General features: G+C 70.9%; 55 protein-coding genes and 1 pseudogene (1 of these 56 running past the window's edge). 18 read left to right on the top strand and 38 right to left on the bottom strand.

Annotation, left to right across the window (positions count from 1 at the left end):
• Positions 1-26: 26 nt before the first annotated feature.
• Entirely contained in the window at positions 27-860 is an 834-nt protein-coding gene (gene ddaH / locus D474_RS0101200) for a dimethylargininase (protein WP_017611772.1), read from the bottom strand.
• Between the two features lie 177 nt (positions 861-1,037).
• Between ddaH and D474_RS0101205 the strand changes: the two genes are divergently transcribed.
• On the top strand, positions 1,038-2,135 hold the full coding sequence (locus D474_RS0101205) for an alcohol dehydrogenase catalytic domain-containing protein (protein WP_017611773.1): 1,098 nt from the start codon (positions 1,038-1,040) through the stop codon (positions 2,133-2,135).
• A gap of 158 nt (positions 2,136-2,293) precedes the next feature.
• Entirely contained in the window at positions 2,294-3,958 is a 1,665-nt protein-coding gene (locus D474_RS0101210) for an FAD-binding dehydrogenase (RefSeq protein WP_017611774.1), read from the top strand.
• Between the two features lie 44 nt (positions 3,959-4,002).
• On the opposite strand, the gene D474_RS0101215 is transcribed toward D474_RS0101210, so the two are convergent.
• From D474_RS0101215 to D474_RS0101240, 6 genes are all read right to left on the bottom strand, one after another.
• Entirely contained in the window at positions 4,003-4,665 is a 663-nt protein-coding gene (locus D474_RS0101215) for a TetR/AcrR family transcriptional regulator (protein ID WP_017611775.1), read from the bottom strand.
• Positions 4,662-6,629: a CocE/NonD family hydrolase gene (locus D474_RS0101220; RefSeq protein ID WP_026118069.1), complete on the bottom strand. Its 1,968-nt coding sequence runs from the start codon at positions 6,627-6,629 to the stop codon at positions 4,662-4,664. The genes D474_RS0101215 and D474_RS0101220 overlap by 4 nt, the downstream gene beginning before the upstream one ends.
• A 56-nt stretch (positions 6,630-6,685) precedes the next feature.
• Positions 6,686-8,467: a dipeptide ABC transporter ATP-binding protein gene (locus D474_RS0101225; protein WP_017611777.1), complete on the bottom strand. Its 1,782-nt coding sequence runs from the start codon at positions 8,465-8,467 to the stop codon at positions 6,686-6,688.
• Positions 8,464-9,360, bottom strand: a complete 897-nt coding sequence (locus tag D474_RS0101230; protein ID WP_026118070.1) for an ABC transporter permease — start codon at positions 9,358-9,360, stop codon at positions 8,464-8,466. Before D474_RS0101230 ends, D474_RS0101225 begins: the two co-directional genes overlap by 4 nt.
• A complete protein-coding gene (locus D474_RS0101235; protein WP_017611779.1) occupies positions 9,357-10,316 on the bottom strand; it encodes an ABC transporter permease in 960 nt (319 codons plus the stop codon). The genes D474_RS0101230 and D474_RS0101235 overlap by 4 nt, the downstream gene beginning before the upstream one ends.
• Positions 10,316-11,914, bottom strand: coding sequence for an ABC transporter substrate-binding protein (locus tag D474_RS0101240; RefSeq protein WP_026118071.1), 1,599 nt, complete (start codon positions 11,912-11,914; stop codon positions 10,316-10,318). Before D474_RS0101240 ends, D474_RS0101235 begins: the two co-directional genes overlap by 1 nt.
• A 209-nt stretch (positions 11,915-12,123) precedes the next feature.
• On the opposite strand from D474_RS0101240, the gene hypF reads away from it, so the two are divergent.
• Positions 12,124-14,427, top strand: a complete 2,304-nt coding sequence (hypF, locus tag D474_RS0101245; RefSeq protein WP_017611781.1) for a carbamoyltransferase HypF — start codon at positions 12,124-12,126, stop codon at positions 14,425-14,427.
• Between the two features lie 30 nt (positions 14,428-14,457).
• Here hypF and hypB read toward each other — a convergent pair whose 3' ends face one another.
• From hypB to D474_RS0101320, 15 genes are all read right to left on the bottom strand, one after another.
• Positions 14,458-15,258 (bottom strand): hydrogenase nickel incorporation protein HypB, encoded by an 801-nt coding sequence (gene hypB, locus D474_RS0101250; RefSeq protein WP_026118072.1) that lies wholly within the window; start codon positions 15,256-15,258, stop codon positions 14,458-14,460.
• Positions 15,259-15,260: 2 nt separating this feature from the next.
• Positions 15,261-15,590 carry a hydrogenase maturation nickel metallochaperone HypA/HybF gene (locus D474_RS0101255; protein ID WP_017611783.1) on the bottom strand — a complete coding sequence of 110 codons (330 nt, stop codon included), beginning with the start codon at positions 15,588-15,590 and terminating at the stop codon, positions 15,261-15,263.
• 16 nt (positions 15,591-15,606) lie between these two features.
• A complete protein-coding gene (locus D474_RS0101260; protein ID WP_017611784.1) occupies positions 15,607-15,867 on the bottom strand; it encodes a HypC/HybG/HupF family hydrogenase formation chaperone in 261 nt (86 codons plus the stop codon).
• A 28-nt stretch (positions 15,868-15,895) separates the two neighbouring features.
• Positions 15,896-16,015: a DUF6893 family small protein gene (locus D474_RS34180; RefSeq protein WP_017611785.1), complete on the bottom strand. Its 120-nt coding sequence runs from the start codon at positions 16,013-16,015 to the stop codon at positions 15,896-15,898.
• Positions 16,016-16,525, bottom strand: coding sequence for a hydrogenase maturation protease (locus D474_RS0101270; protein WP_017611786.1), 510 nt, complete (start codon positions 16,523-16,525; stop codon positions 16,016-16,018).
• Positions 16,522-17,412, bottom strand: coding sequence for a hypothetical protein (locus D474_RS32915; RefSeq protein WP_051050901.1), 891 nt, complete (start codon positions 17,410-17,412; stop codon positions 16,522-16,524). The genes D474_RS0101270 and D474_RS32915 overlap by 4 nt, the downstream gene beginning before the upstream one ends.
• A gap of 541 nt (positions 17,413-17,953) precedes the next feature.
• Positions 17,954-18,595 carry a DUF6084 family protein gene (locus D474_RS0101280; protein ID WP_017611787.1) on the bottom strand — a complete coding sequence of 214 codons (642 nt, stop codon included), beginning with the start codon at positions 18,593-18,595 and terminating at the stop codon, positions 17,954-17,956.
• On the bottom strand, positions 18,592-19,311 hold the full coding sequence (locus tag D474_RS0101285; protein ID WP_040702905.1) for a DUF5947 family protein: 720 nt from the start codon (positions 19,309-19,311) through the stop codon (positions 18,592-18,594). Before D474_RS0101285 ends, D474_RS0101280 begins: the two co-directional genes overlap by 4 nt.
• A complete protein-coding gene (locus D474_RS0101290; RefSeq protein WP_017611789.1) occupies positions 19,308-20,228 on the bottom strand; it encodes a NifU family protein in 921 nt (306 codons plus the stop codon). The genes D474_RS0101285 and D474_RS0101290 overlap by 4 nt, the downstream gene beginning before the upstream one ends.
• The gene (locus D474_RS0101295; protein WP_017611790.1) at positions 20,225-22,018 is read right to left on the bottom strand and encodes a nickel-dependent hydrogenase large subunit; all 1,794 of its coding nucleotides are present in this window, start codon (positions 22,016-22,018) and stop codon (positions 20,225-20,227) included. Before D474_RS0101295 ends, D474_RS0101290 begins: the two co-directional genes overlap by 4 nt.
• Before the next feature lie 75 nt (positions 22,019-22,093).
• Positions 22,094-23,152 carry an NADH-quinone oxidoreductase subunit B family protein gene (locus D474_RS0101300; protein ID WP_086002921.1) on the bottom strand — a complete coding sequence of 353 codons (1,059 nt, stop codon included), beginning with the start codon at positions 23,150-23,152 and terminating at the stop codon, positions 22,094-22,096.
• A gap of 116 nt (positions 23,153-23,268) precedes the next feature.
• Positions 23,269-24,051 (bottom strand): DUF6390 family protein, encoded by a 783-nt coding sequence (locus tag D474_RS0101305; RefSeq protein WP_017611792.1) that lies wholly within the window; start codon positions 24,049-24,051, stop codon positions 23,269-23,271.
• Between the two features lie 30 nt (positions 24,052-24,081).
• Positions 24,082-25,188 (bottom strand): hydrogenase expression/formation protein HypE, encoded by a 1,107-nt coding sequence (hypE, locus tag D474_RS0101310; protein ID WP_017611793.1) that lies wholly within the window; start codon positions 25,186-25,188, stop codon positions 24,082-24,084.
• Entirely contained in the window at positions 25,185-26,297 is a 1,113-nt protein-coding gene (gene hypD / locus D474_RS0101315) for a hydrogenase formation protein HypD (RefSeq protein ID WP_017611794.1), read from the bottom strand. The genes hypE and hypD overlap by 4 nt, the downstream gene beginning before the upstream one ends.
• Complete coding sequence (locus D474_RS0101320; RefSeq protein WP_338045262.1) at positions 26,294-26,662, bottom strand: HypC/HybG/HupF family hydrogenase formation chaperone; 369 nt, start codon at positions 26,660-26,662, stop codon at positions 26,294-26,296. The genes hypD and D474_RS0101320 overlap by 4 nt, the downstream gene beginning before the upstream one ends.
• Before the next feature lie 150 nt (positions 26,663-26,812).
• Here D474_RS0101320 and D474_RS0101325 point away from each other — a divergent pair, with 150 nt between their 5' ends.
• Positions 26,813-27,166 (top strand): ArsR/SmtB family transcription factor, encoded by a 354-nt coding sequence (locus tag D474_RS0101325; protein WP_017611796.1) that lies wholly within the window; start codon positions 26,813-26,815, stop codon positions 27,164-27,166.
• 25 nt (positions 27,167-27,191) lie between these two features.
• Here D474_RS0101325 and D474_RS27265 read toward each other — a convergent pair whose 3' ends face one another.
• The 4 genes from D474_RS27265 to D474_RS0101345 form a co-directional block, all read right to left on the bottom strand.
• Positions 27,192-27,770 (bottom strand): energy-coupling factor ABC transporter ATP-binding protein, encoded by a 579-nt coding sequence (locus D474_RS27265; protein ID WP_394296514.1) that lies wholly within the window; start codon positions 27,768-27,770, stop codon positions 27,192-27,194.
• 190 nt (positions 27,771-27,960) lie between these two features.
• Entirely contained in the window at positions 27,961-28,719 is a 759-nt protein-coding gene (cbiQ, locus tag D474_RS27270; protein WP_017611798.1) for a cobalt ECF transporter T component CbiQ, read from the bottom strand.
• Positions 28,716-29,402 (bottom strand): cobalt transporter CbiM, encoded by a 687-nt coding sequence (gene cbiM, locus D474_RS0101340; RefSeq protein ID WP_017611799.1) that lies wholly within the window; start codon positions 29,400-29,402, stop codon positions 28,716-28,718. Before cbiM ends, cbiQ begins: the two co-directional genes overlap by 4 nt.
• Positions 29,402-29,965, bottom strand: coding sequence for a carboxypeptidase-like regulatory domain-containing protein (locus D474_RS0101345; protein ID WP_017611800.1), 564 nt, complete (start codon positions 29,963-29,965; stop codon positions 29,402-29,404). The genes cbiM and D474_RS0101345 overlap by 1 nt, the downstream gene beginning before the upstream one ends.
• A gap of 177 nt (positions 29,966-30,142) precedes the next feature.
• Here D474_RS0101345 and D474_RS0101350 point away from each other — a divergent pair, with 177 nt between their 5' ends.
• The 3 genes and pseudogenes from D474_RS0101350 (at position 30,143) to D474_RS34185 (ending at position 32,909) form a co-directional block, all read left to right on the top strand.
• Positions 30,143-31,195, top strand: coding sequence for a LacI family DNA-binding transcriptional regulator (locus D474_RS0101350; protein WP_204367093.1), 1,053 nt, complete (start codon positions 30,143-30,145; stop codon positions 31,193-31,195).
• Positions 31,196-31,206: 11 nt separating this feature from the next.
• The gene (locus D474_RS0101355) at positions 31,207-31,974 is read left to right on the top strand and encodes an SDR family oxidoreductase (protein ID WP_026118077.1); all 768 of its coding nucleotides are present in this window, start codon (positions 31,207-31,209) and stop codon (positions 31,972-31,974) included.
• Between the two features lie 75 nt (positions 31,975-32,049).
• Positions 32,050-32,909 (top strand): annotated as a pseudogene (locus tag D474_RS34185) (3-keto-5-aminohexanoate cleavage protein).
• A gap of 28 nt (positions 32,910-32,937) precedes the next feature.
• Here D474_RS34185 and D474_RS0101365 read toward each other — a convergent pair.
• The 5 genes from D474_RS0101365 to D474_RS0101385 form a co-directional block, all read right to left on the bottom strand.
• Complete coding sequence (locus D474_RS0101365) at positions 32,938-33,903, bottom strand: 3-hydroxyacyl-CoA dehydrogenase family protein (RefSeq protein ID WP_017611803.1); 966 nt, start codon at positions 33,901-33,903, stop codon at positions 32,938-32,940.
• A 2-nt stretch (positions 33,904-33,905) separates the two neighbouring features.
• On the bottom strand, positions 33,906-35,189 hold the full coding sequence (locus tag D474_RS0101370) for a TRAP transporter large permease (protein WP_017611804.1): 1,284 nt from the start codon (positions 35,187-35,189) through the stop codon (positions 33,906-33,908).
• Positions 35,189-35,707: a TRAP transporter small permease gene (locus tag D474_RS0101375; RefSeq protein ID WP_204367095.1), complete on the bottom strand. Its 519-nt coding sequence runs from the start codon at positions 35,705-35,707 to the stop codon at positions 35,189-35,191. Before D474_RS0101375 ends, D474_RS0101370 begins: the two co-directional genes overlap by 1 nt.
• Positions 35,708-35,735: 28 nt before the next feature.
• A complete protein-coding gene (dctP, locus tag D474_RS0101380) occupies positions 35,736-36,743 on the bottom strand; it encodes a TRAP transporter substrate-binding protein DctP (protein WP_017611806.1) in 1,008 nt (335 codons plus the stop codon).
• A gap of 197 nt (positions 36,744-36,940) precedes the next feature.
• Positions 36,941-37,963 carry a LacI family DNA-binding transcriptional regulator gene (locus D474_RS0101385; RefSeq protein WP_204367096.1) on the bottom strand — a complete coding sequence of 341 codons (1,023 nt, stop codon included), beginning with the start codon at positions 37,961-37,963 and terminating at the stop codon, positions 36,941-36,943.
• A gap of 132 nt (positions 37,964-38,095) precedes the next feature.
• Here D474_RS0101385 and hisD point away from each other — a divergent pair, with 132 nt between their 5' ends.
• The 4 genes from hisD to D474_RS0101405 all read left to right on the top strand — a co-directional run bounded on the left by hisD (position 38,096) and on the right by D474_RS0101405 (position 41,617).
• Entirely contained in the window at positions 38,096-39,409 is a 1,314-nt protein-coding gene (gene hisD / locus D474_RS0101390; RefSeq protein ID WP_017611808.1) for a histidinol dehydrogenase, read from the top strand.
• Complete coding sequence (locus tag D474_RS33790; RefSeq protein ID WP_017611809.1) at positions 39,406-39,534, top strand: hypothetical protein; 129 nt, start codon at positions 39,406-39,408, stop codon at positions 39,532-39,534. Before hisD ends, D474_RS33790 begins: the two co-directional genes overlap by 4 nt.
• Before the next feature lie 71 nt (positions 39,535-39,605).
• Positions 39,606-41,072 (top strand): sodium:solute symporter family protein, encoded by a 1,467-nt coding sequence (locus D474_RS27280; RefSeq protein ID WP_449289336.1) that lies wholly within the window; start codon positions 39,606-39,608, stop codon positions 41,070-41,072.
• A 35-nt stretch (positions 41,073-41,107) separates the two neighbouring features.
• Complete coding sequence (locus D474_RS0101405; RefSeq protein WP_152476554.1) at positions 41,108-41,617, top strand: hypothetical protein; 510 nt, start codon at positions 41,108-41,110, stop codon at positions 41,615-41,617.
• A 186-nt stretch (positions 41,618-41,803) separates the two neighbouring features.
• Here D474_RS0101405 and D474_RS0101410 read toward each other — a convergent pair whose 3' ends face one another.
• On the bottom strand, positions 41,804-42,574 hold the full coding sequence (locus tag D474_RS0101410) for an IclR family transcriptional regulator (RefSeq protein WP_017611812.1): 771 nt from the start codon (positions 42,572-42,574) through the stop codon (positions 41,804-41,806).
• Positions 42,575-42,850: 276 nt separating this feature from the next.
• On the opposite strand from D474_RS0101410, the gene D474_RS27285 reads away from it, so the two are divergent.
• Genes D474_RS27285 through D474_RS0101425 form a run of 3 tightly spaced genes read left to right on the top strand, consistent with a single transcriptional unit; the run spans position 42,851 to position 45,637 of the window.
• The gene (locus D474_RS27285) at positions 42,851-43,657 is read left to right on the top strand and encodes a tripartite tricarboxylate transporter substrate binding protein (RefSeq protein WP_017611813.1); all 807 of its coding nucleotides are present in this window, start codon (positions 42,851-42,853) and stop codon (positions 43,655-43,657) included.
• Entirely contained in the window at positions 43,647-44,138 is a 492-nt protein-coding gene (locus tag D474_RS0101420) for a tripartite tricarboxylate transporter TctB family protein (RefSeq protein WP_017611814.1), read from the top strand. Before D474_RS27285 ends, D474_RS0101420 begins: the two co-directional genes overlap by 11 nt.
• Positions 44,135-45,637 carry a tripartite tricarboxylate transporter permease gene (locus tag D474_RS0101425; RefSeq protein ID WP_017611815.1) on the top strand — a complete coding sequence of 501 codons (1,503 nt, stop codon included), beginning with the start codon at positions 44,135-44,137 and terminating at the stop codon, positions 45,635-45,637. Before D474_RS0101420 ends, D474_RS0101425 begins: the two co-directional genes overlap by 4 nt.
• 151 nt (positions 45,638-45,788) lie before the next feature.
• Here D474_RS0101425 and D474_RS0101430 read toward each other — a convergent pair whose 3' ends face one another.
• Together D474_RS0101430 and D474_RS0101435 are read right to left on the bottom strand one after the other, a co-directional pair.
• Positions 45,789-46,046, bottom strand: coding sequence for a hypothetical protein (locus D474_RS0101430; RefSeq protein WP_017611816.1), 258 nt, complete (start codon positions 46,044-46,046; stop codon positions 45,789-45,791).
• A 13-nt stretch (positions 46,047-46,059) separates the two neighbouring features.
• Positions 46,060-46,968 (bottom strand): SPFH domain-containing protein, encoded by a 909-nt coding sequence (locus D474_RS0101435; RefSeq protein WP_017611817.1) that lies wholly within the window; start codon positions 46,966-46,968, stop codon positions 46,060-46,062.
• 100 nt (positions 46,969-47,068) lie between these two features.
• Here D474_RS0101435 and D474_RS0101440 point away from each other — a divergent pair, with 100 nt between their 5' ends.
• The gene (locus D474_RS0101440) at positions 47,069-47,566 is read left to right on the top strand and encodes a PH domain-containing protein (protein ID WP_017611818.1); all 498 of its coding nucleotides are present in this window, start codon (positions 47,069-47,071) and stop codon (positions 47,564-47,566) included.
• Positions 47,563-49,275, top strand: coding sequence for a PH domain-containing protein (locus tag D474_RS0101445; protein WP_017611819.1), 1,713 nt, complete (start codon positions 47,563-47,565; stop codon positions 49,273-49,275). The genes D474_RS0101440 and D474_RS0101445 overlap by 4 nt, the downstream gene beginning before the upstream one ends.
• A gap of 19 nt (positions 49,276-49,294) precedes the next feature.
• Here D474_RS0101445 and D474_RS27290 read toward each other — a convergent pair whose 3' ends face one another.
• Positions 49,295-49,705, bottom strand: coding sequence for an STAS domain-containing protein (locus D474_RS27290; protein ID WP_017611820.1), 411 nt, complete (start codon positions 49,703-49,705; stop codon positions 49,295-49,297).
• 290 nt (positions 49,706-49,995) lie between these two features.
• On the opposite strand from D474_RS27290, the gene D474_RS0101455 reads away from it, so the two are divergent.
• Complete coding sequence (locus D474_RS0101455) at positions 49,996-50,532, top strand: NUDIX hydrolase family protein (protein ID WP_017611821.1); 537 nt, start codon at positions 49,996-49,998, stop codon at positions 50,530-50,532.
• 63 nt (positions 50,533-50,595) lie between these two features.
• Positions 50,596-51,270, top strand: coding sequence for a nucleoside/nucleotide kinase family protein (locus D474_RS0101460; RefSeq protein ID WP_017611822.1), 675 nt, complete (start codon positions 50,596-50,598; stop codon positions 51,268-51,270).
• A gap of 419 nt (positions 51,271-51,689) precedes the next feature.
• On the opposite strand, the gene D474_RS0101465 is transcribed toward D474_RS0101460, so the two are convergent.
• The 3 genes from D474_RS0101465 to D474_RS0101475 all read right to left on the bottom strand — a co-directional run.
• Positions 51,690-52,478, bottom strand: a complete 789-nt coding sequence (locus tag D474_RS0101465) for a GntR family transcriptional regulator (protein WP_017611823.1) — start codon at positions 52,476-52,478, stop codon at positions 51,690-51,692.
• Positions 52,479-52,542: 64 nt separating this feature from the next.
• Positions 52,543-55,500, bottom strand: a complete 2,958-nt coding sequence (locus D474_RS0101470; protein WP_017611824.1) for an FAD-binding and (Fe-S)-binding domain-containing protein — start codon at positions 55,498-55,500, stop codon at positions 52,543-52,545.
• Between the two features lie 46 nt (positions 55,501-55,546).
• Positions 55,547-56,264, bottom strand: partial view of a pyridoxal-phosphate-dependent aminotransferase family protein gene (locus tag D474_RS0101475; RefSeq protein WP_017611825.1) — the 3' portion only. Its footprint extends 449 nt past the window's final position; only the last 718 of its 1,167 coding nucleotides appear in the window; its start codon lies beyond the right edge, outside the window; the stop codon is at positions 55,547-55,549.

The following is a 56,264-nucleotide window of genomic DNA, read 5'->3' on the forward strand; positions in this document are numbered from 1 at the left end:
ACCTGAGCGACGGGTACGGAGGCGGGTCAGCGCGGTGCAGGGCGCAGTTCGAGGGTGCAGCACTTGGCTCCACCACCGGCCTTGCGGAGTTCGTCCAGGTGCACGGGATGGACGGTGTGCCCGCGTTCGCGCAGACGTTCGGCCAGGTCGGTGGCCTCGGCGGCCATGACGACGTCGTCGCCGGTGCACACCGAGTTCAGCCCCAGGGCGGCGGCGTCGTGTTCGGTGGCCAGGAGGGCGTCGGGGAAGAGGGCCTCGAGCACGCGCAGGCTGCCGCGGGAGAAGGCACCGGGGTAGTAGGCCACGTTGTCGCCGGGCAGGGCGAACAGTGCGGTGTCCAGGTGGTAGAAGCGGGGGTCGACGAGCTGCAGGGTGACCACGGGGCGGCCGAGGAAGCGCTCGGCCTCCTGGTGGGCGGCGGCCTCGGTGCGGAAGCCGGTGGCGGCCAGGACGAGGCGGTCGAGGGTGATGAAGTCGCCCTCGCCCTCGTTGACGTACTTGGGTTCGAGGGTCTCGGTGTATCCGCTCTTGCGGAACCAGTCGATGTAGGCGGGGCCCTCGGGGGTGCGTTCGGCGCTGGCGAACCGGGCGCCGTAGACCCGGCCCTCCACGACCAGGCCCCCGTTGGCGGCGAAGACCATGTCGGGCAGGCCTTCGATGGGGTCGATCTCGCTGACCCGGTGGCCCAGGTACCGGTAGAGGTCGCGCAGCCCGCGCCACTGGCGCAGGGCGCGGTCACGGTCCACCCCCGCCGAGGGGTCCATCCAGGGGTTGATGGCGTACTCGACCGCGAAGTGCGCGGGCGGGCACATGAGGAAGTGGCGTGGGTTCTGTGCCTGATCGGCGCTTGTTCGGGCCATGGGACCTCCAGTCGGCTCCGTTGCCTCCTGCTCCTGAACGAGGGAGATATACCCGGGCAGAGCCTGATGAAGACCACATCGTGGACACTCCCCTCCCCCTATGGCCGACACCCAGGGACTTGACCGACTGGTCGGTATTGCTACAGTCGCGGCAGTCCGCGATTGGAGGCTCCCCCGATGCCCACCACCGTCAAGGCCGCCGTGTTCGACGGTCAGAACGCCGACCCCCGCATCAGCGAGATCGTTCTCCCCGACCCCGGCCCCGGGCAGGTGCGTGTACGCCTGGCGGCCGCGGGTGTGTGCCACTCGGACCTCTCGTTGTCCGACGGGACCCTGCCCCGGCAGAAATGGCCGGCCGTCCTGGGCCACGAGGGCGCCGGGACCGTCGAGGCCGTGGGCGAGGGCGTGCCGGGCCTCTCTCCCGGCCAGCGCGTGGTCCTGAACTGGGAGCCGGCCTGCCGCGAGTGCTGGCACTGCCGCCAGGACGAACCCCACCTGTGCGAGCACGCCCTGGACGGCGCGGCACGCCCCTACGCCGAGCTCCCCGACGGCACCGCGCTTCACCCGGGGCTCAACATCGGCGCCTTCGCCGAGGCCACCGTCGTCCCCGCCAACGCTGTGGTCCCGCTGCCCGACGGGGTGGACCCGGCCGTGGCCGCAGTGCTGGGATGCGCGGTCCTGACCGGCTGGGGCGCGGTCAACAACTCCGCACAGGTGCGCCCGGGCCAGTCCGCTGTCGTGCTCGGACTGGGCGGTGTGGGCCTGTCGGTGCTGCAGTCCGCACGCCTGTCCGGGGCCGACCCGCTCGTGGCCGTGGACGTGTCCGCCGACAAGGAGGAGCTCGCGCGGTCGCTGGGCGCGACCGACTTCGTGGTCGCCGACGACGACCTGACCAAGAGCGTGCGCGCACTGACCGAGGGCCGCGGGGCGGACCACGCCTTCGAGGTCGTGGGGTCGGCCAAGGTCGTGCGCGCGGCCTGGAACGCGACCCGGCGCGGGGGCACCGTCACCGTCGTGGGCGTGGGCAGTATCGGGGACGAAGTCTCCTTCAACGCCCTCGAGCTCTTCCACCAGGCGCGGACCCTGCGCGGGTGTGTCTACGGCTCGAGCGACCCCGAGCGCGACATCCCCGTGGTCGCCGAGCTGGTGCGGTCCGGTGAGCTGCGCCTGAACACGATGATCACCGACGAGATCGACCTGGAGAGCCTGCCCGAGGCCTTCGAACGCATGCGCCGCGGCCGGGGCGGGCGTTCCCTCGTGCGTTTCGGCGCCTGAGTCGGCGCCCGGGATCTGCCCGGGCGCGGATCACACTCCGGTCACCGATGCCCGCCGCGGCGCCCCGTCCCCTTGTGGCGGTGGCTCGGCGGGCGACACGGTCGAGGCAGGCGCGCCCACCCGGCCCGGGGCACGGGCCGACCGACGAAGGGAAGCGGATGAGAGAGGGAACAGAGCGGGCCGACGCGATCGTCGTGGGCGCCGGTCTGGCCGGGCTGGCGGCGACTGCGGAGCTGGCCGAAGCGGGAAAGCGGGTTCTGCTGGTCGATCAGGAACCGGAGCAGTCCCTGGGCGGGCAGGCGCACTGGTCGCTGGGAGGGCTCTTCCTGGTGGACTCGCCCGAGCAGCGGCGGATGGGCGTGCGCGACTCCGCGGAGCTGGCCCTGCAGGACTGGATGGGCACGGCCGGGTTCGACCGGCCCGAGGACGCCTGGCCGCGCAAGTGGGCAGAGGCCTACGTGGACTTCGCGTCCGGGGAGAAATACGCCTGGCTGAAGAAGATGGGCATGTCGTTCTTCCCCGTCGTGGGGTGGGCCGAGCGAGGCGGACACCTGGCCGGCGGACACGGAAACTCGGTTCCGCGTTTCCACATCACGTGGGGCACCGGCCCGGGCGTGGTGGCACCGTTCGAGCGCCGGGTGCGTGCGGCCGCCGACCGGGGGCTGGTGGACTTCCGGTTCCGCCACCGGGTCGACGAGATGGTGATCGAGGACGGAACGGCGACCGGCGTGCGCGGCACGGTGCTGGCGCCCAGCGACATCGAACGCGGGCAGGCCAGCAACCGGGACACCGCCGGGGAGTTCGAACTGTCGGCGCAGGCGGTGGTGGTCACCTCCGGCGGGATCGGCGGCAACATCGACCTGGTGCGCAGCAACTGGCCCGAGCGGCTGGGCGAGCCCCCCGAGCACATGCTGTCCGGTGTGCCCGAGCACGTGGACGGGCGGATGCTGGGGATCGCGGAGAAGAACGGTGCGCAGATCATCAACCGCGACCGGATGTGGCACTACACCGAGGGCATCACCAACTGGGATCCGATCTGGAAGCGCCACGGGATCCGGATCCTGCCGGGGCCCTCGTCGCTGTGGCTGGACGCGACGGGTCGACGTTTGCCCGCACCGAACTTTCCCGGGTTCGACACCCTGAGCACCCTCGAGCACATCATGGGCAGCGGCCACGAGTACACGTGGTTCGTGCTCTCCCAGAAGATCATCGAGAAGGAGTTCGGGCTCTCGGGTTCGGAGCAGAACCCCGACATCACCGGCAAGGACCTGAAGTTGGTCCTGCAGCGAGTACTGCCGGGAGCACCGGGTCCGGTCGAGGCCTTCAAGCAGCACGGCGTGGACTTCGCGGTCGCCGACCGGCTCCCGGCACTGATCCGGAAGATGCAGGAGATCGCCGGCGACGGGGCCCTGGACGCCGACACGGTCACCCGCGAAGTGGTGGCGCGCGACCGGGAGATGGCCAACGACTTCACCAAGGACCTGCAGGTGATGTCGATCCACAACGCGCGCTCCTACCGGGGCGACAGGCTGGGCCGGGTGGCCGCCCCGCACCAGATCCTCGACCCGAAGGCGGGCCCGCTCATCGCGGTGCGCCTGCACCTGCTCACACGCAAGACACTGGGCGGCCTGCACACCGACCTCGACGCGCGGGTGCTGCGCTCGGACGGCAGCCCGCTGCCGGGCGTCTACGCCGCCGGTGAGGCCGCCGGGTTCGGCGGCGGCGGTGTGCACGGCTACCGCGCCCTGGAAGGCACGTTCCTGGGCGGGTGCATGTTCTCCGGCCGTACCGCCGGCCGTGCCGCGGCCGCAGCGATCGGCTGAGGCCGTGCGGGCCGGCCCCGTGGGCGGGGCCGGCCCTTCGCCGTTCAGGGGGTGGTCTCCAAGGCCAGTTCCGAGGCCAGGAAGCGGCGCAGGTGAGCGCGGGCCTGGTCGATGCTCAGGGGCGGGGCGCCGCGCAGGCGCCTCAGGGCCAGGCCGTCGACCAGGGCGCTGAAGCGGACCGTGGTCTCGGCGACGTCGTCGCAGAGGAACTCCCCGCTGGCGCGGCCGCGTTCGACGAGCTCGGCGATGCGGTCCGACCAGTCCTCGTAGCGGCGGCGCTGGAGGGTGTCGGGCGCCCGCACCGCGTCGGCGGCCCAGCTCTCGAACCACAGGCGCCAGTGCTGGTCGGTCTCGGTGCTGAAGACCCCTTCGACCAGCACGTCGAGCCCGTCCACGGCGGAGGGCGCCGACAGCATCCGCTCCCCCAGGGGACGGTAGTAGGCGTCGATCTCGATGGAGACGGCTTCGCCGATGATCTCGCCGATCCCGCCGAAGTGGTAGGTCACGGTTCCGACCGAGACCGCGGCGGCACGGGCGATGTCGCGCAGGCCCACCCCGCCCACGCCGTGTTCGAGGACGAGGGGGACGGCGGCCTCCAGGATGAGGCGGCGCCGCACCTCGGTGGGTTGCCGGGTGCGCCGGTCGGGCGAGACGGCCCTGCGCCGGGGGCCGCCGGTGCGGGTGGTCCCCTCGTCGGCCGCGCTCACCCCGCGGTCCTGGGGATGCGGCGCTCCCAGGTGCGGTCCGCCACGACCTCGCCGTCGGAAAGGGCCTCGACCCGGCTGTGCACGCGGAAGTGGTCGGCGGTGGCGCTGAGCTCGCTCGAGGTGCGCACCAGGACGTCCCATCCCTGTCGTTCCATGCTGATCTGCCATTCGGATCGTGCCACAGCCGACAACGGGTCGTCGACCCGGATCCGGTAGTGCTCGCGGGCCTTCTCGGTGTAGACGAGCCCGTCGGGGTAGGTGCGCGATCCCCCGTAATTGGGGTCGACGTCGAGGACCCACTCACCTGTGCCCACGTCATGGCTGACGAGGCGTTCGGGCCGGGTCTCGGCGCTCCCCCGCACGATCGGGAGCGGGGGAGCCTGTTCGGGCCCCTCGAAGACCACGGGGGCGCGGTCCCGGTCGGAACCCACGGGCCGTTCGGGCAGCAGCAGGGTGCTCCGGTCGGGCCACACCGTCAGTGCCGCATCGTCGGGCTGCGGCCAGACCCAGGGCCAGTAGGCGGTGGAGAGTGCCACCCGGATGCGGTGGCCGGCCGGGAAGGCGTAGCCGGGCCCGGAGAGCTCGACCTCGACGTCCTCGGGGGTGCCCGGCTGCCAGGGCACGACCCGGTCCCTGCCGTGGCGGCTGCTGAGGTTCATCACGCCCCGGGTGACCAGGGTGGAGCTTCCGTCGGGGGCGACGTCGCACACACGGACCACGACGGTGCCCCTGGGGTGGTCGGCGTCCATGCGCAGACGCACGCGGGCACGGCCGAGGATCTCAGTGCGCCGTTCCAGGACGGGCCCGTCGAAGCAGGTGGAACGCCCGTCCTCCTCCCGCTGGTCGGGGGGCAGGTCGGTGGAGTTGCCGTAGGGGAAGAACCGTCCGGCGTCCACCCCGGTGTGCTGGGGGCTGTGCACGGTGACCGGCCCCTCGCTGCCCAGGGGCGTGCGGGTCCACTCCGTCAGGGGCGAGGGCCAGGCGTCGTCCGAGGTCCAGCGTCCCGGGCGCTCGGTGTAGGCGGTGGCTGGGGCGACGGGTTCCTGCACGTAGGAACGCAGACGAGGGGTGTCCATGGCCCCGTTGTCGGTGTCCTTGAGCCAGTGGTCCCACCAGCGCACGGTCTCCTGGAGAAAGCCGACGTGCGGCCCTGGGGGCAGGTCGATGTCTGGGTACTGGTGCGCCCAGGGGCCGAGGATCCCGCGCACGGGACCGGGCAGGTGCTCGACCAGGCGCAGCACGGTGTCCCGGTAGGGGTCGGCCCAGCCGCCCACGGCCAGCACCGCGGCGTCCAGTGCCGTATATTCCTCGCACACGCTGCCGTGGCGCCAGTAGTCGTCGCGTTCCTGGTGGGCGAGCCAGGTGTGCATGAACGGTTCGAGGTTGTCGAGGCGCTCGCGCCACATCGGCAGGCAGNGTGCGGTGAAGGCGAGCATCGTCCCCGACCACCCGGCCATATCGATGCCCAGGACGGACCCGCCGATGTAGTGGACGTCGTTGTCGTAGCGGTCGTCGGCCGAGCAGACGGTGACGATCGCCCTGAGGGGTTCGGGGCGCCGTGCGGCGATCTGCAGCGAGTTGAAGCCGCCCCAGGAGATCCCGAACATGCCGACCCTGCCGGTGGACCAGGGCTGCTGCGCCAGCCAGTGCACGACCTCGACGCCGTCCTGGATCTCCTGCTCGCTGTACTCGTCGAGCATGACCCCCTCGGAGTTGCCCGACCCCCGCAGGTCCACGCGCACCGACGCGTAGCCGTGGCCGGCGTAGTAGGGGTGGCGTTGGGCGTCGCGGGGCGCGGTCCAGTCACCCTTGCGGTAGGGCAGGTACTCCAGCAGTGCCGGGACCGGACGGTCCTCGGAGTCGGTCGGCAACCAGATGCGCGCGTGCAATCGGATGCCGTCGCTCATCGGGATCCAGGTCTCGTGCACCTCGACGTCCCTGTCGAAGTGTTCTCTGTGGTGCATGGTCCCCCGTTCGTGGTGTGTGCTGGTGTTGCCGGTGTGCGTCGGTGCGGTGGTGTTCAGGTGTCCGGGGAGGCCTCGGCCCCGGTCTCCTCCCACCGCCGGATGCGGTGGCCCCCACCCAGGTCGTGCCACGTGGGGTCGTCGCCGGTGTCCGGGGGCGGCTCAGGTGGCCGGTGCGACGGGGCGGGTCCGGGCGCGTAGGTGTCGGAGGGGTCGAGGACCGCGTCGATCAGGCTCCGTGTGTAGGGGTGGTTGGGTCCGGAGAAGACCGCCTCCACCGGCCCCTCCTCCACGACACGGCCGTGGCGCAGGACAGCGACCCGGTCCGCGATGCCGCGGACCACCGCGAGGTCGTGGCTGATGAAGACGAAGGCCAGATCCCTCTCCTCGCGCAGCCGTTCGAGCAGGGCCAGCACCGAGGCCTGCACCGATACGTCCAGGGCGGTGGTGACCTCGTCGGCCACGACCACCTGCGGGTCCCCCGCCAGGGCGCGGGCGATCCCGACCCGCTGGCGCTGGCCGCCGGAGAGCTGTCCGGGCAGCCGTCCGGACAGGTCCGGGTCCAGGGCGACGTCGGACAGCAGGGTGCGGGCGTCCCGGTCGGCCTCCCGGCGGGATCTGCCCCCGAAGAAGCGCAGCGGGCGGCGGACCGCTTCCCGGACGATGCGGCGGGGGTTCAGTGAGGTGTCGGCGTTCTGGAAGACCAGTTGCACACGGCGTCGCACGTCGAGGGGGCGCCGCCGTGCAGTAGCGGCCAGATCGCCCTCGGTGGGGCCGTGCAGCAGCATGTGCCCGCCCGAGGAGGCGTGGAGTCCGGCCAGGGACCACGCCAGGGTCGATTTGCCGCTGCCGGATTCTCCGACCAGGGCCAGGACCTCGCCGCGGCGCAGGCGGAGAGTGACACCGTCGACGGCGCGGGTGGAACCGTGGTCGACGGTCACGTCCTGCAGCGAGACCGCGTCGGGTGTGTCCGCGGGCACCGGTGTACGGGGGCGTACGGTGCGGGTTCCGTCCTGGTCGACCTCGGCGAGGCCGCGGTCCTCGAGTCGGGGCACGGAGGCGAGCAGGAGCCGGGTGTAGGGGTGCTCGGGGGCGGTCAGGACCTGCTGGGCGCGGCCCTGCTCCACCACGGCTCCCTCACGCATCACGAGGGCTTCGTCGGCCATGCGCGAGACCACGCCCAGATCGTGACTGACCAGGATCGAGGTGAGGCCGAGTTCGCGGCTCAGGTCGGCCACCAGGTCCAGGATGCGCGCCTGGGTGACCACGTCCATGGAGGTGGTGGGCTCGTCCAGGACCAGGAGGCGGGGGCGCGCGGCCAGGGCCATGGCGATCGCGACGCGTTGTTGCTGTCCCCCGGAGAGCTGGTGGGGGTGACGGCGCAGCAGGCGCTCGGGTTCGGGCAGTCCCACCTTCCCGGCCAGGGAGAGGACCCTGGCACGCCGTTCGCGGCGCGACAGGCGCTGGGGAAGCAGGGACTCCTCGATCTGCGCGCCCACCCGCATGGAGGGGGTGAGGGAGTGGCCCGCGTTCTGCCCGACCAGGGCCACGTCGTGTGCGCGCAACCGTCGTACACCCGCCCTGTCGAGGCCGAAGAGGTCTTCCCCGGCCAGTTCGACGCGGCCGGAGGTGATCCTGGAGCCGTGGCGAAGGTGGGCGAGGAGGGTGGCTGCGACGGTGGACTTGCCGCTACCGGACTCGCCGACCACGGCCAACGTGCGTCCGGCCGCGACTTCGAAGGAGACTCCGCGTACGACCGGGACGTCGGTACCTTCGGAGGTGTAGGCCACGGACAGGTTCTCGACCCTGACCAGGGGGTCGGTACTCTCGGTGTTCACGAGGCCTCCTCGCTTCGGTCCACGTTCCAGAGCCGGGACAGGCCGTCGGCCGAGAGGTTCAGACCCACGACGAGGGTGGCCAGTGCGATGATCGGGGCGAGGGTCGCCCAGGGCAGGACCACCATGGCGGTACGGTTCTCCGAGATCATGAGCCCCCAGTCGGGGGTGGGCGGGTCGGCGCCGAAGCCCAGGAACGACAGTGAGCTGATGAGCAGGACCACCCACGAGGCGCGCATGGCGAACTCGACGGCGACCACGTGCACGATGTTGGGCAGGACCTCGCGCAGCAGGATCGGCAGCGTGCGTTCTCCTCGGGCCCGGGCAGCCGTGACGTAGTCGAGCGGGGCAACCCCGAGAGCGGCGGCACGCACCACACGTACGACCTGCGGTGTGTAGACCAGGGTGACGGCGAGGACGATGACCAGGGGCCCGGCGCCGAGCACGGTTACCACGACCAGCAGCGCCAGGATCGGCGGGATGGCCAGGACCGCGTCCAGCACACGCATCAGGGCCCCGTCGGTACGGCCTCCCTTGAGCGCGGTCGCACACCCCAGCACGGTTCCCAGGGCGACGGCGCAGGCGGTGGCGGCGAAGGAGACGGCCAGCGCGTACTGGCCGCCGTACAGCACCCGGGTGAGGACGTCGCGTCCCAGGGCGTCGGTCCCGAGCCAGTGGTCGCTGCCCGGGCCCAGCAAGGCGTCGTCGGGAACGTTGGCCGTGGGTGAGGCCGAGGTCAGCAGTGGTGCGAGCGCCGCCACGGCCAGGTGGAGCAGGACCAGGCCCAGGCCGACGCATGCCGTGCGTGAGCGCAGCAGGGCGCGCATGCTCCTTCCCGCGGGGTGTGCGGTCGCCCTGTTCGGGGTGGAGGGGCTGTTGCGGTTCGACTCGCTCATCGCCGGCTCCCCCCACCGGTGCGCAGGCGCGGGTTGAGCGCCATGGCACCGAGGTCGGCGGCCAGGTTGCACAGGACGTAGACCAGGGCGCTGATCACGGCGATGGCCTGCAGGACGGGCAGGTCGCGGTTGTGTACGGATTCCAGCATGAGCTGACCGATCCCGGGGTAGTTGAACACGTTCTCGACGACGGCCACGCCCCCGACGAGCCAGGCCACGTTCATGGCGATGACGTTGAGTGTGGGAAGCAGGGCGCTGGGCAGTGCGTGGCGCACCACCACGCGGGGGGTGCTGAGCCCCTTGAGGCGCGCGGTCGTGACGAACTCGCTGGCCATGACGTCGATGACGCTGGTCCTGGTCATCCGCACGATGTAGGCGGTCATGACCACCGACAGGGCGATGGTGGGCAGGACCACGGCCGGCAGCAGATCGGCCACGGGCGCAGTGGCCTCGTCGAGCACGACGGCGGGGAGCACGGGCACGGTGATGGACAGCAGCAGCACCAGCAGGGTGGCCATGACGAACTCCGGGATGCTCATCCCGATGAGGGTGAGAGCGGAGATGAGGGTGTCGGGCCAGCGGTCGCGGTACAGGCCGGCCACGACCCCGAGCACGACGGAGGAGGTCACGGCCACAGCGACGGTGGACACCGCGATGAGCATGGTGTTGCGCAGGTGCGGCCACAGCAGGTCGGCGACGGGTTCGCCCGAGACAGGGGAGATCCCGAAGTCCCCGCGCACGGCGCCGGCGATCCAGTCGAGGAAGCGCACGGCGGCGGGACGGTTGAGGTCCATCTGGTCGCGGAGCGCGGCCACGGCCTCGGGGGTGGCGTCCTGGCCCAGGACCTGGGTGGCCACGTCCCCGGGCAGCAGTTGCACGGCGGCGAAGACCAGAACCGCGGACAGAAACACGGTCAGGACCGCCGACACCAGACGCCGGCAGGTGTAGAGGAGCATCAGGGCCTCAATCCGATGTTGAGGTAGTCGAACTCGAACCCGGACTCGTGGTAGTTGAGGACCTCTCGGGAGAGCCCGACCAGGCGGTCGGCGAACATGGGCGTCATCGCGCCCCCTTCCTCGGCGACCAGGCGCTGGGCGTCCTGGTAGAGCCTGCGGCGGCGGTCCTCGTCGGCGGTGCTGCGGGCCGCGTCCAGCAGGTCGTCGAAGTCGGGGGCGGACCAGGCGGTCTCGTTGTAGGAGGAGCCGCTGCGGAAGACCTGGTTGAGGAGCTGGTCGGCGGGGCGGCCGGTGTACCAGTAGGTGGCCATGAGGGGCCGCTGCATCCAGATCTGGGTGTAGTAGGAGTCGGCGGAGGCGTTGCGCACGCGCACGTCGATGCCGGCGTCGGCGACCGAGTCGCGGAAGGCCAGGGCCATCGGGGTGAAGACCGGGTCGTAGGTGGAGGTGTACAGGTCCACCTGGAGCCCGTCGCGGCCGGCCTCGGAGAGCAGGGCGCGGGCGCGGTCGGGGTCGCGTTCGATCGTGTGCTCGGCCCAGTAGGGCGTGTCGGGAGGTACGGGGTTGTCCTCCCCCAGGACGCCGGTGCCCTGCAGGGCGACGTCGAGCAGGTGCACGGGGTCGTAGGCGGCCTTCATGGCCCGGCGCACGCGCACGTCGGTGAAGGGCTCGGCGGTGGTGAGCATGGGCAGCACGTACCACTGGGCGTTGACCGAGCGGGCGATGGTGGCACGGTCGGAGGCGGCCACGACGCGGGCGGTGGCGAAGTCGAGGTTGGTCTGGGAGAGCAGGTCGACCTGGCCGGCGAGCAGGGCGTTGGTGCGGGCCTGGATGTCGGTCATCGCGAACATCTCGATGGCGTCCAGGACGGGCCGCCCCTCCCAGTGGTCATCGTGGGCGACGACGCGTCCGCGGCCCCCGGGTGAGAACTCCTCCAGCCGGAAGGGGCCGGTGCCGATCCCGCTCTCACCGATGCTGTCGCCGCTGCCGTCGGGGACCACGTAGCAGTGGTAGTTGGTCAGCAGGGCGGGGAACTCGAAGTTGGGGGTGTCGAGTTCGACCTGGAGCACACCCGGTTCGGGGGTGTGCACGCCCTCGGATGAGAGCAGCGGGGTCAGCACGGTGGCCTGGGGCGAGGCGAGGTCGGGGTCCAGGAGGCGACGCAAGGTGTAGGCGGCGTCGGCGGAGGTGAACCGGGTGCCGTCGTGGAAGTCCACCCCTTCGCGCAGGCGGAAGGTCCAGATGGTGCCCTCGTCGTCGGACTCCCACTCGGCGGCCAGGTCGGGGACGGTCTCGCCGTCGTCGTCCATGCGCACGAGGCGGTTGTAGAGCGCGCCGAGGTACTCGTAGGCCGACAGGGAGTCGGCTGGGTCCAGTGTCTCTGCCTGTGATGCGGGCGGGCGGGCGATGCGCAGGACCCCGCCGTCGGCCGGTGTGCCCGTGGCGGCCCCTTCGGGGATCGAGGGCGCCGCTTCGGCCCCCGTGCGTGAGCAACCGGTCGCCAGGCCGGCCGCACCCACGGCTGCGGCCCCGCCCAGGAGCGCGGTCCTGCGCCGGATCCGTGGCGGGACCCTCTCATCACCCGGTGAACGCGGCATGTCTTCCTCTCCGACGGGGCATCCGACGCACAAGAATCGTTCAGTGAACGATTGATGTGATTTCTGAACGATAAGGGGTTTCGCCGCACGTTTTCAACCGCGGTCCACACCGGTGGCGAGCTCTGCCGCCGGGGAGCGCACCTGGTCGGCGGCCACGCCGGTCCGGGCCGGAGCGCCCCCGTGGGCGCACGCGGTGACAGACTGAGCCCATGGAGGAGCCGATCCGCACACGGGCACGGGTCACCGGGGTGGTGCAGGGGGTCGGTTTCCGGCCCTTCGTGTACGCCCTGGCCACTCGTCTTGGGCTGACCGGGTTCGTCGGCAACGACGTGGACGGGGTCTTCGTCGAGGCCGAGGGACCCGAGGCGCGGGTGCGCACGTTCGTGCGCGCCCTGCAGGAGGAGGCCCCTCCCCTGGCCCAGGTGGAGACCGTCCGGAGCACCACGGTGCCGGCCACGGGCGAGCCCGGGTTCTCGATCCGGCAGAGCGGGGCAGGAGGGCGGGCCACAACACTCGTCGCCGCCGACAGCGCCACGTGCGAGGACTGCCTGGCCGAACTGGACGACCCCGGGGACCGCCGTCACGGGTACCCGTTCATCAACTGCACGAACTGCGGCCCCCGCTTCACCATCGTCACCGGCATCCCCTACGACCGGCCCAAGACAACGATGGCCGGTTTCCGGATGTGCGCCCGGTGCGAGGCCGAGTACACCGACCCCGCCGACCGGCGCTTCCACGCCCAACCCGTGTGCTGTGCCCGGTGCGGCCCGCACCTGTCGCTGGTGGACGCCCACGGGAGCCCGCTGGCCGGTGACCCGCTCGAGGGGGCCGCCGCGCTGCTCGCCGCGGGTGCGGTCCTGGCGGTCAAGGGGCTGGGCGGGTACCACCTGGCCGCCGGCGCCGCCGACGCGCACGCGTGCGCCACGCTGCGCGCGCGCAAGCACCGCGAGGACAAGGCCTTCGCCGTCATGGTCGCCGACCTTCGCCAGGCCCGCCGACTGTGCGAGGTCGACGCCGAGGCGCAGGAACTGCTGTGCAGCAGGCGGCGCCCCATCGTGCTCCTGCCCCGTAAAGCCGATGCACCGGTGGCGCCCTCGGTCGCCCCCGGCAACCGCGACCTGGGGCTGATGCTGCCCTACACCCCGATGCACGCCCTCTTGCTGCGTGCCACCCGACAACCGGTCGTCCTGACCAGCGGAAACACCTCCGACGAACCCATCGCCCACCGCGACGAGGACGCCTTCCCCCGCCTGGCACCGCTGGCCGACGCCTTCCTGACCCACGACCGGGCCATCCACACGCGCACCGACGACTCCGTGGTCCGCCCGCCGGTCGTCCAGGGCGGGGCGCCTGTGCTGATCCGGCGCTCACGCGGGTACGTGCCCGAACCGGTCCAGGTGCCCTGGCTCTGGCCGCGCCCCGTCCTGGCGTGCGGGGCCGAGCTGAAGAACACCTTCTGCCTGGCCACGCACCGGCGTGCGTTCGTCTCCCACCACATCGGCGACCTGGAGAACCTGGAGACCCTGCGCTCCTTCACCGACGGGATCGCGCACCTGCAGTCCCTGTTCGAGATCGACCCCGAGGTGGTCGCGCACGACCTGCACCCGGAGTACCTGTCGACCAAACACGCCCACACGCTCACCCGTATGACACGGGTCGGGGTCCAGCACCACCATGCGCACATCGCCGCGTGCCTGGCCGACAACAGCACCGACGAACCGGTGATCGGCGTGGCGCTGGACGGCACCGGCTACGGCACCGACGGCACGATCTGGGGTGGGGAGTTCCTGCTCGCCGACCTGGCCGGCTTCACCCGGGCCGGGTTCTTCGACCCGGTCCCCATGCCCGGGGGCGCGGCGGCGATCCGGCACCCGTGGCGGATGGCCGCCGCGCACCTGGACCATGCGTTCGAGGGCCGCGTCCCCGAGGGCCTGGACCTGCGCCGGCGCCGGGGCACGGACTGGGACACCGTGGTCACCATGGCCCGGCGCGGGGTCAACGCACCCCTGACCTCCAGCGCGGGCCGACTCTTCGACGCGGTCTCCGCGATCGCGGGCGTGCGCGATTCGGTCAACTACGAGGGCCAGGCCGCGGTGGAGCTGGAACAGCTCGTCGATCCCGACGAGGACGGCGCCTACACCGCGCGTGTGGACGGAGGCGAGCAGCTGCGGGTGCGCACCACCGACCTGGTGCGTGCGGTGGCCGAGGACGTGCTGGCCGGGGCCGACGCGGGCCGCGTCGCCGCGCGCTTCCACCGCGGCCTGTGCGGCGCGGTCGTCGCGGCCTGCGATGTGATCGCCCGGCGCAGCGGACGCTCCACGGTCGCCCTCTCGGGCGGGGTGTTCGTCAACACGGTGCTGTACGCGGGAGTGGTCCGGGGCCTGCGCGCCCGCGGCCTGCGTGTGCTGACACACGCCCGTGTGCCCTGCAACGACGGCGGCATCAGCCTGGGTCAGGCCGCGGTCGCCGGCGCCCGTGACCGTGCGCGACAGCTGACCGGCCCGGCGGGGTGAGTCCGGGACCGGGCCGGTACCGGAGGACGCCTACCGGGCCCGGACCGGCGTGCCCGCCGACGGGCTGTGCGCCCCCAGCCACGCGTACCACTCCTGCAGCCCCTCGCCGCGGGTGGCCGAGACCGGGTGCAGAGCCGCTCCGGGGTTGACCCGGCGCAGGTGCTCCAGGAACCGGTCCATGTCGAAGTCCAGGTGGGGCAGCAGGTCTACCTTGTTGAGCAGGACCAGGTCGGCGCCGCGGAACATGTGCGGGTACTTGATCGGCTTGTCCTCGCCCTCGGGCACCGACATGACGACCACCCTGGCGTGCTCGCCCAGGTCGAAGAGCGCGGGGCAGACGAGGTTGCCGACGTTCTCGATCAGGACCACCGACCCGCGGGGCGGGTCCAGGCTGCGCAGCGCGTCGGAGAGCATCTGCGCGTCGAGGTGGCAGCCGGCACCGGTGTTGATCTGGACGGCGCGGCAGCCGGGGGCGCGGATGCGGTCGGCGTCGAACGGGGGCTCCTGGTCACCCTCGACCACCGACACACCCTCGGCTCCGAGCCCGGTGATGGTGCGTTCCAGGAGTGTGGTCTTGCCCGAGCCGGGCGAGCTCATGATGTTGACGGCCCTGATGGTGTTCTGGTCCAACCAGGCGCGGTTGTGCCCGGCTAGGTGGTCGTTCTTGGCCAGCACGTCCTGCTCGAGTTCGACGGTGTGCGTGTGCCCGTGCCCACGGGCGTGGTCCTGCCCGTGGGAGTGCTCATGCCCGTGGGAGTGGTCGTGTCCGGGGACGGCCACCCCGTCGATCCTCGTCCCGGTGTCGTCGGAACAGCCGCACGTCGCGCACATGGTCACATCACCTCGACCGATCTCACTCGTAGTTGTGTCCCCGACAGCAGGTCCACGTCGGAGCTGCCGCACGGACAGATCACCGCCCAGGTCCGCACGGTGAATACCTCTTCGCAGGTCAGGCACTTCCCCTGGCCTTCGGGTTCGTCGATGTCCAGCCGGGCGCCGGCCAGCGTGGTGCCCTCGGCCGCCAGGTCGAAGCAGAAGCGCACTGCGTCGGGGACCACGCCGGACAGCAGTCCGATCTCCAACTGAAGACTGCGAACGCGGGCCGGGCCGGTGCGCTCTGCGACGCCGGCGACGATGCTCTCGGTGATGGCCAGTTCGTGCACCCTGCCTCCCGGGGCCTCACCCTGCGGTGCGCCGGTCGATGCCCTCGTCGGGCCGGCCCATCGTCTGCAGCCCGTCCAGGGCCCGCCGCGCCCGGTCTCGGTCGACCTTCTCCATCACGAAACCCATGTGGACGAGCACCCAGTCGCCGGGGGCCAGCGCCCCCGGGTCGAGCAGGCCGGTGTTGACCTGCCGGTGCGCGCCGGCCACGTCGACCAGGGCGAGCTGGTCGTTGTCCCGGACCAGTTCGACCACCTGGCCGGGGATGCCCAGGCACATCCGTGATCAGTCCCCTCGTTCTCGGGCGTCACATCCTGCGGATCCTCTGGTACCTCTCGATGTCCGGTTTGGAGCGCACGGCCACGACGACCAGTACGCCCGCGAGCGCGACCAGCGCCAGTGCCGTGACTTTGCCGAGCGTGCGCATTCAGGTCTCCCTCCCGGCCGACCGCGGTGACGGCACCGGCGGCGCGGCCAGTTCGTGGGCCAACAGGTCCCGCACCGCCGCTGTGGCGGTGCCCACCGAGGCGGTGACCGCCTCGGAGAGTCCGATGCCCTCGCCGGTGGACGCTGGTTCGCACCCCACGACGAAAGTGCGGGGCAGCCGTCCGCCCAGGGACTCCACGGTCGCGAGCACGGCGGCCGGGTCCATGCCGTGGGCGTCCACCCCGGCGGACGGGGGCAGGTCAGCACGCCCCACTTCCAGCACCCGGACCGTCCCCGGTCCATGGTCGCCGGGCAGGGCGTCGACGAGTACGAGTGCGTGGTAGCCCTCCAGCAGGTCGTAGGCGAGATGGAGCCCGCGGATGCCGTAGTCGACCGCGCGCGCGTGTGTGGGCAGGGGTTCGCGGGCCAGGGCGCGGACGGCCTCGGGACCGAACCCGTCGTCGCTGAGGAAGATGTTGCCGACACCGGCGATGAGGATCTGCGTGTTCAAGGCCGGCTCCCCTCCCCCGGAACGGGACAGGGTTCGACCTCGTGGGTTCCGAAGTAGAGGTAGCGCCCGTACCACTCGTGGAGTTCGCTCGCGGGGTCGTCACTGAGCAGGACGGCCAGGTGGATGCCTCCGTCGACGTCGTGGTGCACACCCGCCACGGTCGCGGTGCGGTCGGCGAAGAACAAGTCCTGTGCATCGGCGCCGGGACCGGGGCGCAGGCGCACGGTGCTGCCGCGGCCGAGGGCGACCCCGGCGACCTCGACGGTGTCGGTGGCCGGGTCCACGGAGGCGTCCGTCCCCGGATCCCACCAGGGCCGGTCATGCCCGGCGGATCCCTCCCGCTCTGTCGGGGTGGCCCAGACCGGGACGCCGTCGGTGCCGCTGCGGGGGCCGGGCACGGGCGGGACCTCCTCGGTGAGGCCGTGCATGCGTTCCAGGTCGCCGGCGGTGAGTGCGTCGCAGCGGTCCACGATCTCGGCCGCCCTGGGGTCGGTCGCCCTGGCCTCGTGCTTCTCCTCGTCGGTGAGGGTCATCACGCGCAGGGAGAGGAGTTCGTCGATCTCGGTGGAGTCGAACAGGTCCCCCCGGCTGTGTTCGGCGGTGGCGGGCCGGTCGTAGAGGATGATCGGCGCGGCCAGGACCACGTCGTCGGTGCCGGTGTCCCCGACCAGGACCGGCCACAGGCGGTGGCTGCGGCAGGCGCGGGCCTGATCCTCGGCCCAGGGGGGCGGGTCGATCACGGACGCGAAGACGGCGCCGTGGGCGCGCAGGGTCAGGTGTGCGCTGAGCGCGCTTCGGCGCAGGGTGCGGGCGCGGGCGTCGTGGTGGTGGTCGGCCTCCGTGGGCGATTCCTCGGCGTGGGCCGCCCCCCGGTTGGAAAGGGTCACCCGCAGGGTCTGGACCGGGCCGTCGCCGCCGGTCAGTTCGAGGCGGGGGGNCGGCGTACGAGGCGGCCCAGGGGTGTGCCGTACTCGTCGTGCAGGGGTTCGGTCGCGGTTCCGGCGGGGACCTCTACGTCGCCTGTGTGTGCTCCGGACCGCAGTGCGCACAGGTCGAACGTTCCCAGGTCGATCTCGTGGTCGACGGCCTCGTCCCAGCTGATCCAGGTGGTCCCGCCGCACTCCAGGGTGTGGACGGGTCGGAACGTGCCGGGGCCGGTGACCCGTTCGACGGTCCGGGCCTGCAGTTGCAGGAAGCGGACTCTGATTCCGACCTCTCCCTGGCCCCTGTCGTGCACCAGCAGGTCGGTGGCCATGGTGGGGCCCTCGGCCTCGGCACCGTTCTCCGCGTCGCGGGGACCCAGGACACCGAACTGCCACCGCACGCGGTTCTTGCCCGAGGAAGCGCGGTAGGGGTAGAGCAGGTAACCCTCGTAGAGGACCGCGTCGGCGACCGCGCGAGCCTGCTCGAGACCGTTCTCGTGTGTGTTCATGGTGTGTGCACCCCCGCCTCGCGCAGCAGTACGGCACAGGCCTCGTCGTGGCTGAGCAGTCCCCGCCGGCTCTTGAACCGCTGCAGGGCGGTGATGGTCGTGTGGTCCAACCGCAGCCACCCCTTCCCGGGGAAGTGGTGGGCGATGAGCTCCTGCCACACCTGTACCGGCATGCGGTGGTCGACGTCGTGGTGCCAGGGGATGCGTTCGACGGAGAACCCGCCGCTGCCCCGAGTGAAGACGGTGCCGGAGAAGCTCAGCGAGAGGGGGACCTCGCCCCCGCGCAGTGCGTTCAGATACTTGGCGGCGGCCACGTCGAAGTCGTAGGTGACGATCATCGGCAGCTGGGCCTCGGTGCTCTCGCGAAAGCCCTGGACCATGGCGGCGGCCTGGGTCCACAGGAACGGTTTGAGTGTGCTGCCCCAGCGTGCGGGATCGCCGAACAGGTCCACGACCCCGGCCCGTTCGTCCTCGTCGTAGCTCCGGCGTTGGGCGTCGATACGGACCTGGGCGTTGAGGGCCACGGCATGCACCCGCTCGCCGGTGTGCTCTCCGATGCGCAGCCCCACGTTCAGGGTCGGTGCGGCGGCGTGGCGTTCGGCCTCCACACCCAGGACCTCGAAGGACAGTTCACTCATGCGCTCCCCCGGTGGCTGTGCGCGGGCGGGGCGGGCCTGCTGCGGCGGCGCAGGTCGGCGAAGAAGGTCTCCAGCCGANCCCGTACCTCCTGTCCCCCGTCGAACCCGCGCCAGGTGCTGCGCAGATGCCCGACCAGCTCGTAGCAGGTGTCGATGGGCACGAGGAAACACGCGAACCGGTCGTCGTGACCGGACGCCATGGGGCTGCGCGCGCCGGGCGCGGCGACCAGGATCGCCTCCACGTCCGGGGCCGCCCCGCCCAGTGCGGGGTTGTCGTCCACCACCTCCTGCCAGGCCTCGAGCGGCAGCTCGGACTCGGTGGCCCCGGCCGGCCCGGGATAGAAGGCCACGGTGCGGCCCAGTCGGGAGTTGGTGAAGAAGAACGCCATTCCGACCGGGATCTGCAGGGCGTCCCAACGGGCCTGGTCCAGGGTGAAGTCGCCGAAGCTCAGGTACCGCTCCGGCACCGCCCGGTACCGGCCTGCGGCGGCGCCCTCGGCGACGAACAGGTAGGAGCAGGGCCGACAGGTGCACAGCAGTTCGCGCGATTCCAGGTCGACCACGTGCGGGTGGTGCTGCCCCGCCGGGCGCGCACACATCTCGCACTGCTCCGCACTCACGTCGCCGTCCCCACCACCTCCGGCGCCGGTCTCCGATCGTGCGCGGCGCAGGGCCGCGACGGCGCGGCCGGTGGCCACCCTCCGCCTCATCGTCATGCCGGCACCTCCCGGGGCAGGGCGATCTCCCAGAGCCCTCCGTCGTCCAGCAGCGGCAGCGGTTCCAGGTGGGTGTCGGCCTCGGCCACCTCCGCCCCGGCCCGGCGCACGTCGAAGTGGGCGCGGCAGTGCGGGCAGACCATGGCCACTCCCCCGGACGGCGAGCCGACGATCCTCTGCAGGCCCGCCCCCTCCAGGCCTTGTCGGCACCGTGCGCAGCGGTCGCGGTAGGCGTAGGTGTCCGTGCCCACGCGGCACACGACGACCCCGGCTCCCCCGACGGTCATCGCACGGACCGTGCCCGGGGCGAGGTCGTCCAGGTCGAGGGTCTGCCAGGTCGAGGCAGGTTCGCTCCGCCCTGCGGCCTCGTCCCCGCCCTGGTCCGCGCGGACACGGCTGAACAGCGACTCCGAGGAGATCAGCGCAGGGCCGGGTTCCTCCTCCGCGGTGGCGTCGCACTCGATGTCCTCGATCTCGGGTGCGGCGGCGCGCACAGCGCCCTCCACCGCCAGCTCGAGGGTCGCGTTCGAGGACGGGCAGCCCTGGCAGTTGCCGAGCATGCGCAGGCGCACCAGGCCCCCGTCGACCTCGACCAGGCTCACGTCTCCCCCGTGCGAGCCCATGTAGGGCCGCACCCGGTCCAGGGCCCGCTCGATGCGAGTGTGGACGTCGTCTGGGTGCAGGCCGTGCAGGAGCAGCAGCGCCGAGACCTGTTCGTCGTCGGCGATGCGGTCGAGCACGCCGTCGGTGAGGGCCCCGGACTCGTCGGCGATCTCCAGGAGCCGCTCCAGGCCGGCGCCGTGCAGCTCCACGACCAGGGACACCAGCTCCTCCACCCGGTTCTGCACCAGTGGCCCGGCGGCGGCGAAGGAGCTCATGAGCTGTTCGACGCGTTCGGCGTCCCGGCCGGCGCTCATCCCTCGGGCTCCTGACCGCTCGGCGAGTGCAGCCGCTCCACGCTCTTGCCCTGGCCCAGGTACATGTGCACGCCGCAGGGCAGGCACGGGTCGAAGCTGCGCACGGTACGCATGATGTCGATGCCCTTGAAGTTCTCGCGGTCGTTTTCCTCGAACAGGGGCTGGCCCTCGACCGCGTCCTCGTAGGGGCCCGGGGTCCCGTAGGTGTCCCGCGGGCTGGCGTTCCACGGTGTGGGCGGGTACGGGTGGTAGTTGGCGATCTTGCCGTCGCGCACCACCATGTGGTGCGAGAGCACACCGCGTACCGCCTCGGTGAAGCCGCAGCCCACACCCTCCTCGGGGACCTCGAAGGGCTCCCACGTGCGGGTGTTGCCCGCACGGATCTCGGCCAGGGCCTTCTCCGCGAAGTGCAGGGCGCACACGGCCGCGTAGGCCTGGAAGTAGGTGCGCGCGCGGTTGCGTTCCAGGGTGTTGCTCCACCGCGGGACGCGCCATTCCAGTTCCATCTCGGGCTCGAGCCCGGTCCGGGGCAGGATCATGCGCACGCTCGAACCGGTGGCCTTGAGGTGGTCGGTCTCCACCAGGCCGGCCAGCGCGGTCGACCAGAGCCGGGCCAGGGCGCCGCCGCCGGTGTCCAGCGGGAGGTGGTCCCGGCCGTCGAACCAGCGCGGCGACATCACCCAGCTGTACTTGTCCTCCAGGTCGCGGCGTTGCGGGTGCGGGTTGGTGTGCTGGTTCCACGGGTGCCGGGCGTCGACCGGGTTACCGAGCGGATCGTGGCTGACGAACTTCTCCTGCCCCTGCCAGTCGTCGTAGTAGGAGCTCCCCAGCAGGATCCGGATCCCCAGGTTGATGTCGACCAGGTCGGTGGTGACGAGCTCGCCGTCCACGACCACGCCCGGGGTGACGAACATGCGCCGGCCCCAGTCGGTCATGTCCTTGTACGAGAAGTTGCACACCTCCGGGTCCTGGAAGGAGCCCCAGCAGCCCAGCAGGATGCGGCGATTGCCGACCTGTTCGTATCCGGGCAGCGCCTCGTAGAAGAAGTCGAAGAGGTCGTCGTGCATGGGCACCGACTTCTTCATGAACTCGATGTAGCGCATCAGGCGGCTCATGTAGTCGGTCATGAGCTGGATGGTGGCGACCGTGCCGACCCCGCCGGGGTAGAGCGTGGAGGGATGCACGTGGCGGCCCTCCATGAGGCAGAACATCTCCCGCGTGGACCGGCTGACCTGCAGCGCCTCACGGTAGAACTCCCCCGAGAAGGGGTTGAGCGCCCGCATGATGTCGGCGATCGTGCGGTAGCCGTGGAGGGCTGCGTTGGGCGCCCGGGCGTTCTCGGCCCGTGCGAGCACACCCGGGTTGGTCTCGGAGACCATCTTCTCGCAGTAGTCCACCCCGACCAGGTTCTCCTGGAAGATGTTGTGGTCGAACATGTACTCTGCAGCCTCGCCGAGATTGACGATCCACTCACCGATGTGCGGTGGCTTGACGCCGTAGGTCATGTTCTGCGCGTAACAGGAACAGGTCGCGTGGTTGTCGCCGCAGATCCCGCAGATGCGGCTGGTGATGAAGTGTGCGTCGCGCGGATCCTTGCCCTTCATGAAGATGCTGTAGCCACGGAAGATCGACGAAGTGCTCTTGCACTCTGCGACGGTCCCGTTGGCGAAGTCCACCTTCGTGTAGATACCGAGGCTGCCGACGATCCGGGTGATCGGATCCCAGTTCATGTCGACCAGTTCGGGCTTCGTGGTGTCCTTGTCCGTGTCCTTCTCGGCTCTGGTGGCCATGGTGGCTCCCCCGCGGTCTGCTGATCGGTTCGTCTCCTCGCGGCGCGGGAGGACCCCGGCCCTCCCGCGGCGGTGTCATCGGGCCGGTTCGTATCCGGTGTTCAACGTCCTGCCACGCCGGCGCCACCTGGGTTCCTTGTCCAGAGTGCGGCGGGTGACCTTGCGCAGGGAGCGCATCATGGTGCCGTAGCCCGTGACCGCGGCCGTGGAAAGCTTTCCGCCGGGCGGTTCGTCCATGAACGGCATGAACTTGTCCGGGAACCCCGGCATGGTGCAGCCGATGCAGATGCCCCCGACGTTGGGACAGCCGCCGATCCCGTTCATCCAGCCGCGTTTGGGGACGTTGCACTTGACGACCGGACCCCAGCATCCGAGCTTGACGATGCACTTCTCGGAGCCGTACTCCTCGGCGAAGTCGCCCTGCTCGTAGTAGCCCGCGCGGTCACAGCCCTCGTGCACGGTCTTGCCGAACAGCCAGGTCGGGCGCAGCGCCTCGTCCAGCGGGATCATCGGTGCCTGCCCCGAGGCCTGGTAGAGCAGGTAGGTCAGCGTCTCCGACAGGTTGTCGGGCTGGATCGGGCACCCGGGTACGCACACGATCGGCAGCCCCGCCCCGGACTTCCAGTCCCAGCCCAGGTAGTCGGGGACCCCCATGGCGCCGGTCGGGTTGCCCTCCATGGCGTGGATCCCGCCGTAGGTGGCACACGTGCCCACCGCCAGGACCGCCAGGGCCTTGGGGGCGAGCCGGTCGATCCACTCGTTGGTGGTGATGGGCTGGCCGGTGCTCTCGTCGTTGCCGAATCCGCACCAGTAGCCCTCGCCGCTGACCTCCTCGTTGGGTATGGACCCCTCGACCACCAGGACGAACGGTTCGAGTTCACCGCGGTCGGCCTTGCGGAACCATTCGAGGAAGTCGTCCGCGCCGCCTTCGGGCCCGCACTCGAAGTCGATGAGCGGCCAGTGGACGGCCACCCGGGGCAGCCCCGGCAGGGCTCCGAGCGCGATCTCCTCGATACTGGGCTGGGTCGCTGCGGTCAGGGCCACGGAGTCGCCGTCGCAGCTGAGCCCGGCGTTGATCCACAGTACGTGGATCGGCTCTTCCTCGGTCTCTTCGGGTTTCTGTCGTTCGGTCATGACGGGCATGTCGCCACCGCCTCCGCACGCGCCGCGGGCGCGTGCGCCCGGGGCTCACTGTCGTGTCGGGTCGGATTCCTGTCGGCACTTCGGCGTGTGGTGCAAGCGCATCACCTTCAGTGGTGTGTTCTCTCTCGTCCGGTGGCGCCCTCACGCGCCCGATTGGTCAGGGCGAGCTGCTGCGCGGTACGCCGGCGCAGCTGGTCGAGCTGGTGGGGGGACAACGTGTCGCAGATCCAGTCCCAGTGCATGGCGACCCGGTCGCCCTCGCGCACCGCACCCAGCAGGGAGCGGCCCCTGTGGGCCCAGCACGGGTGTTCGGTACGGGCCTCCCCCAGAGCCAGGTGGCGGCCGTCCCAGGTCAGCGGGCGCGAACGCACCACGGCCCGGTCACCGTCCACCTTCTGGACCCTCCCCCAGCGGATCCGGCACCGGTCCAGGATCGACAGGGCGGGCTGTCCGCCGTTGACGTCGAGCAGCCCTGTCCACGGGTAGACCTCGAAGACGTGGAAGCCGTGGTGGGCCCGCGCGGGCGCGATACCGTGCGCACCGGTGGCCAGGCCCGCCATGCGTGCACCGTGCTGGTCACCGAACCGGGTGGTCACCGCACGGGCGAACTCGGAGCTGTCCAGGCGGTCCAGCAGCGCGTTGCCCAGCCAGTAGGCCTCGACGACCCTGCGGTCCAGCGGGTCGGTGTGCCCGGTCCCCGCGGCGAGGGTCTCCAGATAGCACCAGGCACCGTCGAACTGTCGGGCCAGGCAGACCAGATCGCCGCCGGCCCCGGAGGGACCCGTCGCGTCGAGCACCCGCTCGGTCTCCTCGGGGCCGCAGTAGCCCAGTTCGTTCGGGGGATAGGCGTAGCGGGCGAACATGGCTGCGCCCGCCGTGTCGGGACTCATCCGGCCCTCCCCTCATCGGCCGTGCGTTCGTCAACAAATACGCGGGAGTTGCTCACCGACCGGCAGGTCGACCACGCGTGTGGCGCCCAGACCGGTGCGGCTGACCATGGCCCCCGGGTGGTCGGCCACGCACTCGCCGACCACTGCGGCCTTCTCTCCCCGGGGGTGTTCACGCATGGCCGCCAGGACCTGTTCGGCTTCCTCCGCGGGCACGATGGCCACGAGCTTGCCCTCGTTGGCCACGAACATCGGGTCCAGGCCCAGCAGCCCGCACGCGCTGGAGACCGCCTCGGGCACGGGCAGGTCCCTCTCGGTGATCTCGATGCCCACACCGGAGGCGACGGCGATCTCGTTGATCGAAGCGGCCAGCCCACCCCTGGTCGGGTCGCGCAGCACCCGCAGGTCCGCCCCGGTCGCGCGCATGTGCTGCACCAGGCTGTCCAGGGCGGCCGTGTCGCTCTCCACCGTGGTGCCGAACTCGATCCCTTCACGGCTGCTCATCACCGCGATACCGTGCAGGCCGATCTCGCCGCTGAGCAGGACCACGTCGCCGGGGCGTGCGCGGTCGGGGCCGATGTGCACGTTCTCGTCGAGGAGCCCGACGCCGGCCGTGTTGACGTAGATACCGTCCCCGTGCCCGGAGTCGACGACCTTGGTGTCGCCGGTGACCAGCTGCACGCCGGCACGGCCCGCGGCCTCGCCCATGGTGCGGGCGACGGCGTTGAGCTCCTCCAGCGGTGTGCCCTCCTCCAGGATGAACGCGGTCGACAGGAACAGCGGCCGCGCACCGGACATGGCGAGGTCGTTGACGGTGCCGTTGACGGCCAGGTCCCCGATGTTGCCGCCGGGGAAGAACGTGGGCCGCACGACGAAGGAGTCGGTGGTGAAGGCCAGGCGCCGGCCGCCCACCGTACAGACGGCGGAGTCGCCGAGGTCGGGGGTGGCGGCGTCGCCGTAGCCGGGCAGAAACAGGTGTTGCACGAGCTCGGCCGACATGGCCCCGCCCGCACCGTGGCCCATGACGATGGTGGGCGAGTCGCGCAACGGGGCCGGACACGTCCACGCGGCGGGGTCGACGGCTGCCGATGGGTGCGGGACGGCCACGAGGTCGGTGTGGTCCCGGGCTTCCTGGGTCATGAGGTGGCCCCCGATCCGGCCAGGTCGAGCCGACGGTACTGGTAGTAGGCCGCGCACGCTCCCTCGGAGGAGACCATGGTCGCCCCCAGGGGGTTGCGCGGCGTGCACAGAGTGCCGAAGGCCGCGCACTCGTTGGGTTTGATGAGCCCCTGCAGGACCTCACCCGATCGGCACACCGAGGACTCCTCGGTGTTGATGCCACCGACGTCGAAGCGGTACTCGGCATCGAAGGCGCGGTACTTCCCGGACAGGCGCCAACCGCTCCGGGGGATCATGCCGATGCCGCGCCAGGAGCGGTCGGTCACCTCGAACACGTCTTCCAGCATCTGGCGTGCTGCGGGGTTTCCGTGCTCGGCGACAGCGCGCGGGTAGGCGTTCTCCACCTCGCTGCGGCCCGCCTCGAGCTGGGTGACGGTCTGCCGGAGCCCGTCGAGAATGTCCAGCGGCTCGAACCCGGTGACGACGATCGGAACCTCGTAGCGCTCGGCCAGCGGCGGGTACTCGCGGGTGCCCATCACGCTGCACACGTGGCCCGCCGCCAGGAAACCCTGGACACGGCAGGTGGACGACTCCATGATCGCGGCGACGGCCGGCGGCACGAGCACGTGCGAGACCAGGAGCGAGAAGTTCTCCACACCCAGGCGCTGGGCCTGGTAGACGGTCATGGCGTTGGCCGGTGCCGTGGTCTCGAAACCCACGCCGAAGAAGACGACCTGGCGGTCGGGGTTCTGTCTGGCGATCTTGAGCGCATCCAGGGGCGAGTAGACCAGTCGCACGTCGGCCCCTTCGCTCTTGACGCGGAAGAGGTCGCGCTCGCTCCCGGGCACGCGCAGCATGTCTCCGAAGGAACAGAAGATGACGTCCTCGCGGGCGGCGATCTCCAGGGCCCGGTCGATCATGTCCAGCGGGGTCACACACACCGGGCACCCCGGGCCGTGGATCATCTCGATACCGTCGGGCAGGAGCTGGTCGATGCCGTGGCGGATGATGGAGTGGGTCTGGCCGCCGCAGACCTCCATGATCGCCCAGGGCCGGGTGGTCACTTCATGGATCCGGTCGAGGAGCTTGCCGGCCAGCGCCGGATCGGAGAACTCGTCCAGGTATTTCATCGCTGCCTCGGTTCTTCCACACCGGCCTGGCGCGCGGCCTGCGCGAGCTGGTCTCCGAACTCCTCCTCGAGCAGCCCGAGCTCCTCGAAGTTGGCCAGCGTCTCCCGTGCGGATGCCTCGTCGAGTTTTTGGATGGCGAAGCCGACATGGACGATCACGTACTCACCGAGAGATACCTCGGGGACGTATTGCAGACAGACGTCCTTGAGCGCTCCCCCGAAATCGACCTCGGCCATGCGGGTGCCGTCCTCTTCACGAAGACGGACGACTTTGCCGGGTACGGCCAGACACATACGCGCCTCCCCCGGGCGCCACACGAACGGGTGGCACCGAGACACTCGGGCAACACGGGTGCGATGACTCATGGAGCTTCCCGCGGCTTCCGGAAGTGTCCTGCGTCACATGGACTTGTCGATGGTCTTTCCCGTGGTGACGGGCGGCCAATCGTGTGGCGCACGGTGTGTACGGGAGGGCACGTGTGGCGCGCCCCGTCAGGGCCGTGCCATGATCGGCCCATGGGCACCCCGAGAACGGTGATCGAACCCGACAGGGTCGAAAGCGCCCTGCGCGGCCTGGGCGACGGTGCGGCCGTGCGCGACTGGGCCCAGCGCTACGCGGTGGTGGCCGACCCGACCCGCCTCACCCTCCTCGTGTGCATCCACTACGCCGGGCCCATCTGCGTCTCGGACCTGGCGCTGGCGGCGGACATGGGCGAGACCACCGTCTCCCAGGCGCTGCGCCACCTGCGCGCGCACGACCTGGTCGACGCGACCCGAGAGGGCAAGCTGGTGCGTTACCGGCTCACCGACGAGACCGTGCACGAGCTGATCCATCTGGTCCGCCCCCACTCCGAGGAGACCGGTCCCTGACCGACGGGCGGGCGGTACACGGGGGTCAGCCCTCGATCGGCGGGCGCGTGGCGAGGCTCGCAGGGCGCTCCAGACCATGGGCCTGCATGAGGCGGTCCCGGCCCATCACCGCACACGGTTCACCTTCGGCGACGACCCTGCCCGCATCGACCACGGCGACGCGGTCGCACACCTCCAGGACGAACTCCAGGTCGTGGGAGGCGACCAGGAGTGTGTGGGTGCTGGTGCGCAGGAAGTCGACCAGCCGCCGGCGGGCACGCAGGTCCAGGCTCGCCGTGGGTTCGTCGTAGACGACCAGCCGGGGGCGCAGGGCCAACACGGCGGCGACCGAGACCATGCGCCGCTGCCCTCCTGACAGGTGGTGGGGCACGCGGTCGGCCAGGTCGGTGGTGCCGGTGAGGGCCAGAGCCTCCTCGGTCCGCGCGCGCACCTGTTCGGGGGGCAGCCCGAGGTTCTGGGGCCCGAAGGCGACGTCGTGCCGGACCGAGGCGCAGAAGAGCTGGTCGTCGGGGTTCTGCATGACCAAGCCGATCTCGGGCCGGAAACCGCGCGTGTGGACCGGTGTGCCGAAGAGGTGCACCCGGCCCGCCTGCGGGGCCAACACCCGCACGCGGCGAAGAAGAAGGTGCTCTTCCCGGCCCCGTTGGGTCCCACGAGGCCGACGCGCTCACCGGGTCGCATACACAGGTCGAGCCCGCACAGCGCCGGAGTTCCGTCGGGATAGGCCAGGTGCAGGCCGCGGGCGTCCAGGGCCGGGGGACCGTCCACGGGGTACGGGTCTCGGGCACGCTCGTTCACCAGGCCTCCAAGGTGATCAGGGCGGCGGCCGCGGTGAGGGCGGCCGCGGTTCCCGCCAGGTCGGCCGTGCCGGCCCGGAAGGTGTGCCGGCCCGGTGGCCGGTTTCCGTGCCCGCGCAGGAGCATGGCGCGGTGGACCCGGGTGGAGCGGTCGTGGCTGCGCACGAGCAGGCTTCCGCCGAGTGCGCCCACGGTGGCCAGGGTGCGCCGGTCCGGACGCCGCGGGGCGAACGCGCGCAGGCGCGCGGACCGGCGCATGCGGCTCAGGTCCTGGTCGATCTCCTGGAGATAGCGGTGGGTCAGCAGCAGCATGTCGGTGAGGACCTGGGGCAGGCGCAGGGCACGCAGCGCGGTGATACTGGTGTGCATCGGTGCCGTGGCGAAGGCGATCAGCGCCAGTGTGACCACGGCGGTGAACCTGCCGGCGATCAGGAACAGCTCCAGGGTTCCCTCCCGGTAGAGCGACACGGGCCCCAGTTCGAGGAGCACCGTGGGACCGGACACCAAGGGCAGGGCCACGACCAGGCAGAACAGGATCGCACCCGGGCGGCGCAGGCGCGCCAGGACGAAACCCGCGGGCAGGCGGGACAGCAGGACCAACGATGCGGCCACGGCGAGAACGGCCGGCACCAGGAACGGGTCGGTGACCACGGCGCAGGCCAGGGCAAGGGCTCCCAGCGAGACCAGCTTGCAGCGGGGGTCCCACCTGTGCACCGGGGAGCCGGCCCCGTGGTGGTGGTCGATGGCGTGCATCATCCGTGGTCACGCTCCCCCTGCGTCTGTGTGCGCGCCGGCCCGGGCAGGAGCGCCGGCCGCACCCGTAGCAGGAACAGCACGACGACCGCGGTGACCGCGCCCTCGACCACCCCGAGGGGCACGTGCGCGATGACCAGGCCGGTGATGGCTGCGCGTTCGACGGCGGTGTCGAGGTGGGTGGGGATCGAGGTGACGAGCAGGGCGAACAGGATCCCCGCGGCCGCCACCAGTCCGGCGAAACCGCCCAGGAAACCGGCCAGGCCGGTACTCACGGTCGGCCGCACGCGGGCCAGGGGCCCTGCGCGGCACAGGCGGAAGAGCCCGTGGGCGAGCAGGGCCGGCACACCCATCATGGCCGCGTTGACACCCAGGACGGTCAGCCCGCCGTGGCCGAACAGCACGGCCTGGAGGAAGAGCCCGACGACGATCGCGGGGAAGGCGAACCAGCCCAGCACCACGCCCAGCAAACCGTTGAGGATCAGGTGGACGCTGGTGGGCGGGACGGGCAGGTGGATCCAGGTCAGCACGACGAAGGCGGCGGTGAACATCGACGCCTTGGGGATCTGCGAGGCCGGGTCCTCCGCGGCGTTGATCCGGCGCAGGGAGTACCACAGGGCCGACGCGGTGACGGCGTACCCGCCGACGAGCACGCCCGCGGGCAGGACTCCGTCGGGGATGTGCATCAGGCCCGCTTCCGGCCGAGGAAGAACAGTGCGGTACCGACCAGGCCCCACACGGCAAGGGCGCCCATGAGTACCGTCTGCAGCATGTTGCCGCCCGAGCCCGTTCCGGCCCGGTCACTGCTGCCGGCCGGCTCGGTACCGTCGTCGTCCTCGCGCTCGCCCTCGGGCCCGGGTCCGCCGTTCTGCTCCGGTTGCTCGCCGGCCTCGTCGTCGCCCTCCGGCTCCTCGTCGGCGACCTCGACCTCCAGGGTGTCGCCGTGTCCGGCCTGGCGCACCTCGACCTCCCAGGTGCCGGGCTCGTCGGGGGCGAACAGGTACTGGCCCCGGTCGTCCACGGTCCCCGTGGCCCACGGCTGCTCGGTACCGTCCGGCGCGTACACACTCACCTGGGCCTCGGCCATGGGTTCGCCGGTGTCGTAGCGGGCCTCGACCACCACGGCCTCGGCACCGTCGTGGTCGAGTTCGACCCCGTGTGCGTGGGCCGGTCCCGGCCAGGCCAGGACCAGGGCTGCCGCGCCTCCGACCAGGATCGTCGGTCTCGTGCGTGAGCGGGTGCCTGCCATGGCCCGACCTCCGGGGCGTCCGTGGACACACCTGATCATCTGATCAGACCAGAATAAATCGGTGGTCCGGTTCACACAACGGGCCTCGTGGGAGGTCTGCCGCATTCGGTACTTAACGTTGCTTAACGCTTCGGCGCTGGCCTAGCGTCGGCCTCCAGCGGGACACGAGGAGGAATCGTGCACCACAGCGCAGCACCGTTGCGGCGACCGTGCTCCGCGGCCGCTGTGGCCCGGGCCGCCGGGGTCTCCACGGCCACCGTCTCCTACGTCATGAACGGCAAGCCCGGGGTCTCCGAGGCGTTGCGCCACCGGATCCTCACGCTCGCCAAGGAGATGGGTCACCGCCCACGCGCCGGCGACGACCTGCCCACACCGCAGCGCAACCGGGTCATCGGACTGGTCGTGCCGAACATGATCAACCCGATGTTCTCCCGCTGGGCCCACGGTGTGGTCGAGCACGCCGAGGAGTCCGGGCACGAGGTTTTCCTGGCCACCTCCAAGGAGGATCCCGAGCGTCTGACCCGGACCGTGCGGGCGCTGGTCGCGCGCCGGGTCGACGGTCTGATCTTGACGTCCGTCCCGCGCGAGGACGTGGGTGCGCTGTCGTTCCTGCAGACCGTCCGCGTCCCCTACGTGCAGCTCTCCCGCAAGTCCGACTTCGTGCCCGGCGACTTCGTCGGGGTCGACGACACCACCGGCGCGCACCAGGTCATGGAGCACGTGCTCGACCACGGGCTCACCCGCGTGGCCACGGTGATCGGACCGAGGACCTCCTCGGCCTCCGCCGCGCGCGAGCGCGGGTTCCTCGCGGCGGCCGCCGCCCGCGAGGTGCCGGTCCCGCCGCACTGGAGGATCAGCACCTCGCTGGACAACCTGGGCGGGCGCCGGGCCGCGCACGAGCTCCTGGAGGGCGGTCAGCAGCCCGACGCCGTCGTCTGCGGTTCGGACGAGGTGGCCATCGGGGTCATGGAGTACCTGCTCAAGCACGGGGTCCGCACCCCGGAGGAGGTCGCCGTGACCGGCTTCGACGGCCTTCCGCACAGCCGCTCGGAACTGATCGGCATGACCACCGTCGTGCAGCCGCAGGCGGAGATGGCCCAGTGCGCCTTCGACCTGTTGCAGCAGCGGCTGAACACGCCCGGGACGCCGTACCAGAGCATCATCCTGCCCCACCAGTGGTGGAGCGGACGCTCGTGCGGCTGCCCGTCGGACCCGCCCCACACGCAGTGAAGGAGCGTTCGGTGCCCGGACCCGAGTCACCACGGACCGTCATCACCGGCGCAGGATCGGGGATCGGCCTGTGCATGGCCACGGCCTTCCGCGATTCCGGCGCGCACGTCCTGGTCGGCGACCTCGACGAGCAGGCCCTGGCCCCCGCGCGGGAGGCGGGGTTGGAGACCGCGGTCGCCGACGCCGGCGACGAGGACCAGGTCGCGGAGCTGATGCGCACGGCCGGCACCCGGCTGGGCGGGTTGGACGTCCTGGTCAACAACGCCGGGATCGCCGGCCCCACCGGCCCGGTCGGCGAGCTCGACGCGGGCGCCTGGCGGGCCACGTTCGACGTCAACATCCACGGCCAGTTCTACGCGGTCAAACACGCCCTGCCGCTGTTGCGTCGATCGGAGCGGCCCGCGGTGATCAACATGTCCTCGGCCGCGGGACGGCTCGGGATGGCCGGGCGCAGTGCGTATTCGGCCTCCAAGTGGGCCGTGGTGGGCCTGACCCGGACCCTGGCATCCGAGCTCGGGGAGGAGGGCATCCGGGTGAACGCGATCTGCCCCGGTGCGGTGGACGGACCCCGCATCCGGAGGGTGATCGACGACAAGGCCCGGATGCTCGGGCGCCCGGTCTCCGAGATCGAGGCGCTCTACACCGGCCAGTCCTCGCTCGGGCGCTTGGTCACGGCCGAGGACATCGCGGCCACGGCCCTGTTCCTGGCCGGCCCGGGCGCGGCGATGATCTCCGGTCAGGCTCTGGCCGTGGACGGCAACACCGAGAAGCTCTACTAGGACGGTCCCACCTTGGCCAGCATTCGCAAAGTCGTCATCACCAGCGCCGTGACCGGCGCCATCCACACGCCGTCGATGTCGCCCCACCTGCCCGTGACCCCCACCCAGATCGCCGACGCGGCGCTGGGTGCGGCCGAGGCCGGCGCGGCCATCGTCCACATGCACGCGCGCGACCCCCGCGACGGGCGCCCCTCCCAGGACCCCGAGCATTTTGTGCCGATCCTGGAGCGCCTCAAGGGCGGGACCGACGCCGTCGTCAACATCACCACGGGCGGCAACCCCGCCATGACCGTGCAGGAGCGGCTGCGGCCCGCCGCGGAGTTCGCCCCGGAGCTGGCTTCGCTCAACATGGGCTCGATGAACTTCGGCCTGTACCCGATGCTGGACCGGTTCACCGACTTCGAGCACGACTGGGAGCGCCGCGCTCTGGAGAACTCGCGCGACGTCGTCTTCAAGAACACCTACGCCGACATCGAGGCGATCCTGGGGATGGGCGCCGAGTCCGGGACCCGGTTCGAGTTCGAGTGCTACGACATCTCGCACCTGTACAACCTGGCCCACTTCCACGACCGGGGGCTGACCCGCGGCCCGCTGTTCGTGCAGTCGGTGTTCGGTCTGCTGGGCGGGATCGGGGCCCACCCGGAGGACCTCATGCACATGCGGCGTACGGCCGACCGCCTCCTGGGGCAGGACTACCTGTGGTCGATCCTGGGTGCGGGCAAGGCGCAGATGCAGCTGGCCACGATGGGCGCGACCATGGGTGCGCACGTACGTGTGGGGCTGGAGGACTCCCTGTGGCTGGGGGCCCAANCAGCAACGCCGAGCAGGTCACCAAGATCCGCCGTGCGCTGGAGGAGCTCAGCTTCGAGATCGCCACCCCGGACGAGGCCCGGCAGATGCTGGGGCTGAAGGGGGCCGACCGGGTCGGGTTCTGAGCCGCCCGGCCCTGGTCGGGCGCGGCCCTCAGGTGTGGTCGCGCTCGACGTCCTCGCGCAGGCGCGCCAGGCGCGCGTAAGCGTGATCGCGCAGACGCCGCAGCCGGTCAGCGTCGGGCCCGGCGTGCGGGAAGAAGCCCTCCCCCGATTTCAGGCCGAGCCTTCCTCGGTCGACGCGCTCGGACACGGCCTCGGGAACTCCCATGCGTGCGCCGAAGGCCTCCTCCATGGTGGCCATGGCGCCGCGGTAGACGTCGAGCCCCGCAATGTCGGAGACGAGGAAAGGGCCGAAGAAGGGCAGGCGGAAACCGAAGGAGTTGCGCACCACCTCGTCGATCTGGGCGGGGTCGGCCACACCCTCCTCGACCATGCGGGTGCACTCCTTGTAGAGGGCGAACTGCAGGCGGTTGGCCACGAACCCCGGGGAGTCGGCCACCACCGTGGGGCTCTTGCCCACCGATCGCAGCAGCGCCGCGGTCGACTCCACGGTCTGCGCTGCGGTGGCGGGGCCGGGTACGACCTCCACGCAGGGGACGAAGTAGGCGGGGTTCATCCAGTGGGCGCCCAGGAACCGTTCGGGCCCCTGCACCGACCGTGCGAGGTCGGCGATGGGCACGGCGGAGGTGTTGGAGGCGATCAGGGCGGTGGGCGGGGCCTGCCGTGAGAGCTGCGCCAGGACCTCGGACTTGAGGGCGGCGTCCTCGGGCACGGCCTCGCAGACGAGGTGGGCGTCCCGGACGGCGCCGGCGGGGTCGGGTGCGGCCTCCAGGTTCCGGGCGAGCCGGTCCGGGGCGTGGGATGGGAACAGGCCCTCCTGTGCGTAGCGCCGCCCCTCCTCCAGCAGGCGGTCGACGGCCTCGCGGGCGCGTTCGGGGCCCGCGTCGGCGACGGTGACGCGGTGGCCGGCCAGGGCGAAGGTGTGGGCGATCCCGCCGCCCATGTAACCGGTTCCCACCACGGCCACGCGCAGGGGTGCGGCGTCGGTGTCCTGCACGGTCAGTCCCCTCCCGAGAGCACGCCCGGCAGCCAGGTCGACAGGGCCGGGACGTAGGTGATGAGCAGCGCGTTGGCGAAGAGCAGGCCCACGAACGGCAGGACGCCGAGGCTGACCCGGGCGATGGACTCCCGCGAGATCTGGGCGGCCACGAACAGGTTGATGCCGGCGGGCGGGGTGAACAGTCCGATCGCGAGGTTGACCACGACGATGACGCCGAAGTGCACCGGATCCACGCCCAGTTCGGTGGCGACCGGCAGCAGGATGGGCACCAGGATGAGGATGGCGGCCGCGGCCTCGATGAACATGCCCACCAGGAGCAGAACCACGTTGACCACGAGCAGGAACAGGACGGGCCCGAGGTCGACGGCGGCGAAGAAGTCGGCGATGTCGCCGGGCACGCCGAGTTTGGTGAGCAGGAAACCGAAGAGCCCGGCGGTGCCGATCACGAGCATGACCACGGCGGTGGTCGTGGCCGCCCGGGTGAGGATGGGCCCCAGGTCGGTCAGGCTGATCTGGCGGTAGACGAAGAGCCCGACGACGAGGGAGTAGACGACCGCGGTCACCGCCGCCTCGGTGGGGGTGACCACACCGCCGTAGATACCGCCCAGGACGAGCAGGGGCATGGCCAGGGCAAGGATGGCGCGGGTGAAGGCGTGCAGGACCTGGCGGGGGTCACTGCGAGTGCCGCCGGTGAAGCCGCGTCTGCGTGCGACCAGGTAGGTGGCGGCGAGCAGGGACAGGGCCACGAGCAGGCCGGGGATCACACCGGCGATGAACATGTCGCCGACCGACTCGTTGGCGGCGATCGCGTAGATGATGAGGGGGATGCTGGGCGGCAGGATGACCCCCAGAGCCCCGGAGGAGGCCTGCACCGCCCCCGCGTACCGCGCGCCGTAGGAAGCCGCGACCATCGCCGGGATCATGATCGCGCCCACGGCAGCGGTGGTGGCGGCCCCGGAGCCCGAGATCGCCGAGAAGAACAGCGACGTGACGACCACGACCATGGCCAGCCCGCCGGACAGGTGCCCGACCAGGGCCTGGGCGAGCTCGACCAGGCGCTCGGACATCCCTCCGGCCTGCATCAGGAACCCGGCCAGGATGAAGAAGGGGATGGCCATGAGGGGGAAGGAGTTCATCGCGTTGAAGATCTGCTGCGGCAGGACCTCCAGCCCGAAGACGTCCCCGGTCACGACGGTGAGCAGGACCGCGGCGCCCAGGGCCACGGCGATGGGCACACCGATCGCGAAGCACACGATCATGCTGGCCAGGAGCAGCCACGCCATCACACATCACCTTCCCGGGTGCTCTCCGAACGGGGTGGGGCCAGGCGTCCCTGCAGGGCACCGTCCAGGACCACCCCGACGGTGTTGACGACCGCGAGGGCGCCCCCGGCGGAGAGGGCGAGCATCGGCCACATCATGGACAGGCCGGTGGCGGGCGCGCTCTGGAAGGCCACGGCCCGGGAGATCTCCCACCCGTGCACGACCAGGACCAGGTAGAAGGCCACCGACACCAGGTGGGCGACGGTCACGACCGCGAGTTTGCCCCTACCGGTGAGCAGGTCGGGCAGCAGGTTCATGGCGGGGAGCCCGCCCTGGCGCAGCGCGTAGGCGGCGCCGAGCATGGTCAGCCACACCATGAGGAACCGGGCGACCTCCTCGGAGAAGGTCAGGGAGTCACCGGCGACGTAGCGCGCGAAGACCTGCCAGGCGATCAGGGCGGTCATCGCTGCCAGCATGGCGGCCAGGAGCCACCCCACCGCGCGGTTGAGTCCGTCGATCGCGGCCACTGTGCGTCTCATGACCGTTTCCACGCCCACCTCCAAGGGGTCAGGGGGTCGCCGAGCGCGCGTCCTCGACCAGGTCCTCACCCAGTCGCGGGGCCCAGGTGTCCCGGACAGGCCCGGTCCGGGCCTCGAAGGCCTCCAGGTCGGGACGGGTCACCTGCATGCCTTCGTCCTCGAGGTCCTGTACGGCGGCCCCGGCCTGTTCGACACTGGCCTCGCGTTGGACGGGCAGGGCATGTTCGGCGGCCCGGGTCACGGCCTGCTGGTCGTCCTCGGAGAGTTGGCGCCACAGATCGCCGCTGATCATCAGGGGTGCGGGAGAGTAGGTGTGCTGGGTCAGCGCCAAGTGGTCCTGGACCTCGTGGAAGCGCACGTCGGCGATGGTCGGCAGGGGGTTCTCCTGGCTGTCCATCACCCCTTGCTGGAGTGCGGTGTAGACCTCGGGCCAGGCCAGCGGGGTGGCGTTGGCCCCGAGCTGGGACCAGGTGTCGATCTGGACGTTGCTCTCCTGGGTCCGGTGCACCATGTCGTCGAGGTCGTCGGGGGTGTGGACCGGACGGACCCCGTTGGTCATGTGCCGGAAGCCGTTCTCCATCCAGGACAGGACGCGCACGTCGGCCTCCTCCTCCAGGAGGCCGGCCAACTCGTCGCCGACGCTGCCGTCCAGGGCCGCCCACGCGTGGTCGTAGTCCTGGAACAGGTAAGGCAGGTCGAAGAGGTAGTACTCCTCCACGAAGCCGCCCATCGGCCCGGTCGAGGCGATGCCCGCGTCGACGGAGCCGATGGACATGCCCTCGACGACCTCGCGCTCGCCGCCCAGCGCGTTGTTGTAGTAGAACTCCGTCTCGATGCGGCCCTGGGTGAGGTCGGAGAGTTCCTCGGCGAAGGCCTCGGCCCCCGCGTGGTGGTGCGACCCCTCCCCCAGGGCGAGGCTGAGGTCGATGGTGCCCTCGAAGTCCGCGCCCGTGCCGGGTGCGGGCGGAGCGCTGCAGGCTGCCAGGGTCAGGGCCGAGACCGCCGCGGCGGCCGCTGCCCATCGCCGGTTCCGCATCGATCGGCCCTCCCGCCGTCGCTTCCCGCGTCGGCGGCCCCGGGCGGGGCCGCCGAACTTGCGGAGCATCGTAAGCAGGGGCGCCGAGTGTTAAGCAATGTTAAGTCCGTGTTTCCTCTTCACGCCGATGGCCCCGGCGCTGAGGCCGCGCACGGGTGCTCCGGCCCTCTCGGGAGTGCACCGGAGGAGGCAAGAACTCAATGGCTGTCGGGAAAGGGCGTGTGAGCGCTCGACCCGCGCACGACGAAACTACAGGTGAAGTTGCGTTTCACCGGGTTCAGGTCCGGGACGTCGATGCGTTCCAGCAATCGTCGGACGGCGGTCCGGGCCATGGAGTCGATGGGTTGGCGCACCGTGGTGAGACTGTAGGCGTCCCAGGAAGCCATCTCCGTGTCGTCGAAACCGACCACCCACACGTCTTCGGGGACGCGCAGACCCAGGGAGAGCGCCCCGTCGATGGCGCCGAAAGCCGCCAGGTCGTTGGCGCAGAACACCGCCGTCGGAGGTTCGGGGCATTGCATCAGCTCGCGCATGGCCCCGCGGGCCTCGGCGTGCGAGAAACCGGCTCGGCGTGTGCGCTCCTCGGCTTGCGGCCGGCCCAGCTCCGCGAGGCGGCCGCGGAACCCCCGGTCCCGATGGAGGGCCGTCCCCGCCCTCGCCGGGCCCTGAACGTAGCCGATGCGCTCGCATCCCGCTCCCACGAGGTAGTCGGCGACCATGCGCGCGCCGTGCTCGTTGTCGCTGGTCACTTGGTCGCAATCGATGGTGTCCAGCCCGCGGTGCAGGAGCAGGACGGGTTCGTTGCGCCGCAGTGACTCGGCCAACGGTTCGGTGAGTTCGGAGACCGTGGTGAAGAGCAGGCCGTCGACCGAACCCCGGCGCACCGCCTCGAGGACTCCCGCGTGGCCGGGTTCGTCCGAGTTCCACAGCACCATGTGCGCACCGACGCGTTCCAGTTCCTGGCTGACGGCTTCCAGGAGCTGTGGGTAGAACGGGTTCGTGATGTCGGCGACGACGACGCCCACGGACAGGGTGCGTTCCATGCGGATGGCCCGGGCGGCGGCGTTGGGCCGGTAACCGAGATCGGCCATGGCCCGCTCGACCAGCTCGCGCTTGCCCTCGGAGACGTTGGTGTTGCCCTGCAGTACACGCGACACCGTGGCCTGGGAGACACCGGCCCGGCGAGCCACATCACGGCTGGTTGCCAACGTTCCTCCCATGGCCGGTTCCATCCGGCGAAGATCCTCCACATCTGCCCGGAGGGGCCCTCCGAACAAGATGTTTACGTATTCATAATACCGCGTTACAGTGCCGTGAATACGTACTCACAGCGAGAGGATCGCAACACACCCATGACCAAGACACTCAAGTCACGGGCAGAGACCAGCACCGAGGGCCCCCAGCGCAGCGACGTCTCCGAGTCCGTCGCCAAGATCATCGAGGCGGTCAGGACCGAGGGTGACAGTGCCGTACGCCGCTACTCGGCACAGTTCGACGGCTGGGAGCCCGAGTCGTTCCAGCTCACTCCCGAACAGATCGAGAACACGATCGCCCAGGTCCCCGCCCAGGTCATCGAGGACATCGAGTTCGCCCAAGAGCAGGTGCGCACCTTCGCTTCCCACCAACTCTCCTCGATGCGCGAGGTGGAGGTGGAAACCCTGCCCGGTGTCCGGCTCGGCCACAAGCACATCCCTCTGGACACGGTCGGGGCCTACGTCCCCGGCGGCCGATACCCCTTGCTGGCCTCCGCGCATATGACGGTCGCGACCGCCAAGGCAGCCGGCGTCGGCCGTGTCGTGGCCTGCACCCCACCGATCCGGGGCGAGATCCCCGCAGCGACCGTCGCCGCAATGCACCTGGCCGGCGCCGACGAGATCCACCTGCTCGGCGGGGTCCAGGCCCTGGCCGCCCAGGCCCTGGGCACGGAGACGATCTCCAAGGTCGACCTCCTGGCCGGCCCGGGAAACGCCTTCGTCGCCGAGGCCAAGCGCCAGCTCTTCGGGGAAGTGGGTATTGATCTGTTCGCCGGTCCCACGGAGACCCTCGTCGTTGCCGACCGGCATGCCGACCCCTTCGTGGTGGCGGTCGATCTGCTGAGCCAGGCCGAGCACGGCCCCGACTCCCCCGCCGTTCTGATCACCACCTCACGTGAGCTCGGGCAGAGCGTTCTCGAACACGTGCGCCGGCTGCTCCCGGACATGCCCACCCGCGACTTCGCCGAGCCCGCCTGGCGCGATCACGGCGAGGTGCACGTCGTGCCCGACCTCGAGAGCGCCTACGAACTCGCCGACTCCTACGCCAGCGAGCACGTCCAGATCCTCACCGAGGAGCCCCGCCAGGCCCTGGAACACATGCGCCACTACGGCGCGATCTTCCTGGGCGAGGGCACCTGTGTGTCCTACGGCGACAAGGTGATCGGCACCAACCACGTGCTCCCGACCCGTGGCGCCGCCCGCTACACGGGCGGACTCTGGGTCGGCAAGTACCTCAAGACCGTCACCTACCAGGAAGTGAGCGACCAGGCTTCCAGCACACACCTGGGCCGTATCTGCGGTCGGGCAGCCCGCGCCGAGTACTTCGAAGGACACGCCCGCTCGGGTGACGTGCGCGCCGCCAAGTACGCGGAGGACCCCTTGCCGTGGGCGCCGGACGGGGGCGACAGATGAACGTCATGCTGGTCGGACTCGTCTCGATCGCCGCCTACTTCGCGGCCATGTTCTGGTGGGCCTCCCACGACAAGCGGCGTGAGGAGGCCGGGACACCGAACACCGGCGGGGAGGGGGGCTCGTGAGCGTCATCGCCTGGAGCTGGTTCTTCCTCGTCGCCTTCACCGCGCTCATCCTCGCGCTGGGCTACGTGGGTATGCGCCGCACCACGGACGCGGACTCCTTCGCGACCGCCAGAGGAGCCTACGGCGGCCTCCTGCTCGGGCTCAGCTACATGGCGATGATCGCCAGTGGATCAACGTTCCTGGGTATGCCCGGCGTGGCCTACGAACTCGGTTTCAAGTCGGCCTACTACCCGCTCCTGTACCCGGTCGGCGCCTACCTGGGCACGATGCTGGTCGCACGCCGGCTCAAACGCACCGGTGACCGGCTCGGCTCCATCAGCATCCCCGACTTCCTCGGCGACTTCTTCCGAAGCCCGTTGCTGCGGGCCGGTGCCGCCATGCTCTCCCTGTTCCTGATCTATTACGTCATGGCGCAGTTGGCGGCCTCGGGACAGGTCTTCGAGACCCTGTTCGGGATCCCCTACCAGTGGGGGCTGGTGCTCGTCATGGTGATCACGCTGATGTACATGGTCACCGGGGGCACGCACAGCGACATCATCACCGATGCCGTCCAGGGCCTGCTGATGCTGGTGATCGCCGTGATCATCACCGGGGCGTTCCTGGTGGGGCACGGCGTCGACGGGTTCGGTCCGGCCGCTGTCAACCAGGCACTGCCCTCCGACATGCGCTGGGACGTCCACACCGATCCGGCCGAGCCCAACTTCGCCAACTGGTGGGTGATTCTGCTGCTGCCGATCGCCCACCTGGGATTCATGATCCAACCGCACCTGGGCAACAAGTTCTTCGCGCTGCGCGGTACCAGCCAGGTGCGCCGGTTCGTCGTCACCTCCAGCTTCGCCGGCATCCTCGTCAGCTTCCTGTTCCTCGGCGGCATCCTGGCCCGAGCGATGGGTGTGGAGCCCGAACATGCGGACGCCATTCTGCCCACACTGTTCGTACAGATGCTGCCGGCCTGGCTGGCGGCGATGCTCGGCGTGGCAGTGCTATCGGCGATCATCTCCACTTCCGACGGGCTGCTGATGAGCATCTCCCAGATCTTCGCCAACGACCTCTACAGGAAGACCTGGGTTCCGTGGCGCGGCCAGGACCCGAACGACCCCGACGTCGACCGCCGTTCTCTGCTGATCGGCAGGGGGGGGGGGGGGTNGGCGGGTCTCGTCGCCGTCGCAGCGGTATGGACCCCGCCGGAGTTGCTGGCGATCTGGATGTGGGTCGGGATCGGCGGTGTCATCTCGGCTCTGACCGGGCCAGTGTTGCTGGCTCTGTGGTCGTCCAGGGGCACGGCGTTCGGTGCCCTGAGCGGAGGGGCGTCCGGGTTCGCGGTGTATGCCTTCCTGCACCTCGGGCCGCAGTTCGGTCTGTACGACGGCACCTTCCCGTGGAACGAGAACCCGTTCGCTTCGACGGCCGCAGGGCTGTTCTCCGGTACGGCCGCCTGTGTGTTGTTCAGTGCGTTCGGCCGCAAACTGCCGGTCGAACACCTGGACCGCATCCAGCGGGAGGAGAACAGTGACGAACGCTCGGGGGCCGCACGGTGAGTCCCGGTACCTGGGTACGCCCTCTCGAGGCGAACGTGGACGCGGCACGGGCCGAGAAACTGGTCCGGCGGCGGACCCGGCGACTGTTCGGCCTGCTCCCCGGGGTCGACCCGTGCCGGGCCGACGGGCGGACCCTCTACTGGCCCGTGGATCTGGCCGCCGCGACGGCGGTGGTCAAACCTCCGCTGAGGAAGGAGCGCCAGGTCCGCATCCCGGTGGCCCGGGACGCGGTGACCGGTCGGCTCGGCACAGTGGACATGCGTCTGGCGGACCCGGCCGAAGTCGATCCCGGCGAGGAAGCCCTGCTGCTGGAGCCCGACCACCTCGACGGCCGGGAGTGGTGGGAGTTCGCGCGCAACCAGGTGGTCCTGCGTTATCGCCCCAGCCGGATCACGGGGTTGGCTCTGGTGGAACGCCGGCGCGTCCACGTGCCCTACAGGGTGGTCAGGTGCGGGCCGGACACCTGGCTCGTGGACAGCATGTTCGGCAGAGCAGTCGATGCGCGGTCCTTGGGCGTCGAGCACCAGCGCACACTGGGTCTGTGAGGTGAACAAGGGCCGGGTCGGACCGCTCGATCGGTTCCGGCCCGGCCGACATCGCCCTCCGGCCGGCCGGCGGAACGGCCATGGCTCATGCTCGGGGCCCGGCCCGAGTGCACCGCTCCTGCCCGGGGCACGTACCGGGAACCCGAATGCCCCAGTGACGCCTCCGCCCCGGTACCGCGGGGTTGGCTATGGACGTCCGCCGAGGTCGCGGGAGGCCGCTCCGGCGGCGTCGCGCACCAGGGGGCCCAGGCGCGCGAGGGCGCGGTCGTCCATGCGGGTCGCGGGGCCGGCGATGCTCATCGCGGCGGTGACCTCGCCCTCCCAGTCCAGAACGGGGGCGCCCACGCAGCGGATACCGGGTTCGTTCTCGACGTCGTCCAGGGCCCAGCCACGTGCGCGTGTGCGCTCGAGCTCGGCCCGCAGCGCCGCGGGGTCGGTGAGGGTGGCGTCGGTGCGGGCGGTGAGTCCGGCATCGACGGTCTCGTCCACGAGGGCGGTGTCGGACCAAGCCAGGGCGGCTTTGCCCAGGCCGGTGCAGTGCAGGGGGTTGGTGGCGCCGATCCGGGAGTACATGCGCACGGGCCAGCGGGCCTCGCACTTGTCGATGTAGACGATCTGCAGCCCGTCGCGCACACCCAGGTGGCAGGTCTCCCCCGAGTCCCCGGCGAGCCGGCGCAGGTGGGGAAGGCAGACCCGGCGGACGTCCACACCTTCGAGGAAGCCGCTGGCCAGGGGCAGAACGCCGTGGTCCAGGCGGTAGCGCCCCTCGGTCTCGTCGTAGCGCGCCAGGCCGGCCTCGGCCAGGGCGGCCACGAGCCGATGGACGGTCGGCTTGGGCATCTCAGTGCCCTCGGCCAAGGCGGCCAGATTCAGTCCGGGCGGGTGTTCGGCGAGCAGTTGCAGCAGCTGGACCCCCTTGACCAGGGCCTTGGGCCCGACCTTCTCCGTGCTCGCCACTCAGTCCCCTCCCGCGGCCGTGTGTCTGCACCCCACCGTAGAGGCGTGAGACGGCCCGAAAAATGCTGCGACCGGCATTGACCATTTTTGAAACGCCATATTAATCTTGTGCGATCTTACTCACAAGGACCGACCCGGCCCGCTGGGTACGAGGGGAGGTGCAGGCTATGCACGTGCGCGGACTCGCGCTGGCCGCGCCGCTGGCACTGCTGGCGGGCCNTCGAGATCATCGTCCCCTACGCCGCGGGTGGCGGCACCGATCAGACCGCGCGGCAGTTGGCGGCCGCGGCCGAGGAGACCTGCGGGGTCTCCACCGTGGTCAGCAACCAGGAGGGCGCCGGGGGTGCCATCGGGTTCCGAACCACCGCCGACGCCCCACCGGACGGATCGACGGTGGGGGTGGTCTCGGTCGAGCTGGCCATGCTTGCCCACCAGGGCGTCACCGACGTCACACCCCACGACGTGACCGGACTGATCCAGTACAACTTCGACCCGTCGGCTCTCACGGTGGCCTCCGACGGCCCCCACGACTCGGTGCACGACGTGGTCGAGTCGGCCCGCAGCGGCGAAGGCGTCATCGTGGGCACCTCGGGGGCCGGTTCGATCTGGGAGTTCGCAGCCGAGGTCCTGGCCGACGAGCAGGGGGTGGAGATGACCTACGCGCCCTTCGAGGGGGCCGCCCCAGCCATCACCGCCGTCCTGGGCGGCCAGGTCGACGCGGTCACGGTCTCCGGCGCCGAGGTCCTGCCGCAGGTTGAGTCCGGGGAGCTGACGAGCCTGGCCGTCATGGGCGAGGAGCGCCTGGACATCCTGCCGGAGGCGCCCACGCTGCGGGAGGAGGGCATCGACTGGATCTCGGGCACCTGGCGGGGCCTGGCCCTGCCCGAGGGCACCCCGCAGGAGACCGTCGACGAGCTGGAGTCCTGCTTCGCCGATGCCGCCCGCTCCGAGCAGTTCACCGACTTCATGGACACCGGCGGTTTCGGGGTCGAGCACCGCGGATCGGAAGAGTTCGACGGGTTCATGGCCGAGGAGTTCGAGGCCTTCGGCGACGAAGCGGACGGGGACGGCGATGACAGCTGAACGCCGCGCCGACCTGGGGACGGCGGCCACCACCCTGATCCTGGCCGCCGCGGTGGCCGCCACCGCACTCACCTTCCCGGCCGGAAACCAGGAGGGCGACCCCGGGGCGGCCCTGCTGCCGCTACTCGTGGCCGCGGTCCTGGCGGTGCTCGGCACCGCACGCGTCCTGGTGCCGTACCTGCTCCGGTCGACTCCGACCGCGCCGGAGGGCGGGGGCGACCAGGAGGAGGAACCGGGTCCGGTCCTGCCGGTGCTCGGCATGCTCGCGGTGGGGGCCGTCTCGATCTGGGCGATGAGCTGGGTCGGCTTCGTTCTCGGCGCGGCCCTGCTGCTGGTGGGCGGCGCGCTGCTGTCGGGTGAGCGCCGCTGGTGGCGCATCGCCCTGTTGTCCGCGGTGGCCCCGACCGTGGTCTACACCCTCTTCATGTGGGCCTTCGAGCTTCGGCTGCCCACCGGACCACTGGAGGCGATGCTGCTGTGAGCGAATGGCTCATCGGGCTCGACGCGGTGCTCAGCCCGAACGCGATCACAATGATCGTGCTGGGTGTGGGCCTCGGAATGGTGTGCGGTGCTCTGCCGGGCCTGACGGCGACGATGGCCGTGGCACTGCTGCTGCCGGTCACCTTCACCCTGGAGCCGCTTCCGGGGATGATGCTCCTGATCGGCGTCTACGGCGGAACCCTGTACGCCGGCTCGATCCCGGCGATTCTGCTGCGGGCACCAGGCACGCCCTCGGCCGCGGCGACGGTCATCGACGGCTACCCCATGACCCAGCAGGGCAGGGCGGGCCGGGCGCTGTTGATCTCGCTGCTGGCCTCGGTCGTGGGCGGGTTGACCGGCACGGTGCTGCTGGCCCTGTTCGCCCCGCAGCTGGCGGGGGTCGCTCTGACCTTCGGCCCGCCGGAGTACTTCATGGTGGCGGTGCTGGCGCTGGCGGTGATCGCCTCGATCAGCACGGGCCGACTCTCCAAGGGCCTGATCAGCGGCTTCCTCGGGGTCGCCATCGGGCTCGTGGGCATGGACCCCATCGAGGGGTTCCCGCGTTTCACCTTCGGCACGACCGAGCTCTCGGCCGGCATCCCCTTCATCGCCGTCCTCATCGGCCTGTTCGGGATCTCCGAGGCGCTGACGCAGATCGCGGGCAATCGCCGGAGCCGCAATCGGGAACGTCCCCCCGTGGGCAGGTTCTCCCTGGGCCGCGGGTGGCTGCGCCGACTGGGTCCGGCCACAGGCGGGTCCTCCCTCATGGGTTTCTTCATCGGTCTGCTTCCGGGAACCGGCGGAGACGTGGCCTCCTACTTCGCCTACAACGAGACCCGGCGCTGGTCGCGGCGGGGCGGCTTCGGCAAGGGCGAGCCGGCCGGTGTGGCCTCGGCGGAGTCGGCCAACAACGCCTCCACCTCCGGTGCCATGGCCCCGACGCTGGTTCTGGGCATTCCCGGCGACAGTGTCACCGCGATCCTCATCGGCGCGATCACCGTGCACGGCCTCCAGCCGGGTCCGCAGCTCTTCGAGGGATCACCCGACCTGGTGTACGGCACCATGCTGGGACTGGTGCTGATGAACCTGGCCCTGCTGCCGGTCGGGCTGCTCGGGATCCGGGTGTGGCCCAAGCTCACGTCCGCGCCGACCACGATGCTGTGGCCGACGGTGATTCTGTTGTCGCTGGTGGGGGCCTTCGCTCTGCGGCTGAACCTGGCCGACGTCGCCACAGCCCTGGCCGCGGGCGCGCTCGGGTTCGTGTTGACTCGGGGCGGGTACCCGCTGGCCCCCATGGTCATCGGTCTCATCCTGGGGCCGATGGCCGAGTCGAACCTGCGGCTGTCCCTGATCATCTCCGGCGGCAGCCTGGACTGGCTGGCCCGGCCGATCCCGCTCGCGGTGATGGGGGTGATCGTGGCCGCGATCGTGGTCACCAAATTCTCCACCCGCCGCGCGATGGCCGCATCGACCGCAGGAACGCACGACGTGCAGTCCTGACCACGACCCGTGCGGCCCCGGCCCGGGGACCCACCGGCAGGGGCCGTTCCTCTCTCCAGGATCGGGGCAGCAGCTGTCGCAACCTCGGGGAGAGCGAAACCTGCTCGCGGAGCCGACCGCCGGCGGCAGCAACCGCCCGAGGACCGCGCGCTCACCGGTCCTCGGGCGGTTGCTCCTCCTGCGGGGTCCGCTCGTCGGGAGCCTCGTCGTCGGAGCGGCGTTTGCGCGGCCGCCCGCGGCGGGGCAGGTCCCCGGCGTCCTTGGGCATGCGCCCGGCCTCGTCGAGGGCGCGGCGCAGGACGAACTCGATCTGGGCGTTGGTACTGCGCAACTCCTGACCGGCCCAGCGCGCCAGGGCGTCGTGGACGGCCGGGTCGAGGCGCAGCAGCACCTTCTTGCGCTCGGGCACGGCGCCTCCGCCTCTACTGGTAGAGGGTCCCGGTGTTGACGACGGGGCTGGCGGGACGGTCGGAGCACAGCACGACCAGCAGGTTGCTGACCATGGTGGCCTTGCGCTCCTCGTCCATGTCCACGACATCGTCGGCGGCGAGGATGTCCAGGGCGCGGTCGACCATGCCGACGGCGCCCTCGACGATCTCCCTGCGGGCGGCGACCACCGCACTGGCCTGCTGGCGCTGGAGCATGGCCTGGGCGATCTCGGGCGCGTAGGCCAGGTGGGTGAAGCGGGTCTCGATCACGCGCACGCCGGCCGACTCCACGCGGGCCACGACCTCGGCGGACAGTTCCTCGGTGATGGCCTCGGCGTTGTCGCGCAGGGAGTAGTCGTGGGCGGGGTCGTGCGAGTCGTACGGGTACTTGCCGGCGATGTGGCGCACGGCCGCCTCGGTCTGGATGGAGACGAACTCCACGAAGTCGTCGACCTCGAAGGAGGCGCGGGCGGTGTCCTCGACCTGCCAGACGGCGACGGCCGAGATCTCGATGGGGCTGCCGGAGGCGTCGTTGACCTTCATCACGGAGGTCTCGTGGTTGCGGATGCGCGTGGAGATCTTGGTGCGCTCGGTGAGCGGGTTGACCCAGCGCAGGCCGTCGGTGCGCACGGTGCCGGTGTAGCGGCCGAAGAGCTGCACCACACGCGCCTCGTTGGGCGCGACCATGGTCAGCCCCAGGAACAGGAACGCCCCGCTGACGGCGATCACGACACCGACCCAGACGAAGAGCCCGGGCAGGCCGTAGACGGGCCCGAAGGCGATGGCGGCTCCGGCCAGGGTGACGGCCGCGGCGGCGAAGAACATCAGGACGCCGTCGGCGCCGAAGGCCTCGCGTTCGCGGTACCGGGGGGCAGCGTCGATGACGGATGGTGTGTCGGGCACGGTTTCCTCCTCCGTACGGATGATGACTCGAGAATAGCATTGTGATATCACTTTTAATGAACGGCCCGCCCCGGGCCCAGCGAGAGGAGACGAGGCCACGATGAGCAGTGACGCTCTACGCCTGCGCCCACCCCGCCACCGCGTGGACAGGCGGGCGATCCGGTGGTGGACGACCCGCTCCCTGGTGACGGCGGCCGCGGCCACGGCTGTGCCGGGTGTGGCGGCGGTCCTCGTCGAACCCGCCCGGTTCTGGCTGCTGCTCGCCACCGCGGTCGCGGGGCTGGCCGGACTTGCGGTCACCGTGGTCATGCCGCAGTGGCGTTACCGGGTGCACCGGTGGGAGGTCACCGACACCGCCGTCTACACCTCCAGCGGATGGCTGTGGCAGGAGTGGCGGGTGGCGCCGATGTCGCGCATCCAGACCGTGGACACCGAACGCGGGCCGCTCCAGCGCACTTTCGGGCTCTCGAGCGTTACGGTGACCACGGCGTCGGCGGCCGGCCCGATCGAGATCAGCGGGTTGGCCCACGAGCTGGCCACCGAGGTGGTGGACCAACTCACCGAGACCACCGAGTCCACCCCGGGGGACGCCACATGAGCGGGCACGAGGAGACCGGGAACACCACCCCCGGGCGTTGGCAGGGACTGAGTCCGCTGAGCGTGTGGGCCAACACCGCCGGCGGCGCGCTGGTCATCGTCCCGATCGCGATCGCCGTGACCGTGACCTTCGCGCTCACGCCCATGGACTGGTGGTGGGCGCTGCTGCCGGTTCCCTCGGCCGTGCTCTTCGTGGCGGCCGCGACCTACGTGGACCTGCTGCGCCTGCGCAGGATCCGGTACCGGGTCACCGACGAGCGCATGGAGATGCGTTCGGGCCTGATCGCCAAGGCCCACCGGTCGATCCCGCGCGAGCGTGTGCGCAGCGTCGACGTGGCCGCGCCCCTGTACGCGCGCGCCTTCGGACTGTGCACGGTCACCGTCGGCACCGGCGAGTCGGCCGGTACGGGCGGAGCCGACCAGCTGCAGCTGCAGTTCGTCACCCGCGAGCAGGGCGAGGGGCTGCGGCGCGATCTGTTGCAGCGCGGCCCAGCCCCGGGTTCGGCGGACGAGGACGGCGGCGAGGGAGCCGTCGAGGAGGGCGAGGAGGAACTGGCCCGCCTCGATCCGCGCTGGTTCGCCTACGCGCCCGCCACAGGCGCCACGATCGGCATCGGGTTCGGTGTGCTCGCCACTCTGGCCGGCATCAACGCGCAGATGGGCGGCCGGGGCTGGGAGTGGCTCTCGCAGTGGCTCGGCCTGCCCAGCGGCGCGGAGATCGGAGCGTTCATCCTGGCGCAGTTGTTGCTGCTGGTACCGCTGACGCTCTTCGCCCTGCTGCTCCTGGGTGTGGCCGTGACCCTGGCCGTGGCGGTGGAGACCTGGTGGGACTACCGTCTGGCCCGGCAGGAGGACGGGACCGTGCGGCTGACCCGGGGCCTGCTGACCAGTGTGTCCCTGTCGGTGGAGGGGCGCCGCCTCAACGGTGTGGCCCTGCGCGAGCCCTTCGTGCTGCGTTCGGTGGGCGGAGCCGAGATCCGGGCGGTGGCCACGGGGCTCTCGGCAGGCGACGAGCAGAAGACCGCCGCCAAGAGCCGTCTGTCTCCGGCCATGCCCGGCAGGAAGGCTCGGGCACTGGCCGCGACACTGTTGCGGACCTCCGACTCCCCCTTCTCCCCCGCCCCGCGTGTGCACCCGCGTGCGGCGCTGCGCCGCCGGTTCACCCGGGCGGGGATTGCGACCCTGGGGGCCGTGGCAGCGGCCGGTGCGCTGACGTGGGTGCACGTCCAGGTGCGTCAGGCCTGGGCCGGGACGCTGTCGTCGGTGGAGGTCGACGTCATGGCCGTTCCGCTGACGACCGGGACTGCGGAAGCCGCCCCGGTGTGGGGGTGGTTCGCGGCTGCGGCGCTCTTCGGTGTGGTGGCGTTCTGGTACGCGGTGGGCTCCTACCGGGGGCTGGGCCACGGGGTGCACCCGCGCCACCTGGTGGTGCGGCGCGGCATGGCGGTGCGCACCACGGTGGCGTTGGAGCGCTCGGCGGTCATCGGCTGGCGCGTCACCCGTTCGCCGTTCCAGCGCCGGCTGGGGTTGGCCGACGTCTCGGCCACGACCGCGGCCGGCGAGGGCCTCTACACTGCCGCGGACGTGGGGTTGGGCCAGGGCGTGGCGTGGGCTGAGGAGGCCGTGCCCGAGTTGTTGGCCCCGTTCGTCGAGCGCGTGGACGACGAGGGCGGCGACGGTTCCGAGGAGGGCCGCTCGGTGTTGCCGTGACCGGGCCGGTGCGCTCCGGTCAGTGTGTGCCCGGCACCGTGCGGTCGCCGGGCACGTGGCGGACGGGGCGCCCGTCGGCATGGGCGTGGGCCATCTCGACCACGGGGTAGACCTCGAAGAGGCGGTCCAGCTCCAGTGCCTGCAGGACACGCGCCGTCACGGTGGCGGGCTCGGCCAGGGCCAGGTGGCGGCCCTGGCGGGTGAGTTCGTGATGTACCGCGATCAGGGCGCGCACGCCGCTGGCGTCGAAGAATCCGACCCCGGACAGGTCCACGACCAGGCAGTCGTGTCCACGGCCCTGGGCCATGCGGAGCAGGTGGTCACGCAGAGCGTCGGCGGTGGCCAGGTCGATCTCGCCGTGAACGGGTACCACCGTCACCCCCGTGCAGCGGAAGCGCTCCGGGCTCGAGAACCTGCCGTCCTTCGCCACTGGGCCACCTCTCACAGGACGTAACCTTTTCACTACGCGACCGCGCCTGAGATCGTAACCTCTCCAGAGAGGTTGCGGGAGTCCTCCGACCCGGGAGTCAGTCCGGTCTCACCACTCGGACAGATGGACGTGCGTACGGTCACGGCTTCCTCACTGTCCTCTCTCGGACACTCCGGACCCGTCCCCGCACTGTGCGCGCACCCGACAGGTGCGATAGAAGCGGTAGGGCACACCTGGCGCTCCACGAAGGGAGGGAGCGGCGTTCCCGCTCCGGGGCCGCCGCACACCCGATGACCGAAACCACCGACACCCAACCGGGTTGGTTCTCCGCCGAGGAACTCCAGAGCATCCGCGGGCGCATGCCCGTGCTGTACGTGCAGGCCGTCCCCGTCCGTGTGGACGAGGCGGGCATGGTCACCCACATCGGGCTGCTCATGCGCGCCGACGAGAGCGGGGACTTCAACAGGTCGGTGGTCTCGGGACGCGTGCTCTACCACGAGCGCATCCGCGACGCACTGCTGCGCCATCTGGAGAAGGACCTGGGTCCGGTCGCCCTGCCCCGGATCCCGGCTTCGCTGCAACCGTTCACCGTCGCCGAGTACTTCCCAACCCCGGGCATCACCCCTTTCCACGACCCCCGGCAGCACGCGGTGGCGATGGCCTACATCGTTCCGGTCACCGGTGACTGCCAGCCCCGCCAGGACGCGCTGGACCTGGTCTGGCTCACCCCGGAGGAGGCCGCGGCCCCCGAGGTGCGCGAGGAGATGACCGGCGGGCAGGGCGCCCTGGTGCACCAGGCGCTGGCGCACGTGGGCCAGGCCCTCTGAGGTCCACACGCCGTCGACCGGCCCCGGGCGCATGCGTGCACCCGGGGCCGTATTCTTTCGTCCATGCCGGAGTCCCTCGTCGCTCACGCACTGTCCCTGGTCCCCTCGAGCGGAGGCGAGCGCAAGGTCCTGGCGCTGACAGGGCCGCCCGCCGCGGGAAAGTCCACGCTGGCCCGCTATCTGGTCCACCAGGTCGAACAGGAACTGGGGGCGGGGGTCGCGGGATACCTGCCCATGGACGGGTTCCACCTCTCGAACGCCCAGTTGGAGCGCCTGGGCCGACGTGACCGCAAGGGCGCCCCCGACACCTTCGACGCCAACGGGTACACGGCCCTGTTGCGCAGACTGACGGTGGAGACCGACCACCCCGTCTTCGTGCCCGACTACGACCGGGCCCTGCACGAGCCGGTGGCTGCGCGGCACGTGGTGCTGCCGCACACCCGGCTGGTGGTGACCGAAGGCAACTATCTGGCCTCCGAGGAGGAGCCCTGGGCCTCGGCCCGGGGGCTGTACGCGGAACTCTGGTACGTCGAGGTGCCCGACGCCGATCGGGAGCACCGGCTGGTGCGCCGCCAGCTGCGCGGGGGCGCCGACGTGGAGGCGGCGCGAGCGTGGGTGGAGCGCAGCGATCGGCCCAACGGGGAGTTGGTCAAGGCGGTTCGGGAGCACTGCGACCGTGTGGTGGCCGGGGGCCGGGTACCGCGCGGGTGGTGGCGGCAGCTGCACCGGGGCGGGTGAACCGCAGGGGCGAACGGCCGGTTCGACGGTCCGGACGCCTGAGGGTGACCAAGCAGACAGGAGGGCGCGCAGCCCCTGCCGTGCGGGGGATGCGCACCTTCGTCATACCCGGAGGGGCCTTCGTGGGCACACCCGAGTCATCCACATATTGAGACCAATGTTCCACATGGTGTCCGGCGGGGTCAGCATCCAGCGCACCGTTTTCCCGCTCTGACCTGGAAAGAACCCCAGGACGGACGCCGCCCGACCCTCACCGGCAGCCGACGGCGCTCGTCATCAGCCGGAGACCAGCGGGGACGACCTGGACGACACCCCTGCCCAGGTGGCCGGCCGCAACGCCTGACCCGGCGTGTCCTGCGCACAAACAAGGCCCGCACACCCGGTGGGCGGCTTCGAGGGGTGCGGGGCCCGCCGATCGGTCACTCCGTCCCGTGGGGGTCACGGGCGGTCTGCTCGGCCTGCACACGCTCCAACCAGCGCAGCGCATCAGCGCTTCCCGCTTCGAGGTTGCCGGGAAGGTCCATGAGGAAGGTGCGGTCCCCGTGCTGCTCCAATTCGTCCCGTGCTGCGGCGGGGTCGCCCTCCTCGATGATGCGCAGCAGCGTGCGGTGGCGCATGATGATCCCGGACGGAGTCTCATTGCGGTGCGCGCGTGAACTGCGGTTGAGAGCCATGCACAGTTTCATCTGCATCTGCAGGGATCGGTACCCCTCTTCCAACCGCCTGTGGCCGGACAGGCCCACCACCGCTGTGTGGAAGTCGAACTTTGCATCGGAGAGCTCGGCCTCGTCACGCGCGTCGGCGGCCGCTTCCATCCGGCGGAGTTCGCGCCAGCAGCGCTCCAGGCGTTCGGGATCGGAGACGGGCACACCCAGGTCGATCGCCAGGTGCTCGAACCGGTGCCGCAAGGTCGTGATCTCGTAGACGTCGTGGAGCGTCAGCGGGGTCACCACGGCACCCCGGTGCGGGAACTGTCGGACGAGCCCTTCGTGTTCGAGTCGGCGCAGGGCCTCGCGCAGTGGAGGCCGGCTGATCCCGAGGTCCTCCGTCAGCCGGTTCTCCACCACACGGTCACCAGGCAGCAGGTCGCCGCTCAGGATCATCTGCCGGATCGAACGCGTGGCCAGTTCCACCATGCTCGGCGGTTTCACGATCTTCTGGTGCGCTTTGCGGCCACCGTCGGTGTCGATATCGGCAGATCGGTCCATCGCCACTCCCTGTTCTGCTGGGCACGGCCGCGATCCGCGGCGGCCTCGAACGTCCGCCCCGAGATTACCGGTGACCGGTTGCGGGCACCGCCCGCGGGGCGAGCGCCGCGGCGATCAGCTCCACCGGATGATGGGCCGCGCGCTGGGTCCCGTGGTCGATCTGTTGCCGGCAGGAGACCCCGGTCGCGGCGACGACGGTGCGGTGCTCCTCCGCTTCGATGGCGGGGAAGAGCCGGTCCCGGCCGACCTTCATGGACATCTCGTAGTGCTCGGCCTCGAACCCGAAGGACCCGGCCATCCCGCAGCAGCCCGCATCGAGTTCGACGACCTCCGCCCCGGGGATGCGGCGGAGCAGGTTCACCGTGGCCGCGGTACCCACCTCGGCCTTCTGGTGGCAGTGGCCGTGGAAGAGGATGCGGTGGTGCGCGGGCCAGGCCTGGCCGGACAGGGTGATCCGGCCGGAGTCGATGGCCTCGGTGAGCAGTTCCTCCACCTGGCGCACCCGCCCGGCGACGTCGGCGACCCGGGGGTCCCCGGGCAGCAGGGAGCCCGCCTCGTCCTTCAGGGTCAGCACACACGAGGGTTCGCATCCCACGATGGGGGTGCCCTCGGAGCGTTCTTCGGCGAGGAGACCGACGAGCGCGTCGACCTTGGCCCTGGCGTCGTCGACCAGTCCCTTTGACAGACTGGAGCGGCCGCAGCACCCGCGGCTCTCCAGACGCACACGCCACCCCGCCCGTTCCAGGAGTTCGATGGCCGCGCGCCCGATCCCGGGTTCGGTGTAGGAGGAGAAGGAGTCGGCGAGGAAGACGAGATCGCCCAGGGGCGCCTCTTGCGTGCGCGGTCCCCGGGCACGGAACCAGCGCACGAGGTTCTGACGCCGAAAGGTCGGCAGCGGTCTGCGGGCCGTGATGCCGGTCGCCTTCTCCAACAGGCTGCGGAGGAAGGGCAGGCGGTTGGGCAGTCCGCTCAGCGGTGCGGTGGCCGAGCCGAGACGGTAGAGCGACCGGACGGCGCCGAAGATGCGGGTGCGCAGCGGGACCCCGTGGGCATCGTGGTAGTGGGACTGTGTCTCGCTCTTCAGCTTGGCCATGTCCACGCCCAGCGGGCACTCGCTCTTGCACGCCTTGCACATCAAGCACAGGTCGAGGACCTCGTGGAGCCTCTCGCTGCCCATGGCAGTCGCGGGGTCCGGTTCGGAGAGCGCTTTGACGAGGGCGTTGGCCCGACCCCGGGTGGTGTGCTCCTCGTCCTGGGTCGCTATGTAGGAGGGGCACATCGTCCCGGACGTGCTCTTGCGGCACAGACCGATGTTCATGCAGCGGTCAGCGGCGCCCCGCATGCCTCCCACCACCTCGAAGGAGAGCCTGGTCCGCAGCGGGCCGGGTTCGGGAAGCTGTGCGTCGCGCAGGTTCTCGGTCATAGCCGGAGCATCGACGATCTTTCCGGGGTTGAGCAGATTCTGCGGGTCGAAGGCTCCCTTGACCTCGCGCATGGCGGAATAGAGCTCCGGGCCGAAGATCTGCTCGTTGAACTCGCTGCGCGCCAGACCGTCGCCGTGTTCGCTCGAGTTCACACCGCCGTACTCGGTGACCAGGTCCTTGACCTGCTCGGCGACGGCACGCATCCGCTCGGCCTCTCCGGGGGCGCCGAGGTCGACGAACGGGCGGACGTGCAGGCAGCCCACGGAACAGTGCCCGTAGAACCCGGCCTCCATGTCGTGCTCGTCCAGGATCTGCTTGAAGCGGGTGGTGTACTCGACCAGGTGCTCGGGGTCGACCGCGGTGTCCTCGACGAAGGCCAGCGGCCTCCTGGTACCACTGCCGGCCGCCATGAGCAGCCCGAGGCTCGACTTGCGGACCTTCAGCAGGGCCGACTGCTGTTCCGGAGTCACCGCCCGGAGGGTGTGGTAGCCGTGCCCGTTGCGCCGCCACAGCTCTGTCAGCGTGTCGAGCCGATCGACGAGTTCGGCTTCGTCGTCGCCGCTGAAGGAGACGAAGAGCAGTGCCTCGGGGTCGCCCTGCAGGATGTCCCCGAGGGAGGCGTACTCGATGCGCTGCCGGGACAGGTCGAGGATGGTCCGGTCCATCATCTCCACAGCGGAGGGATCGCAGGACAGAGCGTCCTGTGTCGCCGCGATCGCGCCCGGCATGGTCGCGAAGTGGCCCACCGCGATCACGGTGCGCCCGGGTCTGGGCACCAGCGCCACCTCCGCCTCGGTGGCCAGTGCCAGGGTGCCCTCGGAGCCGACGACGAACTGGGCCAGGTCGAAGCCGGGGCCCTGGGAGAGCCGGTCCAGCCTGTACCCGCAGGCCCGCCGCCAGAATTCCGGGTAGTCGTCGGCGATGGCCTCCGGATGGGCCCGCATGATGCGGTCCAGTTCGCGGTGGATCCTGCCTTCCAGGCCCTCGCGCCCGGCGAGTTCGGCGTGCTCCTGCGCGCTGAAGTCGCGGAACACCGTCCGCTGCCCGTCGGCGAGCACCACGTCGAGCGAGCGAACGTGGTCGATGGTCATGCCGTGGCGCATCGACCCGCTGCCGGCCGAATTGTTGCCGATCATCCCGCCCAGAGTGGCGCGGTTGCTCGTCGAGGTGTCCGGCCCGAACATCAGGCCGTACGGGGCTGCGGCCGCATTGAGCTGATCCTGGACCACCCCCGGCTGGACGCGGGCCGTGCGGCGGTCCGGGTCGAGTTCCCTGATGGCGCTCATGTGCCGGGACATGTCCACGATCAGACCGGGGCCGACCGTCTGTCCGGCCAGACTGGTACCCGCTCCGCGAGGGGTCAGCGTGATTCCGAGGTCGTTGGCGACGCCGACCACCGCCGCCACCTCGTCTGCGTCCCGGGGGAAGACCACGCCGAGGGGTTCGATGGTGTACATGCTCGCGTCACGGGAGAAGAGGTGTCGGGAGTAGTCGTCGAACCTGACGTCGGTCACTCCGGCGCCCAGAAGCGCCTGCCGCGCCTTCTCGGGGTCGGCGGTCGTGCCGCTGCCACCGGGGGCCTGCGTGGTTTCGGTCATCGTGAGTCCGCCTCCCAGCCGTTGTCACCTTGCACGGATCGCACCGTCACTCCCTGTTCAGTTCGTCCAGCGCTGCGGCCACACCGTCGCCGGCCACCGCGTACCCGGCTCGGGACAGGCCCATCTGGACCCCGGCCAGGGCCCCCGCGATCGTCAGGTCGTTGGTGTGGCCGAGGTGGCCGATACGGAACACCCGACCGGAAAGCTTGCCCAGCCCTGCTCCCAGGGACATGTTGAAGCGCTCCAGTACGGCCTTCCGGAGCTGGTCGGCGTCGTGCTCCTCCGGCACGACGACGGCCGTGAGGACACCGGAGCACTCCCGCTCGTCCGCGCAGAGCACCTCGAGCCCCCACGCGCGCACCGCAGCCCGGACCGCCCGGGCGTGGCGCTGGTGCCGCGCGAAGACCTCCGGCAGCCCCTCCTCGTTCATCAGCCTGAGGGACTCGCGCAGGCCGTAGAGCAGGTTGGTGGCAGGCGTGTACGGGGAGAAGCCCTGTTCGTTGGCCTCCAGCACGGGCCCCCACGCCCAGTAGGACGAACGCAGGCCCGCGTTCTCCGAGGCCTCCAGGGCCTTGGCGCTGACGGCGTTGAAGCCCAGCCCCGGCGGGAGCATCAGCCCCTTCTGTGAACAGGCGACAGTGACGTCCACACCCCATTGGTCGTGCTGGTAGTCGATCGACCCCAGCGAGGAGATGGTGTCCACCAGGAGCAGGGCCGGGTGACCCGCGGTGTCCAGGGCCTTGCGGACGTCCTCGATACGGCTG

The sequence above is a fragment of the Nocardiopsis salina YIM 90010 genome (assembly GCF_000341025.1).
Classification (GTDB): Bacteria; Actinomycetota; Actinomycetes; order Streptosporangiales; family Streptosporangiaceae; genus Nocardiopsis; species Nocardiopsis salina.

Bases quoted from the DNA above. Each gene is read 5' to 3' on its own strand.
- D474_RS0101230 (WP_026118070.1), bottom strand. From the start codon at position 9,360: ATGAGCGAGTCGAACCGCAACAGCCCCTCCACCCCGAACAGGGCGACC.
- D474_RS0101210 (WP_017611774.1), top strand. From the start codon at position 2,294: ATGAGAGAGGGAACAGAGCGGGCCGACGCGATCGTCGTGGGCGCCGGT.
- cbiQ (WP_017611798.1), bottom strand. From the start codon at position 28,719: ATGATGCACGCCATCGACCACCACCACGGGGCCGGCTCCCCGGTGCAC.
- hisD (WP_017611808.1), top strand. From the start codon at position 38,096: ATGACCAAGACACTCAAGTCACGGGCAGAGACCAGCACCGAGGGCCCC.
- D474_RS0101420 (WP_017611814.1), top strand. From the start codon at position 43,647: ATGACAGCTGAACGCCGCGCCGACCTGGGGACGGCGGCCACCACCCTG.
- D474_RS0101260 (WP_017611784.1), bottom strand. From the start codon at position 15,867: ATGTGCCTGGGCATCCCCGGCCAGGTGGTCGAACTGGTCCGGGACAAC.
- hypF (WP_017611781.1), top strand. From the start codon at position 12,124: ATGGAGGAGCCGATCCGCACACGGGCACGGGTCACCGGGGTGGTGCAG.
- cbiM (WP_017611799.1), bottom strand. From the start codon at position 29,402: ATGCACATCCCCGACGGAGTCCTGCCCGCGGGCGTGCTCGTCGGCGGG.
- D474_RS0101280 (WP_017611787.1), bottom strand. From the start codon at position 18,595: ATGAGTGAACTGTCCTTCGAGGTCCTGGGTGTGGAGGCCGAACGCCAC.
- D474_RS0101235 (WP_017611779.1), bottom strand. From the start codon at position 10,316: ATGCTCCTCTACACCTGCCGGCGTCTGGTGTCGGCGGTCCTGACCGTG.
- D474_RS0101300 (WP_086002921.1), bottom strand. From the start codon at position 23,152: ATGACCGAACGACAGAAACCCGAAGAGACCGAGGAAGAGCCGATCCAC.
- hypB (WP_026118072.1), bottom strand. From the start codon at position 15,258: ATGTGCGCGACGTGCGGCTGTTCCGACGACACCGGGACGAGGATCGAC.
- D474_RS0101325 (WP_017611796.1), top strand. From the start codon at position 26,813: ATGGGCACCCCGAGAACGGTGATCGAACCCGACAGGGTCGAAAGCGCC.
- D474_RS0101455 (WP_017611821.1), top strand. From the start codon at position 49,996: ATGACCGAAACCACCGACACCCAACCGGGTTGGTTCTCCGCCGAGGAA.
- D474_RS0101375 (WP_204367095.1), bottom strand. From the start codon at position 35,707: ATGAGACGCACAGTGGCCGCGATCGACGGACTCAACCGCGCGGTGGGG.
- D474_RS0101295 (WP_017611790.1), bottom strand. From the start codon at position 22,018: ATGGCCACCAGAGCCGAGAAGGACACGGACAAGGACACCACGAAGCCC.
- D474_RS0101470 (WP_017611824.1), bottom strand. From the start codon at position 55,500: ATGACCGAAACCACGCAGGCCCCCGGTGGCAGCGGCACGACCGCCGAC.
- D474_RS0101240 (WP_026118071.1), bottom strand. From the start codon at position 11,914: ATGCCGCGTTCACCGGGTGATGAGAGGGTCCCGCCACGGATCCGGCGC.
- hypD (WP_017611794.1), bottom strand. From the start codon at position 26,297: ATGAAATACCTGGACGAGTTCTCCGATCCGGCGCTGGCCGGCAAGCTC.
- D474_RS0101305 (WP_017611792.1), bottom strand. From the start codon at position 24,051: ATGAGTCCCGACACGGCGGGCGCAGCCATGTTCGCCCGCTACGCCTAT.
- D474_RS0101465 (WP_017611823.1), bottom strand. From the start codon at position 52,478: ATGGACCGATCTGCCGATATCGACACCGACGGTGGCCGCAAAGCGCAC.
- D474_RS0101345 (WP_017611800.1), bottom strand. From the start codon at position 29,965: ATGGCAGGCACCCGCTCACGCACGAGACCGACGATCCTGGTCGGAGGC.
- hypE (WP_017611793.1), bottom strand. From the start codon at position 25,188: ATGACCCAGGAAGCCCGGGACCACACCGACCTCGTGGCCGTCCCGCAC.
- D474_RS0101320 (WP_338045262.1), bottom strand. From the start codon at position 26,662: ATGAGTCATCGCACCCGTGTTGCCCGAGTGTCTCGGTGCCACCCGTTC.
- D474_RS0101205 (WP_017611773.1), top strand. From the start codon at position 1,038: ATGCCCACCACCGTCAAGGCCGCCGTGTTCGACGGTCAGAACGCCGAC.
- dctP (WP_017611806.1), bottom strand. From the start codon at position 36,743: ATGCGGAACCGGCGATGGGCAGCGGCCGCCGCGGCGGTCTCGGCCCTG.
- ddaH (WP_017611772.1), bottom strand. From the start codon at position 860: ATGGCCCGAACAAGCGCCGATCAGGCACAGAACCCACGCCACTTCCTC.
- D474_RS0101460 (WP_017611822.1), top strand. From the start codon at position 50,596: ATGCCGGAGTCCCTCGTCGCTCACGCACTGTCCCTGGTCCCCTCGAGC.
- D474_RS33790 (WP_017611809.1), top strand. From the start codon at position 39,406: ATGAACGTCATGCTGGTCGGACTCGTCTCGATCGCCGCCTACTTCGCG.
- D474_RS0101385 (WP_204367096.1), bottom strand. From the start codon at position 37,963: ATGGGAGGAACGTTGGCAACCAGCCGTGATGTGGCTCGCCGGGCCGGT.
- D474_RS34180 (WP_017611785.1), bottom strand. From the start codon at position 16,015: ATGCGCACGCTCGGCAAAGTCACGGCACTGGCGCTGGTCGCGCTCGCG.
- D474_RS0101370 (WP_017611804.1), bottom strand. From the start codon at position 35,189: ATGGCGTGGCTGCTCCTGGCCAGCATGATCGTGTGCTTCGCGATCGGT.
- D474_RS0101440 (WP_017611818.1), top strand. From the start codon at position 47,069: ATGAGCAGTGACGCTCTACGCCTGCGCCCACCCCGCCACCGCGTGGAC.
- D474_RS0101445 (WP_017611819.1), top strand. From the start codon at position 47,563: ATGAGCGGGCACGAGGAGACCGGGAACACCACCCCCGGGCGTTGGCAG.
- D474_RS0101290 (WP_017611789.1), bottom strand. From the start codon at position 20,228: ATGAGCGCCGGCCGGGACGCCGAACGCGTCGAACAGCTCATGAGCTCC.